This window comes from Chryseobacterium sp. CBo1 (genome assembly GCF_001693475.1).
GTDB lineage: Bacteria > Bacteroidota > Bacteroidia > Flavobacteriales > Weeksellaceae > Chryseobacterium > Chryseobacterium formosense.
Genome location: NZ_MAUH01000001.1, coordinates 57672 through 114850, shown reverse-complemented (window position 1 = coordinate 114850; position 57179 = coordinate 57672). Strand labels below are relative to the sequence as shown.

Annotated in this window: 67 protein-coding genes and 1 pseudogene (2 of these 68 cut by a window edge); 12 read left to right on the top strand and 56 right to left on the bottom strand. The window is 37.1% G+C overall.

Going from position 1 to position 57179, the window contains the following annotated elements:
* Together BA768_RS00615 and BA768_RS00610 are read right to left on the bottom strand one after the other, a co-directional pair.
* Positions 1-364, bottom strand: partial view of an endonuclease/exonuclease/phosphatase family protein gene (locus tag BA768_RS00615; RefSeq protein WP_065719302.1) — the beginning only. 464 nt of this gene lie to the left of the window's left edge; only the first 364 of its 828 coding nucleotides appear in the window; it begins with the start codon at positions 362-364; the stop codon falls past the left edge of the window.
* Positions 365-674: 310 nt separating this feature from the next.
* Positions 675-1556, bottom strand: coding sequence for an SDR family oxidoreductase (locus BA768_RS00610; protein ID WP_034678146.1), 882 nt, complete (start codon positions 1554-1556; stop codon positions 675-677).
* 333 nt (positions 1557-1889) lie between these two features.
* Between BA768_RS00610 and BA768_RS00605 the strand changes: the two genes are divergently transcribed.
* The 6 genes from BA768_RS00605 to BA768_RS00580 all read left to right on the top strand — a co-directional run bounded on the left by BA768_RS00605 (position 1890) and on the right by BA768_RS00580 (position 8198).
* Positions 1890-2735 carry an RteC domain-containing protein gene (locus BA768_RS00605; RefSeq protein WP_065719301.1) on the top strand — a complete coding sequence of 282 codons (846 nt, stop codon included), beginning with the start codon at positions 1890-1892 and terminating at the stop codon, positions 2733-2735.
* Positions 2736-2984: 249 nt separating this feature from the next.
* Positions 2985-3353 (top strand): helix-turn-helix domain-containing protein, encoded by a 369-nt coding sequence (locus BA768_RS00600; protein WP_065719300.1) that lies wholly within the window; start codon positions 2985-2987, stop codon positions 3351-3353.
* 12 nt (positions 3354-3365) lie between these two features.
* Complete coding sequence (locus BA768_RS00595; protein ID WP_065719299.1) at positions 3366-3674, top strand: helix-turn-helix domain-containing protein; 309 nt, start codon at positions 3366-3368, stop codon at positions 3672-3674.
* A gap of 85 nt (positions 3675-3759) precedes the next feature.
* Positions 3760-5232 (top strand): DUF3945 domain-containing protein, encoded by a 1473-nt coding sequence (locus BA768_RS00590; RefSeq protein ID WP_065719298.1) that lies wholly within the window; start codon positions 3760-3762, stop codon positions 5230-5232.
* A gap of 3 nt (positions 5233-5235) precedes the next feature.
* Positions 5236-7320 (top strand): type IA DNA topoisomerase, encoded by a 2085-nt coding sequence (locus BA768_RS00585; RefSeq protein ID WP_028298779.1) that lies wholly within the window; start codon positions 5236-5238, stop codon positions 7318-7320.
* Positions 7320-8198: an ORF6N domain-containing protein gene (locus BA768_RS00580; RefSeq protein WP_026706432.1), complete on the top strand. Its 879-nt coding sequence runs from the start codon at positions 7320-7322 to the stop codon at positions 8196-8198. The genes BA768_RS00585 and BA768_RS00580 overlap by 1 nt, the downstream gene beginning before the upstream one ends.
* 44 nt (positions 8199-8242) lie before the next feature.
* Here the strand turns inward: BA768_RS00580 and BA768_RS00575 are convergent, their stop codons facing one another.
* From BA768_RS00575 to BA768_RS00535, 9 genes are all read right to left on the bottom strand, one after another.
* Positions 8243-10513, bottom strand: a complete 2271-nt coding sequence (locus BA768_RS00575; protein WP_065719297.1) for a multicopper oxidase family protein — start codon at positions 10511-10513, stop codon at positions 8243-8245.
* A gap of 22 nt (positions 10514-10535) precedes the next feature.
* A complete protein-coding gene (locus tag BA768_RS00570; RefSeq protein ID WP_065719296.1) occupies positions 10536-10985 on the bottom strand; it encodes a heme-binding domain-containing protein in 450 nt (149 codons plus the stop codon).
* 1 nt (position 10986) lies between these two features.
* Positions 10987-11649 carry a DUF3347 domain-containing protein gene (locus BA768_RS00565; protein ID WP_065719295.1) on the bottom strand — a complete coding sequence of 221 codons (663 nt, stop codon included), beginning with the start codon at positions 11647-11649 and terminating at the stop codon, positions 10987-10989.
* A 39-nt stretch (positions 11650-11688) separates the two neighbouring features.
* The gene (locus BA768_RS00560) at positions 11689-12183 is read right to left on the bottom strand and encodes a DUF305 domain-containing protein (protein ID WP_065719294.1); all 495 of its coding nucleotides are present in this window, start codon (positions 12181-12183) and stop codon (positions 11689-11691) included.
* A gap of 45 nt (positions 12184-12228) precedes the next feature.
* Positions 12229-13107, bottom strand: a complete 879-nt coding sequence (locus BA768_RS00555; protein WP_065719293.1) for a DUF3347 domain-containing protein — start codon at positions 13105-13107, stop codon at positions 12229-12231.
* Positions 13108-13200: 93 nt separating this feature from the next.
* Positions 13201-13581 (bottom strand): hypothetical protein, encoded by a 381-nt coding sequence (locus BA768_RS21170; protein ID WP_165601759.1) that lies wholly within the window; start codon positions 13579-13581, stop codon positions 13201-13203.
* A gap of 199 nt (positions 13582-13780) precedes the next feature.
* On the bottom strand, positions 13781-14005 hold the full coding sequence (locus tag BA768_RS00545) for a heavy-metal-associated domain-containing protein (RefSeq protein ID WP_065719291.1): 225 nt from the start codon (positions 14003-14005) through the stop codon (positions 13781-13783).
* A 101-nt stretch (positions 14006-14106) separates the two neighbouring features.
* Complete coding sequence (locus BA768_RS00540; protein WP_065719290.1) at positions 14107-16524, bottom strand: heavy metal translocating P-type ATPase; 2418 nt, start codon at positions 16522-16524, stop codon at positions 14107-14109.
* Between the two features lie 88 nt (positions 16525-16612).
* The gene (locus tag BA768_RS00535) at positions 16613-17176 is read right to left on the bottom strand and encodes a helix-turn-helix domain-containing protein (RefSeq protein WP_065719289.1); all 564 of its coding nucleotides are present in this window, start codon (positions 17174-17176) and stop codon (positions 16613-16615) included.
* 164 nt (positions 17177-17340) lie between these two features.
* Here BA768_RS00535 and BA768_RS00530 point away from each other — a divergent pair, with 164 nt between their 5' ends.
* Positions 17341-17778 carry a DUF1896 domain-containing protein gene (locus tag BA768_RS00530; protein ID WP_028298702.1) on the top strand — a complete coding sequence of 146 codons (438 nt, stop codon included), beginning with the start codon at positions 17341-17343 and terminating at the stop codon, positions 17776-17778.
* On the top strand, positions 17765-23200 hold the full coding sequence (locus BA768_RS00525) for an N-6 DNA methylase (protein ID WP_065719288.1): 5436 nt from the start codon (positions 17765-17767) through the stop codon (positions 23198-23200). The genes BA768_RS00530 and BA768_RS00525 overlap by 14 nt, the downstream gene beginning before the upstream one ends.
* A gap of 3 nt (positions 23201-23203) precedes the next feature.
* On the opposite strand, the gene BA768_RS00520 is transcribed toward BA768_RS00525, so the two are convergent.
* From BA768_RS00520 to BA768_RS00510, 3 genes are all read right to left on the bottom strand, one after another.
* On the bottom strand, positions 23204-24028 hold the full coding sequence (locus tag BA768_RS00520; RefSeq protein WP_065719287.1) for an RteC domain-containing protein: 825 nt from the start codon (positions 24026-24028) through the stop codon (positions 23204-23206).
* 67 nt (positions 24029-24095) lie between these two features.
* Positions 24096-24836 carry a DNA alkylation repair protein gene (locus BA768_RS00515; protein WP_065719286.1) on the bottom strand — a complete coding sequence of 247 codons (741 nt, stop codon included), beginning with the start codon at positions 24834-24836 and terminating at the stop codon, positions 24096-24098.
* Between the two features lie 50 nt (positions 24837-24886).
* On the bottom strand, positions 24887-25267 hold the full coding sequence (locus BA768_RS00510) for a VOC family protein (RefSeq protein ID WP_065719285.1): 381 nt from the start codon (positions 25265-25267) through the stop codon (positions 24887-24889).
* A gap of 843 nt (positions 25268-26110) precedes the next feature.
* Between BA768_RS00510 and BA768_RS00505 the strand changes: the two genes are divergently transcribed.
* Positions 26111-27883 carry an AMP-dependent synthetase/ligase gene (locus tag BA768_RS00505; RefSeq protein WP_065719284.1) on the top strand — a complete coding sequence of 591 codons (1773 nt, stop codon included), beginning with the start codon at positions 26111-26113 and terminating at the stop codon, positions 27881-27883.
* 15 nt (positions 27884-27898) lie between these two features.
* On the opposite strand, the gene BA768_RS00500 is transcribed toward BA768_RS00505, so the two are convergent.
* The 36 genes and pseudogenes from BA768_RS00500 to BA768_RS00335 all read right to left on the bottom strand — a co-directional run bounded on the left by BA768_RS00500 (position 27899) and on the right by BA768_RS00335 (position 49395).
* On the bottom strand, positions 27899-28369 hold the full coding sequence (locus tag BA768_RS00500; RefSeq protein WP_065719283.1) for a hypothetical protein: 471 nt from the start codon (positions 28367-28369) through the stop codon (positions 27899-27901).
* Positions 28354-29247: pseudogene (locus tag BA768_RS21400) on the bottom strand (alpha/beta hydrolase). Before BA768_RS21400 ends, BA768_RS00500 begins: the two are co-directional and overlap by 16 nt.
* A gap of 9 nt (positions 29248-29256) precedes the next feature.
* Positions 29257-29751 (bottom strand): DUF2867 domain-containing protein, encoded by a 495-nt coding sequence (locus BA768_RS00490; RefSeq protein WP_065719282.1) that lies wholly within the window; start codon positions 29749-29751, stop codon positions 29257-29259.
* A 2-nt stretch (positions 29752-29753) separates the two neighbouring features.
* Entirely contained in the window at positions 29754-30200 is a 447-nt protein-coding gene (locus BA768_RS00485) for a carboxymuconolactone decarboxylase family protein (protein ID WP_065719281.1), read from the bottom strand.
* Positions 30201-30818: 618 nt separating this feature from the next.
* Entirely contained in the window at positions 30819-31619 is an 801-nt protein-coding gene (locus BA768_RS00480; RefSeq protein ID WP_065719280.1) for a helix-turn-helix domain-containing protein, read from the bottom strand.
* Positions 31620-32179: 560 nt separating this feature from the next.
* Positions 32180-33076 carry a DinB family protein gene (locus BA768_RS00475; RefSeq protein ID WP_165601758.1) on the bottom strand — a complete coding sequence of 299 codons (897 nt, stop codon included), beginning with the start codon at positions 33074-33076 and terminating at the stop codon, positions 32180-32182.
* 44 nt (positions 33077-33120) lie between these two features.
* Positions 33121-33804, bottom strand: a complete 684-nt coding sequence (gene ubiE, locus BA768_RS00470; protein WP_228388247.1) for a bifunctional demethylmenaquinone methyltransferase/2-methoxy-6-polyprenyl-1,4-benzoquinol methylase UbiE — start codon at positions 33802-33804, stop codon at positions 33121-33123.
* 136 nt (positions 33805-33940) lie between these two features.
* The gene (locus BA768_RS00465; RefSeq protein WP_065719277.1) at positions 33941-34285 is read right to left on the bottom strand and encodes a hypothetical protein; all 345 of its coding nucleotides are present in this window, start codon (positions 34283-34285) and stop codon (positions 33941-33943) included.
* Positions 34269-34718 (bottom strand): LIC_13387 family protein, encoded by a 450-nt coding sequence (locus BA768_RS00460; protein ID WP_065719276.1) that lies wholly within the window; start codon positions 34716-34718, stop codon positions 34269-34271. Before BA768_RS00460 ends, BA768_RS00465 begins: the two co-directional genes overlap by 17 nt.
* Before the next feature lie 53 nt (positions 34719-34771).
* The gene (locus tag BA768_RS00455; RefSeq protein ID WP_065719275.1) at positions 34772-35215 is read right to left on the bottom strand and encodes a carboxymuconolactone decarboxylase family protein; all 444 of its coding nucleotides are present in this window, start codon (positions 35213-35215) and stop codon (positions 34772-34774) included.
* 191 nt (positions 35216-35406) lie between these two features.
* Positions 35407-35619: a hypothetical protein gene (locus BA768_RS00450; protein ID WP_065719274.1), complete on the bottom strand. Its 213-nt coding sequence runs from the start codon at positions 35617-35619 to the stop codon at positions 35407-35409.
* A 385-nt stretch (positions 35620-36004) separates the two neighbouring features.
* Positions 36005-36823 carry a helix-turn-helix domain-containing protein gene (locus BA768_RS00445; RefSeq protein WP_065719273.1) on the bottom strand — a complete coding sequence of 273 codons (819 nt, stop codon included), beginning with the start codon at positions 36821-36823 and terminating at the stop codon, positions 36005-36007.
* A gap of 131 nt (positions 36824-36954) precedes the next feature.
* Positions 36955-37776, bottom strand: coding sequence for an RteC domain-containing protein (locus tag BA768_RS00440; RefSeq protein ID WP_065719272.1), 822 nt, complete (start codon positions 37774-37776; stop codon positions 36955-36957).
* A 53-nt stretch (positions 37777-37829) separates the two neighbouring features.
* Positions 37830-38222 (bottom strand): hypothetical protein, encoded by a 393-nt coding sequence (locus BA768_RS21705; protein ID WP_410493488.1) that lies wholly within the window; start codon positions 38220-38222, stop codon positions 37830-37832.
* 135 nt (positions 38223-38357) lie between these two features.
* The gene (locus BA768_RS00430; protein ID WP_083206543.1) at positions 38358-38681 is read right to left on the bottom strand and encodes a YciI family protein; all 324 of its coding nucleotides are present in this window, start codon (positions 38679-38681) and stop codon (positions 38358-38360) included.
* Positions 38682-38709: 28 nt separating this feature from the next.
* Positions 38710-39141 carry a DUF1761 domain-containing protein gene (locus BA768_RS00425; protein ID WP_065719269.1) on the bottom strand — a complete coding sequence of 144 codons (432 nt, stop codon included), beginning with the start codon at positions 39139-39141 and terminating at the stop codon, positions 38710-38712.
* A gap of 71 nt (positions 39142-39212) precedes the next feature.
* Positions 39213-39779: a Crp/Fnr family transcriptional regulator gene (locus BA768_RS00420; protein ID WP_065719268.1), complete on the bottom strand. Its 567-nt coding sequence runs from the start codon at positions 39777-39779 to the stop codon at positions 39213-39215.
* Positions 39780-39814: 35 nt separating this feature from the next.
* Positions 39815-40381 carry a dihydrofolate reductase family protein gene (locus BA768_RS00415; protein ID WP_065719267.1) on the bottom strand — a complete coding sequence of 189 codons (567 nt, stop codon included), beginning with the start codon at positions 40379-40381 and terminating at the stop codon, positions 39815-39817.
* A gap of 97 nt (positions 40382-40478) precedes the next feature.
* Positions 40479-40829: a DUF4180 domain-containing protein gene (locus tag BA768_RS00410; protein ID WP_065719266.1), complete on the bottom strand. Its 351-nt coding sequence runs from the start codon at positions 40827-40829 to the stop codon at positions 40479-40481.
* Positions 40830-40871: 42 nt separating this feature from the next.
* Positions 40872-41249: a nuclear transport factor 2 family protein gene (locus BA768_RS00405; RefSeq protein ID WP_065719265.1), complete on the bottom strand. Its 378-nt coding sequence runs from the start codon at positions 41247-41249 to the stop codon at positions 40872-40874.
* 32 nt (positions 41250-41281) lie between these two features.
* Positions 41282-41776: a GNAT family N-acetyltransferase gene (locus BA768_RS00400; protein WP_065719264.1), complete on the bottom strand. Its 495-nt coding sequence runs from the start codon at positions 41774-41776 to the stop codon at positions 41282-41284.
* Between the two features lie 12 nt (positions 41777-41788).
* Positions 41789-42148 (bottom strand): MmcQ/YjbR family DNA-binding protein, encoded by a 360-nt coding sequence (locus BA768_RS00395; RefSeq protein WP_065719263.1) that lies wholly within the window; start codon positions 42146-42148, stop codon positions 41789-41791.
* A 6-nt stretch (positions 42149-42154) separates the two neighbouring features.
* Positions 42155-42535, bottom strand: coding sequence for a nuclear transport factor 2 family protein (locus tag BA768_RS00390; RefSeq protein ID WP_065719262.1), 381 nt, complete (start codon positions 42533-42535; stop codon positions 42155-42157).
* Positions 42536-42607: 72 nt separating this feature from the next.
* Positions 42608-43390, bottom strand: a complete 783-nt coding sequence (locus BA768_RS00385; protein WP_065719261.1) for a MerR family transcriptional regulator — start codon at positions 43388-43390, stop codon at positions 42608-42610.
* Between the two features lie 182 nt (positions 43391-43572).
* The gene (locus tag BA768_RS00380; RefSeq protein ID WP_065719260.1) at positions 43573-44049 is read right to left on the bottom strand and encodes a VOC family protein; all 477 of its coding nucleotides are present in this window, start codon (positions 44047-44049) and stop codon (positions 43573-43575) included.
* 51 nt (positions 44050-44100) lie between these two features.
* Positions 44101-44223, bottom strand: a complete 123-nt coding sequence (locus BA768_RS21585; RefSeq protein ID WP_262484162.1) for a hypothetical protein — start codon at positions 44221-44223, stop codon at positions 44101-44103.
* Between the two features lie 83 nt (positions 44224-44306).
* Positions 44307-44585, bottom strand: a complete 279-nt coding sequence (locus BA768_RS00375; RefSeq protein WP_065719259.1) for a hypothetical protein — start codon at positions 44583-44585, stop codon at positions 44307-44309.
* A 136-nt stretch (positions 44586-44721) separates the two neighbouring features.
* Positions 44722-45555, bottom strand: a complete 834-nt coding sequence (locus BA768_RS00370) for an alpha/beta hydrolase (protein ID WP_065719258.1) — start codon at positions 45553-45555, stop codon at positions 44722-44724.
* Entirely contained in the window at positions 45552-45935 is a 384-nt protein-coding gene (locus BA768_RS00365) for an MmcQ/YjbR family DNA-binding protein (RefSeq protein ID WP_065719257.1), read from the bottom strand. Before BA768_RS00365 ends, BA768_RS00370 begins: the two co-directional genes overlap by 4 nt.
* A gap of 24 nt (positions 45936-45959) precedes the next feature.
* On the bottom strand, positions 45960-46346 hold the full coding sequence (locus BA768_RS00360; RefSeq protein ID WP_065719256.1) for a VOC family protein: 387 nt from the start codon (positions 46344-46346) through the stop codon (positions 45960-45962).
* Positions 46347-46400: 54 nt separating this feature from the next.
* Positions 46401-46811, bottom strand: coding sequence for a VOC family protein (locus BA768_RS00355; protein ID WP_065719255.1), 411 nt, complete (start codon positions 46809-46811; stop codon positions 46401-46403).
* A 130-nt stretch (positions 46812-46941) separates the two neighbouring features.
* The gene (locus BA768_RS21165) at positions 46942-47109 is read right to left on the bottom strand and encodes a hypothetical protein (RefSeq protein WP_165601757.1); all 168 of its coding nucleotides are present in this window, start codon (positions 47107-47109) and stop codon (positions 46942-46944) included.
* Between the two features lie 79 nt (positions 47110-47188).
* A complete protein-coding gene (locus BA768_RS00350; protein ID WP_083206539.1) occupies positions 47189-47695 on the bottom strand; it encodes a GNAT family N-acetyltransferase in 507 nt (168 codons plus the stop codon).
* A 118-nt stretch (positions 47696-47813) separates the two neighbouring features.
* Entirely contained in the window at positions 47814-48272 is a 459-nt protein-coding gene (locus BA768_RS00345) for an SRPBCC domain-containing protein (RefSeq protein WP_065719254.1), read from the bottom strand.
* Positions 48269-48781: a DinB family protein gene (locus BA768_RS00340; protein ID WP_065719253.1), complete on the bottom strand. Its 513-nt coding sequence runs from the start codon at positions 48779-48781 to the stop codon at positions 48269-48271. Before BA768_RS00340 ends, BA768_RS00345 begins: the two co-directional genes overlap by 4 nt.
* A gap of 143 nt (positions 48782-48924) precedes the next feature.
* Positions 48925-49395: a hypothetical protein gene (locus tag BA768_RS00335; protein WP_065719252.1), complete on the bottom strand. Its 471-nt coding sequence runs from the start codon at positions 49393-49395 to the stop codon at positions 48925-48927.
* Positions 49396-49644: 249 nt separating this feature from the next.
* Here BA768_RS00335 and BA768_RS00330 point away from each other — a divergent pair, with 249 nt between their 5' ends.
* Complete coding sequence (locus BA768_RS00330; protein WP_065719251.1) at positions 49645-50286, top strand: CGNR zinc finger domain-containing protein; 642 nt, start codon at positions 49645-49647, stop codon at positions 50284-50286.
* A gap of 124 nt (positions 50287-50410) precedes the next feature.
* Here BA768_RS00330 and mobC read toward each other — a convergent pair whose 3' ends face one another.
* From mobC to mobA, 6 genes are all read right to left on the bottom strand, one after another.
* Positions 50411-52405 carry a conjugal transfer protein MobC gene (mobC, locus tag BA768_RS00325; protein ID WP_065719250.1) on the bottom strand — a complete coding sequence of 665 codons (1995 nt, stop codon included), beginning with the start codon at positions 52403-52405 and terminating at the stop codon, positions 50411-50413.
* Positions 52406-52602: 197 nt separating this feature from the next.
* Positions 52603-52809 carry a GDCCVxC domain-containing (seleno)protein gene (locus tag BA768_RS20815; RefSeq protein ID WP_002996045.1) on the bottom strand — a complete coding sequence of 69 codons (207 nt, stop codon included), beginning with the start codon at positions 52807-52809 and terminating at the stop codon, positions 52603-52605.
* A 6-nt stretch (positions 52810-52815) separates the two neighbouring features.
* Positions 52816-53409 carry a mercuric transport protein MerTP gene (merTP, locus tag BA768_RS00315; protein ID WP_002978464.1) on the bottom strand — a complete coding sequence of 198 codons (594 nt, stop codon included), beginning with the start codon at positions 53407-53409 and terminating at the stop codon, positions 52816-52818.
* Positions 53406-53780: an ArsR/SmtB family transcription factor gene (locus BA768_RS00310; RefSeq protein WP_002978466.1), complete on the bottom strand. Its 375-nt coding sequence runs from the start codon at positions 53778-53780 to the stop codon at positions 53406-53408. Before BA768_RS00310 ends, merTP begins: the two co-directional genes overlap by 4 nt.
* Positions 53781-53908: 128 nt before the next feature.
* Entirely contained in the window at positions 53909-55189 is a 1281-nt protein-coding gene (gene mobB, locus BA768_RS00305) for a conjugal transfer protein MobB (RefSeq protein WP_065719249.1), read from the bottom strand.
* A gap of 8 nt (positions 55190-55197) precedes the next feature.
* On the bottom strand, positions 55198-55629 hold the full coding sequence (mobA, locus tag BA768_RS00300) for a conjugal transfer protein MobA (RefSeq protein WP_065719248.1): 432 nt from the start codon (positions 55627-55629) through the stop codon (positions 55198-55200).
* 699 nt (positions 55630-56328) lie between these two features.
* Here mobA and BA768_RS00295 point away from each other — a divergent pair.
* Together BA768_RS00295 and BA768_RS00290 are read left to right on the top strand one after the other, a co-directional pair.
* A complete protein-coding gene (locus BA768_RS00295; RefSeq protein ID WP_059136912.1) occupies positions 56329-57096 on the top strand; it encodes a ParA family protein in 768 nt (255 codons plus the stop codon).
* 12 nt (positions 57097-57108) lie between these two features.
* Positions 57109-57179: the 5' end (the start) of a DUF3408 domain-containing protein gene (locus BA768_RS00290; protein WP_059136911.1), read on the top strand. 334 nt of this gene lie beyond the right edge of the window; only the first 71 of its 405 coding nucleotides appear in the window; the start codon lies at positions 57109-57111; its stop codon lies off the right edge, out of view.

Below are 57179 nucleotides of genomic sequence, written 5' to 3'. Positions count from 1 at the left end.
GTTTTTCGGGTGTTTCAGACAACCAAAACGTTCCTGATTTTACGATTTGTAGTTTTTCTGTATCATAAAATATGGCAGAAAATTCTCCTTTTTCTTTTCCGTCTTCACGACCAACTCCTACGTAATCGTAATTTTTCAATCCGTTTTTAATATCTTTCATCTGTTCGGGAAGTGCTTCCTGAACCCCGAAATAATCAGGATGATAATACGTTAAAAGATCGAGTGCATCTTGTTTTCTGTTCGTCCATGAGTTTTCTTTGTCAGAATCTACATTGAGTCTGATGTTGAACGACATTACTTTTAAATTCTGAGAAAAGCTCCACGCAAAAACAAGCATTAACAAAGCTGAAAATCTGAAATTCATTAGGGTTTAATTTTAATTGAATACAAAAATAAAACTTCTCTTTTACAGAGAAGCTTTATTGTGATGATTATATTGTTAAATAATTTTCGAATTATACAGTTTAAACTTAATTTCATTTTAAAAAAAAGAGATAAAATATATTCTTTTTTTTACCGCATAAGATTCAAAAGAAAAAATTGGAAATAGAGAAATTCAAAAGTATGCAAAATATAAAAGCAAAGGTTTATAATTGTTTTGCTAGCTTTTGAATTCCTATAACAAATTAAAATCTTTTGAATCTTTTGCGGTAAAAAACGATAATGTATTAAACTTAATTCGACTTTTTCGCTTTAATCATAGCTTCCAAAGCATCCCACATTTCCTGCGGGATATCTTCGAGCATATTAAATTCTCCTGCTCCCTGAAGCCATTCTCCACCATCAATTGTCACAACTTCACCATTCATATAAGCTGAATAATCAGAAACGAGATACGCCGCAAGATTTGCCAATTCCTGATGTTCTCCTACCCTTCTCAACGGAACTTTTTTTCTCATATCAAATTTTTCCTGCAAATCTCCCGGAAGCAATCTGTCCCAAGCTCCTTTTGTTGGGAAAGGTCCCGGAGCAATAGCGTTAAAGCGGATTCCGTACTTCGCCCATTCAACTGCTAAAGATCTTGTCATCGCCAAAACACCTGCTTTTGCACAGGCAGAAGGAACAACATAAGCAGAACCCGTCCAAGCATACGTTGTAACAATATTTAAAACTGTTCCAGGAGTTTTAGAATCAATCCAATGTTTTCCGATGGAAAGTGTGCAGTTTTTTGTCCCTTTTAGAACAATATCTAATATAGAATCAAACGCAGAATGTGTTAATCTTTCGGTTGGTGAAATAAAATTTCCGGCTGCATTATTAAGTAAAATATCAATTTTTCCGAATTCTTTTATGGTAGCTTCTTTCATGGCTTCGACCTCATCCCAGTTTCTTACATCACAAGCAACGCAAAAGACTTTTCCGCCTGTTTCCGCCTCCAATTCTTTCGCAGTAACCTGAAGTTTTTCTAAATTTCTGGAAGTAATCACCACTTTTGCACCGAGTTCAAGAAAATATTTGGTCATTGCTTTTCCCAATCCGCTTCCGCCACCCGTTACAATAGCAACTTTATCTTTCAGAGCGTCTTCACGCAACATTGGCTGTGTATAAAGATTCATAATTTTATTTTTTCTTAAAAAAGATTAATATAGCCCAAAGCGGCTAATAAAGAGTAGTTTACAAGAGTGGAAAACACTATCGGTAACGATTTAGTAATGGTGCTTAATGCACTCGCTTTAATTTGATTACCTTGTAAATCATTAATGCAAATCTACTAAATAATTGGGTAAGGTATATTATTACTTTGCCCTTTTTTGTTCCCTATCCATAAATAAAAATTCCCCCATAGGGGGTAATCTGTGATATTGGTTTCATTATTATTTCCAAATTTTGGCATGTTAACAATAGTTCCAACTCTGAACAAATAGTGAGAACCTCTAAAAGACTATGCTATGGAAATCGTGTTGAATAAAATATTAGTGCAAATTGAGCATCAGGAAGATAAACTTTCTTCTCAAATGATGCAGATGTCGGAAGAGGCTTATCAAATGACCTTATTTCTAAAGAAAATGCTATGCGAAATAAAATCCCAAATCTTACGGGATGGATTTGCAAATGAGCAACAAGAGATTGATTTTTTCAAGAACATTAAACCAAACATCCTAGGGAAGCTTATTTACTATAACAAAGTCTTCCGCATCGAAACAACCTGCCCCGTGAGCAATGGCAAAATACATCAAAGCTATTACGAAAATCTATTAAAAGGTCTCAAATTAAAATATAAAGAAAGTATTTGCAATGAAGATTTTTACAGGTATTATCGTGCTGGCAGAACAGACCGTGACCACAGTTATTTCAAGCTCGGACAAATCAACTATCATGATGGTTTAAAGAGTACCGTATTTGAAATTGATCTCAGCTTTTCAACATATTTTGATAACAAAATAGCCCACATTGTAGCGAATGAGCTACTTTATACCTATGTGCTTACTAAAGTAAATCCAGAAGAAAATCCCGATACGATTTTGCAGAATTTGGATGCTAACAAAGATATTTCGTGGACAAATTCACAAAATGCACTTATCGAACTGATATACGCCCTATATGCTTCAAATTCTATTGCACACGGAAAAGTAGGCATCCGTAAATTAGCTTTGATTTTTCAGGTGTTATTCCGAACTCCCTTAAACGATATACATCACTCTTTCCACCGAATGAAAACAAGGGCAGGTTCCCGAACGGCATTTTTAGACCAGCTTAAAGCTTCATTAGAGGAATATATGGACAAAGACCTTTAACCACATCAACAAAGCAGTTTACAAGCAGTACACAAAATGTGCTGCTTTTTCTTTGCCCATATCTGCCAATTGGCAAACAGTACCAAAATGCTATTGAAAAATATCTCAAATATTTCAAAACTCTTATTATACAAGTGTTTTCTGAGATTGTGAAAATTTTCAAAAAACCGACAAACCAATGGGTAGAGATTGGCAGACAAACATTACCACCTTTCACAATTTTGCATAGTGAACATTAAATACTGTGCAATGAAAATAATAACTATTGAAGAAGAAGCATGGCAACAGCTCAACAGCCGTATCAACGCCATTGCAGACTATCTAAAAAGACAGGAAGACAAAAGTTATGATGACCTATGGCTCAATAACCACGAGATATGCCAATACCTGCACATCAGTGAAAAGACCTTATGGCGTATGCGTACCAAAGGCGAGATAGCTTATTCAAAAATCTACGGTCAGTATTTCTACACCATTGGGGCTATTAAGAATATGCTTAACGCCAATGCTGTACAGAGCAGTGACGAGTATGTGCAGGAGCTTATGGCAAAAGGTAAAAGCTATATCGAGAAAGGCAGAAAGCTAAAGGCTGATAAAAAAACAGGTATGAACCCTTAAAAGTATATCCTTATGAATATTGACAGAATGGAATTTTTGGCTTGGATGGAGCGGCTGATGGATCGCCTCGATATGCTGGGCGACAATATAGATGAATTGCAAAAGAAACGAAACAGCATAGACGGTGAAGAACTCCTCGATAATCAGGATCTACTTCAAATGCTGAAAATCAGCCCTCGTTCCCTGCAACGGTATCGCTCCATTGGAAAACTTCCCTATTACACAATAAGCGGAAAACTGTATTATAAGTTGTCCGATGTGCATCAGTTTATCCGGGAAAGTTTTAATCCTCCTACAACTAAACTGAACGCCAGTAAGTGACAAACACTGCCTTTGAGTGCCAATTAGTGCAATGCAGTGAACACTTCCTTTACTTTCGACATCGAACTTTAAAATTTTTTAGATTATGAGTGAAGAAACCACAAACAAACAGGATATGCCCGAACAGCTTTCGGATATATTGCTAGTGCTGGATAAAGAGAAAATGAAAATCCAAGCCGTAAAAAGCATCGACGAAAACGGAAAAATGGAAACCGTTGATCCCACAAAGAAAAACCAAAACCAATTTATGCGTGTGGACAAAAGCGGTGATTTTTTTTCCAACTTCTTCTCCAACTTCTTCAGCCAGTTAAAGAACCCTACAAACTTTACTTTCTTCAAAGTGCCTGCACCTGTTGCTGTTGAGAAAGCACAGGAAATGCAAAAACAAGTGGATAAGCCAACTCCAGAAGGCGAAAAAGTAATGAAAGAACAGCAGATAAAAACAGAACCTTCACAAGATAAAAAACAAGAAAATAAAAATGATATGGCAACAACACAAACAACAACACCGGAAGCCAGCGAATACCGCTACAAACCGGAACAGATTGATTGGGACACTATGACCAATCTTGGATTAAGCAAGGAATACCTTGAAAAGAGAAATCTACTTGAACCTTTATTGAAAGGTTATAAAACCAATGAACTCCTACCGATTGGTGTTAACCTCGGCGGTACTATCCTCCGAACGGATGCCCGCTTGTCTTTACAGCAAGCAGAAGACGGGAAAGTTGTGGTGGGAATACACGGCATAAAAAAAGAACCCAACCTGCATTTTGAATTTTTCGGACATAAGTTTACTGATGAGGACAAGAAAAACCTGCTCGAAACGGGCAATATGGGGCGTGTGGTTAATCTGGTCAATTCAAAAACAGGCGACCTAATACCATCCATTATCAGTATAGATAGGTTGACAAACGATGTAATTGCATTACGAACGGATTTCATAAAAATTCCTGATGAAATTAAGGGTGTAAAACTGAATGATGTACAAAAACAAACTTTAATGGAGGGAAAACCGCTAAAGTTAGAGGGTATGATTTCCACGAAAGGAACGGAATTTTCAGCAACGGTACAGTTCAATGCAGACAAACGCTATGTGGAGTTCCTTTTTGACCGTAGTAACTCCAACAGGCAAACGCAAAGCAATGGGCAGAACAATCAACAAACCAACCAACAAAGCCAGCCGCAGGAAGCTCCAAAAACATTCAGAGGCAAAGAATTGACCGATGAGCAGCACAAGGATTTCAAAGCCGGGCAAACCGTCTATATTGACGGATTGAGGGATAAAAAAGGGCAACCGTATCAGGGTTATATCACTTTCAATGCAGAAACAGGAAAAACGAACTTCCAATTTCCAAGCCAAGTTAAAGCACAGGCAAAACCTGCCGAAGCTCATAAAACGCAAACTGCCGTCAATTCGGAGGGCAAGACCAACGAAGCGACCAAAAATATCAATGAGCCTTTGAGGTCGGGGCAACAAAGACCGAAAAACAAACAACAGCAGGAGCAACAGGAAAAGCCACAAGCTCCTGCAAAATCCAAAGGCAGAAAAATGTAAAATATGAAAACAATAATTGCAGAAAAACCAAGCGTAGCAAGAGAAATAGCCGGACTTGTGGGAGCATCCGATAAAAAGGACGGCTACTTGACAGGTAACGGCTATTTTGTTACGTGGGCATTCGGTCATTTAATCGGATTGGGAATGCCCGAAGATTACGGCATTTCGGGGTTTGACAAAACAGCTTTGCCAATACTCCCAAACCCGTTTTTGCTGACCGTCCGAAAGGTCAAAAAAGACAAAGGTTATACAGCGGATACGGGTGCATTAAAGCAACTGAAAGTCATCGAACAGCTTTTTAACCGTAGTAACAGCATCATTGTAGCCACCGATGCAGGACGTGAGGGCGAACTCATTTTCAGGTACATTTATGAATACCTAAAATGCAACAAGCCTTTTGAGCGGCTTTGGATTAGTTCGCTTACCGAAAAAGCCATTAAGCAGGGGTTTGATAATCTCAAAGACGGAAAAGAATTTGATGGATTGTATCAGGCGGCACAAGGCAGAAGCCGTGCCGATTGGCTCGTGGGCATCAATGCTACACAGGCGTTGAGCATAGCCGCAGGAAATGGCATTTATTCGCTCGGAAGAGTGCAAACGCCTACACTGGTTTTGATATGCAAACGCTATTTGGAAAATAAAAATTTCTCGGTAAAGAAATACTGGCAGATACAGTTATCGCACAACAAAGAACTGATAGATTTTAAAAGCATTTCCAAAACCAAATGGGAAGACCAAAAACTTGCCGATGATACGCTGAAATCCGTTCAGCGAAGTAAAACGGCAACGGTTACATCGGTGGAAACCAAAAGCATTATAGAGCAACCGCCTCTATTGTTCGACCTTACTGGCTTGCAAAAAGAAGCCAACAAAAAGCTGAACCTTTCTGCGGAAGAAACGCTCAATATTGCCCAAAGCCTTTACGAAAAGAAGTTTATCACATACCCACGCACCGGAAGCAAGTACATTCCTGAAGATGTGTGGGCAGAAATCCCCAACCTCGTAAGGGCTTTGCAGGACAGCGAAACCTGCAAGCAAGCCGTAGGGAAATTGAAATGGGGACGGTTCAATAAACGTATTGTAAACGATTTGCGTGTTACCGACCACCACGGATTATTGATTACTGATAAAATCCCATCAGCCCTGAACGCAAAGGAAAACTCCGTTTATGATATGATTGCCTTTCGATTGCTCGAAGCCCTTTCACAAGCCTGCATCAAAGAGATAACCGATGTAGGTTTACAAGCGTTGCATTATGATTTTACAGTAAAGGGTTGTAAGGTTATCGAAGCAGGCTGGCGTTCCATCAAAGGCAGTTTCTCCGATGATGATACCGAACCTGTACAGGATTTGCCCGAAATAAAAAAAGGCGATGAACTTAAAATAAAAGAAGCCTCCGTTTTGGAAAAGAAAACGAAACCGCCTGTATTATATACCGAAGCAGGGCTTTTGTCGGCTATGGAAAGTGCAGGAAAGGAAATCGAAAATGAAGACGAACGGAAAGCCTTGCAAAATATCGGTATTGGCACTCCGGCTACAAGAGCCGCAATAATTGAAACCTTGTTTACCCGCAATTATATCCAACGGGAAAAGAAATCCTTAATCCCTACCGAAAAAGGATTGCAGGTGTACGAATTGGTCAAAGACCGTAAAATTGCGGATGTGGCAATGACCGCCGAATGGGAATTGGCTTTGCAAAAAATCGAAAATAACGAAACAGATGCAGAGGCATTTCAAAAAGAAATGGAAACTTACGCCTCATCTATTACCAATGAATTGTTACAAGCTTCCATTGCCCAAAACAACCTGCCTAAATTGGTTTGCCCGAAATGCAAAAGCCAGCAACTCATTATCCGTGATAAAATAGTGAAGTGTCCTGATGAAGTTTGTAATTGGGTACAGTTCCGCAATGTGTGTGGCGTACAAATCGGCTTAGCCGATATTGAAAACCTTGTCAATAAAAAGAAAACTTCACTTATCAAAGGAATGAAAAGCAAAGCCGGAAAGAAATTCGATGCTTATATCGTGTTGAATGAGGATTGCAAAACCTCTTTTGAGTTTGCCAAAAATAAAAGCTACAAAAAGTAATGGAAAATAAGCCTACCATTAGCACAAAGGAAATCAGAAATCTGATTTATTCCATACGTGGAAGGCAAGTGATGCTGGATAGCGACCTCGCTTCCTTATATCAAGTGGAAACAAAAAACCTCAACAAAGCCGTAAAAAGAAATATTGAAAGGTTTCCCGTTTCTTTTTGCTTTCAACTGACCGAAGAGGAAGTTGAAAACTTGAGGTTCCAAATTGGAACCTCAAGTTTAAGCTACGGTGGAAGACGGTATTTGCCCTATGTTTTTACTGAACAAGGGGTCGCAATGGCTTCTGCCATACTCCGCTCAGATATAGCGGTTAAAGTCAGTGTTGAAATTATGGAAGCCTTTGTAGAAATGCGAAAAATGCTCATCAGCAATGCTTCGCTGTTCCATCGTTTGGACAATATAGAACTGAAACAATTACAAGCCGACCAAAAATTTGAGGAAATATTTAAGGCTCTTGAAAGCGACAAGCTCCACGCCGAAAAAGGTATTTTCTACAATGGGCAGGTATTTGATGCCTATACCTTTGTTTCCGATATTATCCGAAGTGCCAAAAGCTCCATTACCCTGCTTGATAATTATGTGGACGATACGGTGCTGACCTTATTGGGAAAACGCAATACCAATGTAACCGCTACTATCTACACAAAAAGCATCAGCAATCAGTTACGGTTAGACCTGCAACGCTACAATAGTCAATATCCGTCTATCGAAGTAGAGATTTTCTCCGATGCACACGACCGATTTTTGATTATTGACAGTACGGAACTGTACCATATCGGAGCATCACTGAAAGACCTGGGCAAAAAATGGTTTGCCTTTTCGAGAATGGATATTGAAATCGGTAGGATGCTTCAAATTTTAAACAAGTGAAAAATAAACCCCTCTGAAATTTCGGAGGGGTTAGTTTATAAGGTCTAATAAGTCAACGCAAGCCCTACACCAAAACCCATATCGCTATCGTAGTGAGTACGAATACCAATGTTTTTATTGATAATATACCTAAGCTCTCCCATAAATTCCTTATCGGTGTTGACCATAAAACCACCTCTTAATCTTTTTGAGATAGGAATATCCTCACGCATCAACGACAATCGTACAATTCCATCGTGATATACTTCTGCCTGAAAATTAACCAGCATTGGCAAAGTGTACATAAAACCTAAACTTAAAGCTCTACGTGTATCTTTTTCATTCTTTTGCCCGAACAGGTTCTTCTCTTGTTCGTCTATTCCCATTCTTCGGTAGCGCCAGTCAAAGCCTATAAACGGCATAAACCATTGCATTTTACCGATATATCTTCCCAAATGCGTTTCCACTTCGTAACCGTGCATATCATTGTAGCCTAAACGCCATTCTGTACCTAAACTCCATCTTGCATTTTGAAACATTGCTTCGCCATCGTTTCCATTGGTTGCAAAATCATTCTGTGCCATAAAGTGCGGCATATTGCTTTCTCTCTGCAATTTATTGTAGGCTTGTTTTTTGTTGGGCAAATATGGATTTTGATAATCGTCAACAGCAAATACCCTATTCATCCCCGACATCATATGATAAAGGATGTGGCAGTGGAAAAACCAATCTCCTTCTTCATTAGCTAAAAACTCAATAGTATCTGTTTCCATCGGCATAATATCCAAAACATTTTTGAGTGGTGATTTTTCGCCTTTACCGTTGATTACCCTGAAATCGAAACCGTGCAGGTGCATCGGGTGGCGCATCATTGAGTTGTTATATATGGTAATTCGTAAAATTTCTCCTTTTTTTACGGGTATTTTATCGGTTTCAGAAAGTATTTTATTATCCATACTCCATACATATCGGTTCATATTTCCCGTAAGGGTAAACTTCAATTCTTTGACCGGAGCATCTTTAGGAAGTTCTGTATTGTAAGGAGATTGTAACATTGCATAATTCAGTGTTTTTATTTCTCCCAAAGCATTTGCATTGTAACGGTTGGGGTCATTATCCATATTCATATTGTGCCCGCTATGGTCTTCTTTAGGTTTAGCCTCTCCAGTAATTTCGGGATACATTACCACATTCATATCCATTTGGTTCAGGCTCATTTTCATACCCATATCATCCAAATCGCCGTTCATCTTCATCATATCGTTCATCATCTTCATCCCCTCAAAATATTTCAATCTTGGGAGCGGCGATATTAACTGTTTGACGCCATTGCCTACAAAATAGCTTGCCGATTGTGTTCGGTCTTCGGTTGTGGCTAAAAACTCGTAGGCAACTCCATCGTCAGGAATTGTTACCACTATATCATAAGTTTCGGAAACCGCAATGATTAATCTATCTACTTCTACTGGCTCTACATCATTCCCATCATTGGCTACTACTGTAATTTTACCGCCTGCATATCGTAACCAAAAATAGGATGATGCTCCGCCGTTTGACACTCTTAATCTTACTTTATCTCCCGCTTTTAGTGTTTTGCCATCAACTGTTTTTAAATCGGTAGTATGATTTCCGTTGATTAATATTTTGTCATAATACACATCGCTTACGTCCATTGCCAACATCCGTTTCCATTCGTTGGTCAATTTGGTTTTGAAATGCCCCTCCCTGATTGCTTCCGCGTAGGACTGTGTAGCGTTCTTTTTTATCGCAGCCCAATCATTGGCATTATGCAACATGCGGTTAATGTTATCGGGATTTAGGTTTGTCCATTCGCTTAAAATGATGGGTACGGTCGGCAAATCATCAATTCCTTTTCTAAAGGTTTTATCGTCATTACGTTTTTTCATTACAAAACTGCCATACATTCCAATTTGCTCCTGCAAACCTGAATGGGAATGATACCAATGCGTTCCGTGTTGGATAATCGGAAAACGATAGGTATAAGTTGTACCTGCCTTAATAGGTTTTTGTGTCAGCCACGGCACACCATCTTCTTTATTAGGTAGGAACACACCGTGCCAATGGAGCGAGGTACTTTCTTTTAATTGGTTATGGACTACTATTTCGGCTGTATCGCCTTCTGTGAAAGTAAGTGTAGGCATTGGTATTTGTCCATTTACGGCAATAGCTCTTTTTTCTTTGCCTGCATAGTTTACAAGCGTATCTTTTACATACAGCTCATATCTCACTACTTTTTGTGCAAAAACGGATTGCGAACACAGCAGTATAAATACCGCTTGCAACAATCTCCTTTTACTATTTATGGGTATATTCATTTTGATATTTTATTAATGAAACTTATTCCTGTTCTTTTAGCCAGTCGGTTAATGTTTTGATTTGCTCGTCATTCAGTTTTGCATCTTTGTGCATCAGTGTATATGAGGACAGGGGCATTTGCTTCGTTTCTATTTGTTCTTTGATTGAGTTTAATAATCTTTCTTGTTTCCTATTTGAGTATGTACCCCATTCATTGAAATTCAAATCTTCTTTTGCGTTTTTGATATGGCTCTCTACCAATGCTCTTGCGGGCTGTATGTAATCGTACCAAACATAGTTGGTATTGTTGCTATGGCAATCGTAGCAAGAGGTTTGAAACATCGCTTTTACTTGAACAGGCATTTTATAGAATTGGGTAAAATCTGTTGTGTAAACCTGCCCTTTATCTACATTAAGGGCAGGCTGATAAAATTGAATTGCAATAAAAATAAACAGCACTATTGCTAATATTATCTTTAATACTCTGTTCATTTTAAAATTCTTTTTTTACAGAACCGCAGGTAAGCATCTGACTACCGTAATACGGATTTTTTATTGCTTTAGCTTCGCTAATCCAAACTGCACCTTTGCCATCATTGTACATTGGGCAATAGTCCTGATATAATTTTTGAGTTGTTCCAAACAATGCGATAAGGTCGGAAACGTCTTTACTTAACGATGCTAAATGCTCTCTCTGGTGGTCTATTTTACCAGCATTGTCGCCAATGTGTTCTGCATTTTCCTTAGCATTTTCGAAAACATCCATAAACTCCTTATGCTTGCTGGCAGGTATGGTTTTCATATCCACCTTCTTTAAAGTAGCAAAAAGTTGTTTTCCAGCATTTGCAGCTGCTTTATCATTATCAGCAACGAGTGCATTTTTCAAAGCCAAATAATCCTTAATTATCGGTGTGATTGTAAAGTTTTGTGCTTGTTCCTTTACAGTGGACTTTTCCTCTTTCTGAGAAGACATATCTGTTGAAGTAACAGTAGCTACAGTATCATTTTGTACCGCTGATGATAAATCCTTAGTTTCTGATACTCCGGTGCTATCATTAGCCTGTTGGGTGCTATTTTTATTGGAAGACTGATTGCACGAAACTGTTATTGTTGCAACCGTTGCCAATGCGATGATGGAGAAAAATATATTTTTCATTTTAATGCTATTTAATGTTATTAAAGAAATTTTTGTTGTTTACTTGTTTTCAAATTCTTTCAGCTTTCGCTTCATAAATTCGATTTCCTTTGCTTGTGTTTCGAGTATGTTTTTTTGTAGCTCAATTAATTCGGGATCGGTAAGCTTAGCTTTTTCGGACATTAATACCGCTGCTGCGTGATGCGGTATCATCCCTTTTACAAATTGCTTATCGCCCACATTTATTTGCTCCCTAATGCCAAACCACGAGAAGATACCAATCGCAAGAGAAACTGTAATTACAGCCCAATTGATTTTTTTGTTTTGATACATTCCTTTCATTATCAATAATTCAATAATCAACATTGCTGAAACCATTAGCAGCGTCATATATAAATTGTTGATGTTTGGGATAAGATTATTCAATCCGTCAATCATAGCATACATAATAAAATACATAGCTACAAACATTGCAACAGCCATTACAGCAAAGCGTTTGTACATTGCCAAAGAATGATTGGAATTATTTTCTTCACTCTTGTGGGTATGTTGCATTCCGTGTTGGTTTTCATACTTTCCATAACAATTGCTTTTTATTTGTTATTTAATAGTTTCTTGTACACTGCCACAAGTAAGCATTTGAGAACCGTAATATGGATTTTTAACTGCTTCTTCTTTGCTTAACCAATTTGCACCTTTACCATTGTTATACATTGGGCAATGCTGATAGTAAACAGGTGTTTCTTGTTTTGATGCCTTAACTAATTCGTACATATTCTTGGAAAGCAAAGCGAATGTTTCTCTTTGTTTTGCAACATCTTTAGAAGTGGAAATTTTTTCGGCATTTACTGTCAAGTCTTTCATTACTTTCATCCAAGTTGTATGTTCGTCAGTAGAAAGTTTTGCCATTTCTACCGCTTTGATAGCTTTTGCCAATTCGGCAGCTTTTGCCGATGAAGTACCTGCATCAGTTTTTACCAAAGCATCTTTCACTGAAAAATAATTGTCGAAAACGGCTTTAAGTTGTGTTGCATTTTGCGTTTCAGCGGTATTTTTTTTAGCCATATCGCTTTGGTTATGGTTGGCGTGTTCATTTTTCATATGCATACCCGCATCATTAGATTTTGCGACTGGCTTTAATTCTCTGCTGTACTGGCAACATCCAGGAAGTTTAGCATAAACATCATCAGGTGCTAAAAATTTTTCGCTATCGTAACCAGCCAAAGCAATTCGTTTCAATATTTCATCCTGATTTGTTTTTTTATCATCATAGTTGAGCGTAGCCATTTTGGTATCTTTATTCCATTCTACACTGGCTACCTTATTCACGTTTCCTGCTTTTTCGATAGTGGCTTTACACATACCGCAATTGCCGTAAATTTTTACGGTTTCTGTTTTCGCATTCTTGATTTGTGCGAAACTGTTTACTGATGATAGTAATACGCCAATTACCATCACTATTTTTGATAATGATTTCATTTTGAAAATTTTTAATTTAGTAAGATAAACAAAGATTGTGCGAAAACTAAATAGCTTTCGACAAGACATACCTGTGGCTAACAAGCCACCGTTTTAGCTTATTTTAGGCGGTTGCCAAATGGAAGAGTAGCCCGAAGAATAGTTGGCTTGTTTAAACCCGAATTTTTGCTTTTTAGTTTCGGCAAAAGGGGTTGTTATTTTTAAATCTATTGGTATTTGTAAACTAACAGAAGATGAAGAAGTACTACATCCACAAGAGCCGTGTTTACAATTGCCGTCGCAGTCGTGACCATCCTTACATTTTTTACAGGACTTGTCCTTGCAAATGTCTTTATGTTGAGATTTTTCAGATTTTTCTTTTGAGCAACTTTTTTGTTCTGTCTTAGCTGTTTTTTTTGCACAAGCATAGCTTATGCTTGGCATTAGGAAAAAGCCCAAACACAATAAGATGACAAAGCTGATATGTTTACTCAAATTTTTCAACACTACAAAATTATGAAATTATTTCTTTTAACTGCTATATTTTGCACTTTCTTAAATCTTCAACCTAAATTATATACTGCACTCTATAAGTTTTTTAGCGATTTCCGTTCCCTTGAAAGGGATACCTATTTAATTACTACCTTCAAATATTTCAAATGAAAATAATTAGATAGGCATCCCAAATAGAAAGTTATTTTATAGTCAGAGGCTCTATTTTAAAACCTGCTTTTTGTATCGTTTCGATAACTTGTTCCTCTGTAATTCCCGTCGATTTTACGGTCAATACCTTGTCTTTATTAGTTGTGTCCACTTCCCAATGGCAAATGCCATCAGCATTGTCTAAATGCGGTTTTACAGATGCTACACATCCGCCACAATTAATATTTGTTTTGAATTGAAGATTTTTATTTTCCATTTTTTTACTTTTTTAGAATGTTATTTATTGATACAAATTTCGGTACGATACCATTCTGTATTATTGCGGAATTTCTTATTTGATTTGTGAGATTTACTGTTTTACTTTTTCCATTTCAACCGCAGGCTGTTAGTTACTACGCTCACGCTACTCAATGCCATTGCTGCACCTGCAATCATCGGGTTTAATAGGAAACCGTTTATCGGATAGAGAATACCTGCCGCAATGGGAATACCTATTAAATTATAAATAAATGCCCAAAACAGATTTTGCTTAATGGTGGCTACGGTTTGTTTTGACAATTTTATTGCCTGCGGTATTTTAGTCAGGTCTGATGAAATGATGGTCATTTTGGCGACGTCCATTGCAATGTCCGAACCTTTGCCCATTGCTATACTCACATCGGCTGTTGCCAAAGCGGTACTGTCATTGATACCGTCCCCAACCATTGCCACTACTTTACCTTTACTTTGTAACTCTTTTACAAAATCGGCTTTGTGCTGTGGCAATACTTCTGCTTTGTAATGCTTAATGCCTGTTTGCTCTGCAATGGCTTTGGCAGTAGCTTCATTATCTCCGGTTAGCATATACAGGTCGATGCCCATATCCTGCATTTCTTTGATAGCCTGTACAGATGTTTCTTTAATCTTGTCTGATATGGCTAATACGGAAAGTGCCTGTTTGCTGTCGGCAAACCAAATAACAGTTTTCGATTGTTTGCCCCATTCATCGGCTTGATTTTGTAATTGTTCCGCAATACTGATATTGTTTTCTGCCAATAGTTTTTTATTGCCTACAAAATAGGTTTCGTTATTATGATTGGCTTTTGCTCCTTTACCTGTGATACTGTCAAATTGTGTTAAAGTTGTGGTTGTTGCTCCATCTAAGTGTTTTACCACCGCTTCTGCCAATGGGTGTTCCGATTGTTTTTCGATGCTTAATAAAATGTCTTTGGTCGCATCATCATTATTCAGCCATTGAACGCCTGTTACCTCTGGTTTTCCCTCTGTAATTGTTCCTGTTTTATCTAAAATAATGGCATCAACTTTTTTCGCTAATTCCAAACTTTCGGCATCTTTTATCAAAATACCTTTTTCAGCACCTTTGCCAACGCCAACCATTATAGCCGTAGGTGTAGCCAATCCCAAAGCACAAGGACAGGCAATAACCAATACCGTAACGGCTGCCAATAGCCCCTGAACAATTCCGTTATCGCCTCCTAAAACAAACCATAGGATAAATGTGAGAATGGCAATCCCTATCACAACCGGAACAAAGATACCAGCAATCTTATCTACCAATTTCTGTACAGGTGCTTTGCTTCCTTGTGCGTCCTGCACCATTTTGATGATATGGGCAAGCATTGTTTCTTTTCCTACTTTAACCGCTTTAAACTGGAAACTTCCTTTTTGGTTAATAGTTCCTGCAAATACTTTTTCGTTTTCGTTTTTCAATACAGGTACAGGTTCTCCGCTCAACATACTTTCATCAACGTAGGAACTACCCGAAGTTACCATACCGTCCACCGCAATTTTTTCGCCCGGCTTTACAAGAATAACATCGTCTGCATTTACTTCTTCAATAGCGGTCTGTTTTTCTGTTCCATCCGCTTGTATCACGATGACAGTTTTCGGCTGCAACCCCATTAACTTTTTAATAGCTGAAGAGGTATTGCCTTTGGCTTTTTCTTCCAACAGTTTCCCTAACAGGATGAATGCAATAATAACCGCCGCTGCTTCAAAATATACGTGGGCGTGTAATCCTCTTTGATGCCAAAAGTCGGCAAACAACATATTGAATACACTGAACAGATAGGCGATACCTGTACTCAATGCTACCAATGTATCCATATTGGCTGAACGGTGTTTTGTCTGCTTCCATGCATTGATAAAAAAATCCCTGCCCAACCACAATACAACAGGTGTAGAAAATGACCACATAATTTCGTTGGCATAAGGCATATCCATAAAAAACATACCTATCACTACTACCGGAAGAGAAAGTATAACCGCCCAAATGGTTTTAGTTTTTAGTTTTTGAAATTTTTGAGTGTGGATGGCTTCTAATGTTTCCTGCTGATTGGTTTCATCTTCAATCAACAAATCGTAACCGATGGACTGAACTGCTTTTTTCAGTTTGGCAGCATCGGTCATATTGGGAAGATACTCAACGGTAAGATTTCCCGTGGCAAAGTTTACAGAAGCGTTTACTACACCTGGTTCGTATTTAACGATGCTTTCAGCACTGCCCGCACAAGAAGCACAGGTCATACCCAAAACAGGAAAGGTGTTTTTTACAGTAGAAACGCCATAACCCAAATCTTTAATTACTTTTACCGCTTCGCCTACAACTTCTGTATTATTTACTGTAATGGCTGCCCTGCGATTATTCAGTTCTACTTTGTGGGTTTCTATGCCTTTTACCTGTGCCAATCCTTTTTCAACGATTAATGCACAATGCTCGCTTTCTACATCTTCCAACGGAAGATAGATGATTTCTTTATTTTTATTTGTTGCCATTTTCGCTTGCTTTAATTAACAATACAAAATTGGCGATAATATGGATGGGAATTATTGTGGAATTATGGAATGGATTTGTAAGATTTACTTAGACCTTATCCAAAGGTTTTCTTTTATCATCCCGTATTTGCTTGAAATAGCTCGGTGTCAGTCCTGTTACTTTTTTGAATTGGTTGCTTAAATAAGCTACACTCGAATAGTTCAGACGAAAAGCAATTTCACTCAAAGACAGTTCATCATATACCAATAGCTCTTTTACCTTTTCTATTTTTTGGGCTATAAAGTATTTTTCAATGGTAGTACCCTCTATCTCCGAAAACAGGTTGGATAAATAATTATAATCGTGGTGTAATTGACTGCTTAACACATCTGAAAGATTGGTTTTGGCATCGTTGTTTTGATGATGAACCAACTCAATAATTATATTCTTTATTTTTTCGATAATTCTACTTTTCTTATCATCAATGAGTTCAAACCCTAATAAAACTAAGGCTTTATCCAATTTATTTTTTTCTTCGGCTGTAGGTTCTTTGCTAAGTACTACTTCTCCAAGTTTTATGTTCTTTACGTTTAAACCCAACTTGTCCAATTCATTTTGTACCACCATAATACAGCGGTTGCAAACCATATTTTTAATAAAGAGTGTATTCATATATACCTTTTTACGACCTTAACAAAGGTACAAATTAATCTTTGGCATTATATCTTTTAACGCCAAATCCTGCCTCTCAACGCCAAATCCTGCCACATCTTCAAAGGCACTTATCTACTGCTATAATTTTAGGCTTCAAGTAAAATTCTAAACAAAATTATAGTATGGATACACAGCAAAAAGACCTATCGTATTTCAGGTTACGATTACAAGAATTATTAAATACCAGCTTCCCCGAAAAAGCAAACGACCAAAAATTTGTTGAGCAACGTTCTTCGTGGGCTGCCAATGCCTACGAGGGGGCTTTTAGTTCGGGAAACGCTATTGAGCAATGCAACGAAATAGCCAATTACATACTTTTTGAGGGCTTGCATTTCTCCAAATTCGATACCGTGTTTCAGGTGGTATGCAATGAGTTTGATACCATAATGGCAGATGAGGAACTGCGACCGTTCTCCCTTAAAATGTTTCCTGTTTGCGAGCCTGTTTTCTCCGGCTATGAACTAACCGATGATTTCGCATACGGTTATGAGTTTGACCTGCTCTATACCGAAATAACCGGAACCATCGCAATATGGATAGAGGAAAATGGGCTTCAGTAAAAAGCAACATCTCCAACAGAACATTGATGCCCTGCGAATTGCTTTTAAACTGGAAAAGGAGAAACGGCAAGCCACCGTAGGCGAAAGACTGCTAATGATGCAATACAGCGGATTTGGCGGTCTTAAATTCGTATTGAACCCCATAGCGAACGAAATAGACATCAACAATTGGAGAAAGACTGAACACGACCTTTTCCCGATTACGCAGGAGCTCCACCAGCTACTCAAAGAAAATTCCGAAGACGAAAAGCAATACCGCAGGTATGTGGATAGTATGAAAAGCTCTGTTCTGACGGCTTTTTATACACCGCCACAGGTCATAGATGCGATTTCTGCAACTTTGCGTGAAAGCGGTCTGAACATTGATAAATTCCTCGAACCCTCCGCTGGTATCGGGTCTTTCATACAATCCTTTTCAGAAAATCAAAAAGCCAGTGTTACTGCTTATGAAAAGGATTTGCTCACAGGCAAGATTTTAAAACAGCTGTATCCCGAAAGCACTATCCGCATAAGCGGTTTTGAGGAAATCTCCGAAAAGGAACAAAACAGCATTGATGTAATCGCCAGTAATATTCCATTTGGCGATACTTCCGTTTTCGACCTTTCCTATTCCCGAAGCAAGGACAGTGCAAAAGTACAGGCATCCCGAAGCATACACAATTACTTTTTCCTGAAAGGTGCTGATATGCTCCGTGAGGGCGGTTTGCTGGCTTACATTACTTCACAGGGCATTCTGAACAGCCCGAAGAACGAACCGATACGCAGGGCGTTGATGCAGGGTAATAATTTGGTTTCGGTTGTCCGCTTACCCAACAACTTGTTTACGGAATATGCAGGAACGGAAGTCGGCAGCGACCTTATTATCCTGCAAAAGAATACGGCAAAACAAAACTTGACCGAAGCCGAAGAACTGTTTTGCCGAAGCAGCCAAACAGAATACAATACACCGGGCAATGCACTCTTTCAGGACAGCACAAGAATTGTGCATACCGACCGTAAATTAGATACCGACCCTTACGGGCAACCTGCCCTAATCTATACGCATAAAGGCGGCGTTGAAGGGATTTCCAAAGACCTCAAACAAATGCTTTCCGAAGATTTTGGCAGGCACCTGAATTTGAATTTATACAAAGGCGAACGAAACGATGAGCCATTAATACAAATTCCGATTGAACCAACGGTTACACCTCCGGTTATCGAACCTGTAACCATTCAACCGGAAATACAATCTTTATCTGTTCCTATAATCAATCGGGAAAGTCCGCAGGAATTAAAGCAACTAAGCATTTTCGACTTGTTTGAAAATGTGGACGAGCCTGTAATGGTTGCTGCTCCACCCAAAAAAACGACACAAGTTAAAAGGCAAAGCACCAACAAAAGAAGAGGTGCAATAGGTCGCCAACCTGACCTGTTCAGCAGTGTGATGCGGCAACCTTATACGCCCCCTGTTACTAATAGAGCTACCAATGGAAATACATCTACTAATGGTAAAAAACAGGAAGCTATCGGCGACCTGTTTTCACAAATAAACGGGAATGGCCAAGCTGATAAGCCAGCCGTTCCCAATACCATTCCCGAACCTGCTCCTTATAGTGGCGAACTGCAATCGTACCACCGTAACGATTGTCTTGTTGTGGATAATGGTTGGGTCGGTCATCTGCAAGATGTAGATACATCAGACGGTACAGCAGTTTTCCACCCTTTGCAGTTACCGACCTTACAGAAAGCAAGAGCCGAAGCGTACATTGCTGTACGTGATGTTTACCAAGACCTTTACAATAAAGAGGCAAAGTTTCAGACCGAATACAAGGAAGAAAGGGAAACCCTTAACCGCCTTTACGATGCCTTTGTCAAAAGGTACGGAAATCTCAACAGTGCCGATAATATCAAGCTCATCAAAACGGATAGCTCCGGTAAGGAAATCCCTTATTTGGAACGTATCATTGGTGGCGTGGTACACAAAGCGGATATATTCAGCCGTCCTGTAAGTTTCTCCACCTTAACAATAGCAACGGACAATCCCGAAGAAGCATTAGCGGCTTCGCTGAACAAATACGGAAGCGTGGATTTGGGCTATATGTCCGAAATCAGTGGTATGACCGATGATGCTTTGAAAGAAGATTTACACGGTCGTATTTTCTACAATCCTTTACAAAGGGAATATGAAATATCCGAACGCTGGATTGCTGGCAACGTGGTGGAGAAAGCCGAAGAGGTACGAACCTACCTCGAACGCAATCCCGATGATACCGAAGCCAAAGCAAGCCTTACGGTTTTGGAAGAAGCCCGCCCAAGACGAATTGAGTTTGAGGAACTCGATTTTAATTTGGGCGAACGCTGGATACCCACAGGCATTTACGCCCGTTTTGCTTCACACCTGTTCGATGCAGATGTACTCGTTCATTATTCCGAAAGCTCCGATGACTTTTCCGTAAAGTGCCATCAGGGGAATATGCACATTTGGGAGAAATACGCCGTCAAAGCCGAAAGCCGGACGTTTGACGGGATTGCCCTGCTCAAACACGCCCTTGTCAATACCACGCCTGATATTACCAAAAAAGTGATGGTTGGCGACCAAGAGGTCAAGGTACGGGATATGGAAGCCATACAAATGGCGAACACCAAGATTGATGAAATCCGTACCGCCTTTACCGATTGGCTTCACGCCCAAAACGATGAGTTTAAAAACAGGTTGACTGACCAATATAACGATACGTTTAACTGCTTCGTCCGTCCGAACTATGACGGCAGCCATCAGGACTTTCCGGGATTAGACCGTAAGGCATTGGGCATTGAAGACCTGTATTCAAGCCAAAAGGACACCGTTTGGATGATAAAGCTGAACAACGGTGCTATCTGCGACCACGAAGTAGGTGCAGGAAAAACGTTGGTAATGTGTACGGCTGCACAGGAAATGAAGCGTTTGGGGTTAGCCCATAAGCCTATGATTATTGGGCTGAAAAGTAATGTTCACGAAATTGCTGAAGCCTACCGCACTGCTTACCCACACGCAAAAATCCTGTTTCCGGGCAAAGAAGATTTTACGCCCCAAAAACGCCTGCGGATTTTTGGCGACATTAAAAACAACGATTGGGATTGTGTGATACTGACACACGACCAATTCGGAATGATACCGCAATCGCCCGAAATTCAAAAAGAAATACTCCAAATAGAATTAGACAGCGTAGAGCGTAACCTTGATGCCCTGCAATCGCAAGGCAAGGAAGTTACCAGAGGGATGCTTGCCGGAGTAATCAAGCGGAAAGAAAATCTCGAAGTAAAACTCAAAACCCTGCAACACGATATTGAGAACCGCAAAGATGATGTGGTGGATTTTAAGATGATGGGCATCGACCATTTGTTTGTGGACGAAAGCCACCAATTCAAAAACCTGATGTTCAATACAAGGCATACAAGGGTTGCCGGATTGGGCAATGTGGATGGCAGCCAAAAGGCATTGAACCTGCTCTTTGCTATCCGTACCATTCAGGAACGCACAAATGCGGATATGGGAGCGACCTTTCTTTCAGGTACTACCATCAGCAACTCACTAACGGAACTGTACCTACTGTTTAAATACCTGCGACCACAGGCATTGGAAAAACAGGGCATTCATTCTTTTGATGCGTGGGCGGCTATCTATGCAAGGAAAACAACCGATTATGAATTTTCGGTTGCTAATAATATCGTGGCAAAAGAGCGTTTCCGCTACTTTATCAAAGTGCCGGAGCTGGCGCAATTCTACTCGGAAATCACAGATTACCGAACAGCGAAAGATATAGGCATTGACCGTCCTAATAAAAACGAGGTACTGTATAACATACCGCCCACTCCAGACCAGGAAGATTTTATCAAAAAGCTAATGGAGTTTGCCAAAACAGGAAATGCTACCTTATTAGGAAGAGAACCTTTATCACAAAGCGAAGAAAAAGCAAAGATGCTTATCGCAACGGACTACGCCCGCAAAATGTCTTTGGATATGCGGATGGTAAGCGGTGCGTATGATGACCACCCCGATAATAAGGCTTCGCATTGTGCGGCAAACATTGCCAAGTATTACAACCAATACAACGCACAGAAAGGAACGCAGTTCATTTTCTCCGATTTGGGAACATACAAGCCGGACGAATGGAATGTGTACTCCGAAATCAAACGCAAGCTCGTGGAAGACCACGGCATACCTGCACACGAAGTCCGGTTTATACAGGAGGGAAAAAATGATAAGCAACGCAAGGAGCTTATCAAGGGAATGAACGAGGGTAAAATCCGTGTGCTGTTCGGTTCTACAAGTATGTTGGGTACAGGTGTAAACGCACAGAAAAGAGCTGTTGCCGTTCATCATTTAGATACGCCGTGGCGACCGAGCGACCTTGCCCAAAGGGATGGCAGAGCTGTTCGTAAAGGCAATGAGATTGCCAAGTTCTTTGCCGATAACAAAGTAGATGTGATTATCTATGCCGTAGAAAAATCATTGGATAGCTATAAGTTTAACCTCCTGTACAATAAGCAACTTTTCATAGACCAATTAAAAAACAACAATCTCGGCAAACGAACGATTGACGAGGGCAGTATGGACGAAAAATCAGGAATGAACTTTTCGGAATACGTGGCTATCCTATCAGGAAATACCGACCTGTTGGATAAAGCCAAATTAGAAAAACAGATTGCCGGATTGGAAAGCGAAAAACAGGCGTTTAACCGTTCCAAGTTCAGTGCCAAATACAAGCTGCAAGACTTTACGGAATTGCTGGATAGTACGCAATCCCGATTAAACAGAATGAGCCTCGATTGGGAAAACTTACAGCAACGCATACAAAAACGTTCGGACGGTACAATTGCAAATCCTGTACAGTTGGACGGTTTACCGCCCAATGCGGATATTAAACAAATCGGTGCAAAGCTCAACCAGCTTGCGGACAAAGCCCGCACCGGAGGTCAGTATGAAGAAATCGGTAGTTTGTACGGATTTACGCTGTTGGTAAAAACCGAAATGTCCGAAAAGGAGGGCGTGGATATACGGGTAAACCGCTTTTTAGTGCAGGGAGAGTGCAATATCAAATATACCTACAACAACGGTTTAATTGCTAAAGATGAGAAGCTGGCGGCTATGAACTTCCTTAATGCACTGGAGAAATTGCCCGGCTATATCGAACAGGAGCAAAAGAAAATTGCGGAAACACAAAAAGATTTACCTGTTCTTCAGGAAGTGGTTAATGGTACGTGGTCTAAGGAAAACCGATTGAGTGAACTCAAAACGGAATTGGCTGCCATTGAACGGAAGATACTGCTATCTATGAAAAAATCTAAAGAAGACCCCAACGATGAAGCCGAAAATAAAGTTGAGAAACAAGAGCATACACCCATTGTTGCTGGTAGTATTATTCAGACAAAAGGTACTCATCTGCCAAGAGGGATAATATAAACACTACCTCTCGTCCTGTTCATCCATTTTCTTTATCAGAGCTTCACACAAACTGTCAAGGAATTTGGTACGGTTTATTTTTCGGGCTTTCAACTCCATAAACGTATGATAGAAATCGCCCAAATCTATATTAAAAGTACTTTCAAATGTCTTCGCAATAAGTTTTATCTCTGCATTTCCTCTGTCAAATACACCCTGTGAATGAAGTGCATAAATAAGTTCCGTCAATGCAGTTTTGCTTGCTGTCCAGGTCAAAGGAGATTTTCGATGTACCCGTTTATAGTGTCTATTATTTAATTGATCTTCAAGATAAACCTGTATTAAATCGTTAGCAAGTATTTTAGCAGCTTTGTAATCGGCAACAGTGGAGAAGGAATGGTCTGTTTCAAAATAGATTGTGTCCAAATTTAACTTAATGTCATACTTACCCCGAACAAAAAGCTGATCATCAATAAAGGTATTATTAGTACGATAATACTTATAAAATTCAAGATTATTATCAAAAAACCTTTTGAGTTTTTTCAATTCAGTATGAATGTACTTCTTTGCAGACTTTGTTTCATTTGGTTTTTTACTCTCTATTTTATAAATGGCATTATAATAAATTAGTTTGGAAACAATGACAGGCTTCTGATGTTTGAAAAAGCGAATTTCTTCTTCCGTATTATTAAATCCTCTTTTTTGGATATACTCCTTTAATTTTGATAAACACTTAACTATTTCGTGTATAACAGTTTCTATCTTTTGGATCCGACAATCGGCTTCAATTTCCAATTTGTCGATTTCCATTTCCAATTCGTAAAGCAATTCGTTGTAAAAATTATCCATTCACAAATTATAATTTCCGTATTCATTTTTTCTGCAATAATGTTATCGACCAATACTCATATAATAATTAAGCCTTGATTTTTCGGGTCGCATATCTCACGATCCATTGTGTATTAGGGTTAGGGGATTTACTCCATTCCCGAATTAATGTTGATACTTGTTCCTTGTTAACCTTTAGCCAATCAGTCAGGTGGTTAGCGACAGATTTTTTAACAAATTTCACATCATCTTCTCTCAATAAATCTAAAATCTCGAAAACTGGCTGAGGTGTATCATTAAATGTATCAAGTTTGGAAGCCCAAGGTAATTTTGGCCGCAGTCCCTCACTTGCCAATCTACGTAGATGAAAATCGTGTGATTTTGCCCATTCTGACATCTTAGCCAATACTTCTTTAGGGTACTTTCTTATATATGGTCTAATGGCATATTCACCTGTATTTCTTTTAGTGATTTCTTCAATGGATTTCAGTGATATTTCGAGATCTTCCAAACCAAATTTTTCTACAAACTTTCCAACGGGCATCAACCAATAATAATACGTAAACATTCCTGTTTCATTTGGATTAGGTTCTCCTAATATTTTCATTAAAACTGAAAGTGCTTTAGGGTAACTTTCGGGTAAATGTTTATGCAATAGATCCGCAATCGCATCAATCCGCTGTGTGTATGATTTCCCCATAACTGCAAAATCAACATCATTTATAAAATCTTCATTAGGAAATTGTGCAAATACCTCACTAATTTTCTCCGCAAGCAATTCTGCTAACTCTTTGCCAAATTTTTCGGTAATGCTGAATATTGTACCCATTTCTACGTATCATTAATTTGAGATAATTTTTCTACAAGAAAGTTGGCTTTCTATTTCTCTGGTTCGATATATTTTACGATGTCAATCCCAATCCCGTTAGGATCTTCAATAGCAAAGTGCCTATCGCCCCAAGGCTCGTCTCGGATGTGTAACTTTATCTCAATCCCAAGATTTTTAATTCTTTTGTACAATCCATCAACATCATCAACTTCAATTGTGAGATACATTCCCTGTCCTTGAAATGGTTTTTGAAAAAATGGTTGTTGGCTTGGATGGTTTGGCAATAAAAAACTGATTTCTGCTTCGTGTAGCGGTGTGTGTAGCAGAAGATAAAAATAATTCTCAAAGGTAATCCCGAAATCCAATGTCTGGATGTAGAATGCTTTTGTTTCCGCTAATTTTTTAGTTAAAATGCCTGCGTTTAGTTTCATAACGATTTCCTTCTATTGTTTAGAAAATATTTTATTAGCCTGCTAAATCCATAAACTTTAAATGCTAATACATCCTATACTAATTTATATTGAATTCGAAACCTGACATTGTAAAAAACGGACAATCTTATACATACTTTAGTAATAACACCGATTTAAAAAGTCCACCTAAAGTATGGTATAATCAAAAATCCTTGTTGGTATTCATTGACTAATTCTTCCATGCGCCTGTTATAACGCTCCAAAAATAAATTTCTGTGATTTGACGCATTCCTTATATCCATTCCGTACTCTACAGTGGACTTTTTGAGGTTGACCAAGTAGCCTATTTTGACGTCTGCCCTGAAATGGGACTTTGCCTAATGGAAAACGGAGCGGTCACTTCATCATAAACCACGTAACCATTTTCTTTCGATTTATCCAAATGGACAGGAGATGGAAACCGACCTCCTGAACATGTAACACCCAAGTTTAAGGATAATGTTCCATCCCATAGCTTTAGTTCCCTTGCACCTATAATCTTGAATGCTTACTAAGAATTGAACGGCGTATTCCTTTCAATTTTATCACTTCCTTTATCGATGAGAAAAAAATGGATTGTAACACATCGTCAAAAAACAGAGAGTACTTTCAAATTTTTAATTCTTCCAGTTACAAAATGTTATTCGACAAATTTTAAGATCATGTGCAATGTATTAGAGAGGTTAATTTGCTTAAAAATAAATTTAGTGTCAATTTGAATGTATCAAGTATTAAGATTGGATATTTTTTTGTCGGTTTTATACTATCATACAAGATGTTAATAAATTAGATTTGATTATTTTTTAATTTCAATCTGCTGATATGAAAAATATAACCAGACTTTTTGACTTTCCTTATTTTCAACTTGCAAATTTTGCAATTGATGATGCCCTAGCTACTAAAGTTAATGGCGAATGGGAGAAAATTTCAACTCAAATTTACGTTAATAAAGCGAATTGTATTTCTCGCGGCTTAATATATGTAGGTGTACAGAAGAACGATAAAATCGCCATAATTTCTTCCAACAATAGAACTGAATGGCACATTATGGATATTGGAATTCTTCAAGTTGGAGCGCAAAACGTCCCAATTTATCCAACAATATCTTCCAATGAATACGAATACATTTTAAATCATTCAGAAGCAAAATACTGTATTGTTTCCGATAATGAAATACTACAGAAGCTGAATTCAATTCGGAATAAACTACCTAAATTGTTGGAAGTCTATTCGTTTGATGTTTTGGAGAACTGCAAAAATTGGTCGGAATTGTTGAAAATAGGCGAAACTGCAAATAATCAGGACGAAGTTGAACAAAGAAAAAAAAATGTTAAGCCAAATGAATTGGCAACAATTATTTACACTTCAGGAACCACTGGAAAACCGAAAGGAGTTATGCTTTCGCATAATAATATAGTTTCGAATGTATTAGATTGTTCTGATAGAATTCCATTTAAAAATGGTGAAGGCAGGGCAATAAGCTTTTTACCTATTTGCCACATCTATGAGCGTATGGTAACCTACATTTATCAATTCACAGGTACAGCGATTTATTTTGGAGAATCACTCGATAAGGTTAGCGAAAACATTAAAGAGATACAACCAACAGTTATGACTGGAGTTCCAAGATTAATTGAAAAGATATATGAAAAAATACTAGCGAAAGGTTCGGAGTTGAAAGGGATAAAAAGATGGCTATTCTTTTGGGCGGTTGATTTAGGATTACGGTACGAACCATCAGGAAATAGTTGGTGGTATGATTTTCAACTAACTATAGCCCGTAAGTTAATATTTAAAAAATGGAAAATGGCATTGGGAGGAAGATTAGAACTTGTTGTAAATGGAGCTTCTAAATTACAACCACAATTAGCTAGAGTATTCGCTGCTTCACAAATGGCAGTCATGGAAGGATACGGACTAACCGAGACTTCTCCAGTAGTTTCTGTAAATGACCAGCGCGAAGGTGGGTTTAAGATTGGGACGGCAGGTAAAGTGATTAAAAATGTAAAAGTTAAAATTGCATCAGATGGCGAAATACTTTGTAAAGGTCCAAATATTATGATGGGATATTACAAAGATCAAACATTGACCGATGAAGTTATAATTGATGGTTATTTCCATACAGGCGACATTGGTAAGCTTGATGAAAAAGGATTTCTTACCATTACAGACCGCAAAAAAGAAATGTTTAAAACTTCAGGCGGAAAATATATCGCACCGCAATTATTGGAAAACGAAATCAAGCAATCAAGATTTATAGAACAAATCATGGTAGTTGGCGAAGGAGAAAAAATGCCGGCCGCTTTTATACAACCTAATTTTGAATTTGTGAAAGAATGGGCAACACTACATAATGTTGAAATTGGCACTTCTTTATATGACATTTGCAATAATGAAAGTGTTATTGCCCGTGTCAAAATTGAAATTGATTCAATCAACCTAAAGTTCGGTAGCTGGGAAAAGGTAAAATCGTTTAAACTTACGCCCGAAACTTGGTCAACGGAATCTGGCCACTTGACGCCCACAATGAAGTTAAAAAGGAAGTTCGTACTGGAAAGATACGTTGATTTCTATAACAAAATTTACAACAAATAGTATTTAAAAAGGCTATTATTTTGCAATAGGTTTTGAAATTTTAATAGCCGAAAAGTATACCCACAAGATAAAAAATACTTGAAGTGGAATCCTGTACCATAAATAGTTTATTCCCGCACCATCATAAGAACCTGTCTCAAGATTTACCTGATATATTGCACCATAAATATTTGCAGGGAGTAATATGATGAAGAAAATTATCAACCATCTAGCAGTAGTTACCCGATATTTAGGCATTAACAGCGTAACAGCCATAATAATCTCAATTACTCCTGTAATATAAATCAATTCCAATCTGTAGGGAATTATCTCTGGTAGCATTAATTTCATTCCTTTAGCAAAAACGAAATGCCCTACACCAGTCAATATAAGCATTGATGCCATTCCAATTCTACCTGACCTGGCAAATTGAAACTGCTTTTGTGCAAGTTTAAAAATTATGGCTGATAATAAAAAAAAGCCAACTAATGTTATTTCCGGTTCCACAATAAATATTCTATAATTTTTTTCAAAGCTGTTCTTCCTTCCGAAATTGTTAAAAGCGGATAAATATGAGGCAGTCCTTTACCGTATTCTACTTGTAATGGAATATTGTTTTTGGTTAGCATTTCACAAAACAATTCTGCATCGGGTCTATTGACATCATTTTCTGCAATAAATAGTAGTGTTGGAATGAATGTTTTAAATTCACCATAGTTGGGTGAAATTATGGCACTTTTTAAGTCAATATCTCCCGCGCACATTTCATACGCAGAAATGATTCCGGCTTTTGAATTCATAATGTCTTTTGGCTCAATGGTCGCTATGAATTTATTGCTCATACTACAATCCATTACTGGCGTAATCAAAATTAATTGCTTTGGCAGGTCTGATTATTTTTCAACAAGCCTTTGAACTAATAAGGTCATTAATGTACCGCCAATAGAGCCGCCTAATATAATGATGTCTTTGGCTTTATGCTTTGCTGTAAAATGATTATACACGACATCAATAGCATTATTTATTTCTTCAATCTGATGCTCAGGTGCCTTAGGATAATTAATCATATACCCAACCATACCGCTATCTTTTACTATCCGTGCTATACTTTTCCAGTTAAAATCATTTGGACCTGATACGAATGAGCCACCCGGACAATATAAGATTATGTTTTCTGAATTTATTTCGTTTGGCAGAATTACTGTAACCTCAGTTTCGTCTATACTAAAACGTTTAGTTTTTAGTCCTAAAACTTGGTTTCTTAGAGGAACATGTATATTTTTTTCTCTCAATTTTTTATAATTGATTGGCGCTTCTGAGTATAGTTTCTTTATGCCCTTTAACTTGATTATTTGGCTCAATATGTAAAAAGAAAAACTTTTCATTTAGATACTTTACTTTTTGAGGCAATTTTGGAGCAACCTTTTTACAATCATTTTATGAAATGGCTTGATTGCGAAGAAATACAATTTGCCCATAAAATTGTTATACTTTACAAGGCTTATAAAATAAATGTTTTGGATATCTCCTTCGGGTTTGATTAAAACGGAAGTTCTAAAATCTAAATGACTGTCCTTTTCTTCCATCACAATTTCATTTATGTTTCGATCAATAACTTTAAATACAATGGCTTTAGAACCAATTTCGCAGTGTTCCTTAGAATTTGTATTACTAGTGGTAGCTCTCAGGTTTATTTTAACAGCTAAGTAATCTCTAAATTTTAGTAACCTTTTAATCCAATTCGGAGGTTGAAATATTTTATTGAGGGCTGTGTCAACAGTCTCATTGTGTGGTGATGTAATTTCATAACAATCGAAATAATCGTAACCTTCAAAATTTTTGGCAACGATAGAAACATCTGGAATAGTTTTTTGGGACACTCCTTTCATAATTATATCCAATCAACTTCTTTCTTCAACGAAACCGTTAATCTATTCCAGGAATTGATGGTTATTATAGTCATAATGATTTCAACCGTTTGTTGATCGCCAAAATGTTCAATCAATTTATTGTAAACCGCATCTGTTAATCCATTTCTGTGCAATAATGTTATCTCCTCTGTTGCCGCTAACAATAGACATTCTTCTAAGCTGAAGATATTTTGAGCTTCTTTCCATGCTATGAGCAAATCAAGACGTTGCTGTGTTTCTCCATCATTTCGGGCATGGTTCATATGCATATTGATACAGTATGCACAGCCATTTATCTGTGATGCCCTAATTTTAATTAGATACAAATATTTTTTACTGATTGTAACTGTTGCTAAATAGCTTTCAAGATGTAGCAAGGCTTCAAACGCTTTGGGTGCTACTTGTTCTATATTGGTTCTTTTTGACATTTTTAGTTGACTTTATTGATATGATTCGATGAATAGATAGCTTATTTAGCAAAATTTACATTGACTTTAAACGACTTTAAAAATGAAACTGTAGATACTACTAAAACTATTAAGCTTATAATGAAAACTTGTATTTCTGCTACAGCAATGCTCAAAAAAAACATGAAAATTAATGTTGCTACATTACATACATTCGTAAATCGCTCGATTAGTTTTTGTGAAGAATTGGAGTTTAAATAATTGATTGAAAATAACAATAGCATCGAAAGCCCTCCAGAATGATACCACATCAACTGCTCATTAAAATCAAAGGATTTAAAATAGGGATAAATTGAATATAGGATTGCAAAAGCCAGTATAGTCCAATTACATACTTTATATATTAATGTCATTTTATAATATTTTGTTTGGATTAATAATAAACTGTCAGTTTTTGACAATACAAAAGTAAATTACATTTTATAAAATCTGTTGTACAAAACCGACACCAACACATCAAACTATGATTAATTGATTCAAAAAATATTATTTTTACTTTTTAACGAAGTTAATTTATAGATTTTAAAGAAAAAAAACGGAAATTCAGACTGATGGAGTACAATCATTCTACGTTAAGCATTAGGTGAGTATTGCATTACCCTCACCGGTAATAATATTTTTATTTCTAAATGTATTTGGTGTCATCCCTGAAAATTCTCTAAATTCTCTTGTAAAATGAGATTGGTCAAAATAATCAAGCGAAAATGCTAATTCGCTGAGAGATTTTGTAGAAGCTTTTAACCCTATGATTGATTTCTCAAACCTTTTTAGTCTTAAAAATTGCTTTGGAGAAATGCCGACATTTATTTTGAATTTACGTTCTAATTGACGTTCAGAAACACCATTTAAACTTCGAAAAAGCCTAATGTTATTTTCATTAGTTGTATCGCCAAAACAATTAAGGGCTTTAGCAAAAACGAAATCCAAATTTGATTTACTACTTATCAATCTTTTTGTAAGAAAAACATTTAGATGCTCAATTTTTTCAATGTTTGAAAAACTTTCTAAAATTGCATTCGTCAAAGATTTTGGCGCAAAATTGTTTAAACATGGATGCTCGTTTGTTAATTTATTGGAATCAACTCCAAACAAAACTTTTAAAGCATCAGGGAAAAAACTTACTATTACAATTGAGCCTTGACTGATAGAAAATTGTGTAAATTGTGTTTTAAGACCACTTAAATAAGAAACGGGTAAAGTTTGGTTGTCAATACTAAATGTAGAGTTTCCATTATCATGCTGAAATACCATTCTGGGATACACATCACCGAATACATCCAACGTATTTACCTGACCATACTTACTTTCGTAATCTATGATCCAATAATAACGAACATATCGTTGTAAATGACAAGGTGGATAAATTACTTGATGATTCAAATCACTGAAATAAAATAATACACAAAGCTATAAAAATGCTTATTTCTTGCTAAAAAAACAAGCATTTTGTTATGTCTTGTGTCGGTTTTTTACAATAGAAAAAGCTTAGTGTTAATTTATTTTTGCGCATTCAAAACCAATTGAATTGAATCCCAAGATAAATCACCTAATAAAAGACATTAATGACCAACTAAATTTTATCCATTTATGCTAAGTAAAATTTAGCATCTAACAAGCTTTTTTGTCATCACTATAGCAAACGAAGAAACTACTTGTCAAACTCAAATTAGCCTTTATTTAGCACTATTTCAAAGTTATAACACTGCTCTAAATCCTTGTTATGGGTTTGCCAAAAATAAAAATCTGAAAAACCAGGTCCACCGTGCAATACGAGTAAGACCGGATTTGTGGTATTATTATTGCCTTTTATGAACACTCCGTGCTCAACGCCATTTAAAACGATACGATTGTATTCATTGACCGAGTTGGTTTGAGCATTGCAAATTTCCCAACTGAAAAACAATGTCATTAGTGCTATCAAGGATTTTGGGAACACAATCTTAACTATAAGATTTTAGTTGCTCCTTATGACGCAAAATGTGGAATACGGCAAAATTTAACCACTCATAGATGCTCATAAACCCAAATGGCGGCATATCAGTTGTTCCGCATTTATCTTCAAAATTCAATGTTGCGATACAATCATTTATTTCTGCCTGCAAGTTTAGCAGCAACTCACGATGCTCATTTATATTGTATTGCTTCGTGGCAGGAATTAAAAAATCAGGAGCTTGATACTTAATATCATTGTTCAGCATAAAATCCCGTATCGCATGTACATTATAATCAAAAGGAATATCTGAAGTGTAAGGTACTTCGGTTAAGAATTGCTTCATCCCTGTATTGCCCATAATAATATGCTCAACAATTTGAGCTGGGTTCCAATTTCCTGATGTTTTGACATTGTATTTTTCGGTAGGAATTGCTGTGATAATCGAAGCAAGCTCATTGAAAACAGTATTGCTAATTGATGTTAGTTCATCTTTTTCAGATAGATATTTAAGCGTTTGATTGGTGTTTTTCCAAAGCTCCACCGTATCGTCATAGTGAACCTGATCCCTAAACCCAACTTGGTTAATCGTAAACTCGCAGCTATGTTCATCTAACTGTTTTACCATGTACGATATGTCGCAATATTCTTCTGGAATGTCTTCGGCTTCCCAAAAAGAACTCCAGTACGTAAACTTAAGAAAGCTATTCTCGATGTGTTCTTTAATTACGCCCTTATCCACGTACTCAATATCCTCCCAATTCCCTGTAAATTGAATTGGTGAGCCTGTTTGCCACGTTGTGGAAAGTGCTGAACCCCACGATATTTGATAAAATTCTTTTGATAAAAGTGTTTTCCAAACCTTTTCTTTAGAGGCATATATTTTTATACTTTCTGAAAACTTCATTTTCTTGTTCATTGTATTAAAATCTGATAAGTTTATATTTATTTCTATTTTTTTGCATAGTAAATGGTTGAAGCTCCAAAAAATTGCGGGTATGAGCTCACGCTTTTGAAACCTGCATTTTGAATGATCTTTTTTAACTCAGATCCGGATGGAAAATTGATTGCCGATTTTGACAAATACTGATAGGCATCTTTATCTTCTGAAAAAATATTTGCAATACATGGCATTAGTATCCTTGTATAAAATAGATAAAAAGCCTGTTGAAAACGGTTGGTAGGTTGCGATGTTTCAAGAATAACAAGTCTGCCATTCTTAACTAACACTCTGCGTATTTCTGATAATCCTTTTGACAGATTTTCAAAGTTCCTAATACCATATATTACGGATGCAACGTCGAAAGTGTTATCCTTAAAGCTTAAATTCTCTGCATTGCTGAGTTCTGTTGTAACTCTCTTTTGTAGATTTGATTTCATTATTTTTTTGTTGGCTACTTCTAACATACCTTTTGAAATATCAACACCAACAATGCTTTTTGCATTTGTTTTTGAAAATAGAATTGCCATATCTCCTGTACCCGTTGCAACATCAATAATGTTTTGTGGATTGGTCTTCTTGATAAGCTCTAAAACATTGTTCCGCCACTTTTTATCCATTCCGAATGTTATCAGTCGGTTCAGAAAATCGTAATTTTTAGAGATGCCGTTGAACATTTTTTCAACCTGCGCCAATTTGCTCTTGTTGGAGGTTTTGTACGGTACTATAACTGTTTGTTCATGGTTCTTTTATAAATAAATTGTCAGCTTTAATTTCAACGGTTTGTTCAATTCTACATATTTAAGAATACATCAGCCCTTAAAAGCTTATCTAATTTTTAATATTTGTTTGAAACGATTTTCTAAATGAAATAATAGTTGTTGCCGAAATAATCAAGCTTAAAACATACACTTGAATTTCTGGTACTGCAATGCACAAGAAGAAAATAAATAATGCAGTTGCAACATTACATAGATTGGCAATCCTCTGGATCATTTTTAATGTGCTGTTGGAATTAATGTAATTGATTGAAAAAATCAATAGCATTGAAAGCCCACCGGAATGATACCACATCAGTTCTTCATCAAATTGAAACGTATCAAAAAATGGATAAACGAAATGCAGAACAGCAAAGGCAAACAATAGCCAATTGCATATTTTATATAATTTGATCATTATTGAAATATTTAAACCTTATTAATAAAAAACCTGTTGCATAAAGCAAGAATGGAATGGCCATGCTGATAGTAAAAGCAGCGATCATATATCGGTTCCCAATCCATATTAAATAGCCATTGGAAAATATGGTCAATAACAATATAAAACGATTGCTCACCAATGTCTTGAATTGTTTTACCGAAAAGTATAAATTAATAGCGCCGATGAAAATTAGTCCAAGACTAAACATGGCATTAAAGCCTATCCACAGGTTCCAGAAGTTTCCGGTTTTATCCATTTTTATATGAGTTGATTGCAGGGCATCCAGTAGGCTCGCATCTTCAGGATGAAGATCCGTTGAGTAAAATGTGCCGTGTAAATGCAGCAAGCCAAAAAACAGTAAAACTGCTGAAGCGGTTATTAGGATTATTCTAGCCAAATTATTTTTCATATCAAAATATTCAATTTGTTACGGAATTAATTTCCTTTCAATTCTTACTGTTTTCAATGCGTTGGGGCACTTTTAAATGAAACAACAAGCCTGTTCCAGGCATTGATGGTAATGACAACCATAACGATTTGTACCGTCTGCTTTTGCCCAAAAAATAATTCTGTTTTGCGATACAAATCATCACTCAAGCCTTTTTCGTTTATCAAGGTTATTTCTTCGGTAACTGCAAGTAACAATTGTTCTTCTTCTGAAAAGGAATTGGTATTATTTCTCCAATTACTAATCAAATCAATGCGCTCTGGCATTTCTCCAAATTCTAAGGCGTGTCTGGAGTGCATATCTATACAGTAGGTACAGCCGTTAATTTGCGAGGCCCGGATTTTTATCAAATATTGATTAGTTTTTGAAACCGAAACGGTATCTAAGTATTGTTCCAACTTCAACAAAACATTAATTGCGGATGGCTCAATGTTCTCAATTATTAATCTTTGTGACATAATGCTCATTTTTCCATGTACAAAAAACAAACAATTGAAGTTTCTGGCATAGTAAAAAACGGACAAAATACCGGAGAGGATTAATCAATAGCTATTAATTATATTAGTATTACTAAAATTCTAATTAGCGTTTTAGATTTTTTTGGTTATTAGGTTTTGTTGGCATTTTGTGACTTCCCGCTACTAAATTTTTATCCTTCTAATACTTCACATCGATGCCCCATTTTATGCAATTGCTCTGAAATTTCGAGGTTGCTGAAATTAAAACCGCATACCCTAAGAATTTTATCGCAGTCTTCCAGATCAAAATTTACTTCTAAATCAGGATATTTTGACAATATCACTTCAATTATGCTTTTTGCCTCGGCTGCTTCAATCACATTTGTTCTAAAAATTTCAATCATTAATTTTAAAGCTTCAATAGATGTTTTTTTATCGCAATTTTAATTACCAATTCGCTTCTCTGTGGTTTATACTCAACCAACTCAATTAAAATTCTATTTTCGACACAAATCTGTAAGAAAAAATAATTATACAATAGTACAAAACGGACACATTGGAGTTCGGATGAAATTAAGTATAAGAAAGACCTGTTTTCGAGATTTCTCAAAACTTACCTAGCACTAAGAAATAAACTTATCTCAGTTTAGTTTTTGCAAATAATTTAATTGTTTAGTGCAGGAATACAGCAAATTTAGGCTGTGGCTGTCCCTATCAATAAATCTATACAAGTTTACAACCTACAATCGCTTTACTAGAATAATGTCCATTGAATGACACTATATCAACCTAATAATTCTCAAATGCTTTGCCGGGAGTAACACCGTAAAAGCTCTTGAACTCTTTTATAAAGTGCGATTGATCATAATAACCCGCATCGAAAAAAAGCTTGTTTTCCCGAAGGCTCTGGGTGGATGGTTTAGCGTTGAGGATATTCTGAAAACGAACTACTTTACTGAATGTTTTGGCAGTATCGCCTACATAAAATTCAAAAAGTCTTCTTAATTGTCTTGCACTGATCCCAGTGTTCAGTCCATTTTGGACATCAAGGGTTCCACAGTTCTTTAATATGATATCAATAGCTTCATATAATCGATTATCACCGTCAAAGGTTACTTTGGAAAAAAGTTTGACGAAGTAGCTATCGAGAATGGCAACAACTTCGTCTATGTTTTGATTTTCATTAATATTGTGCGCAATAAACCGGGATATATAAGGAATTATCAACTGGAGTTCTACAAGCCTGTTGCTCACTTCCAAAGCATTTAATCGGAATATTTGGGGAAACATTGTAGGCAGAAAGCGGATACCAATCTTATTGAAGCTACCGATTAGAGGAAACTCATTGTACGTGTTGCAAAAGCCCATTACATAGCTGTCTTCAGGATCGTCAAGGCTGAAAACAATATCTATGCAACCATCAGCAACCACACGATAACTGTATTCAGAAAAAAGAGGTTTTGTTGTTCTAAGCTGCCAATAACAATAGATGTAAGGTTGTAAACTTATATGGGGCAGAAATTCGTTGTACATCACATCTCCATCCGATTGCTTTACAGCCGGCTGAATGGGTTTATAAAGTTTTCTTATTTCTGCTGCAATCTTCAATTTACATCTTGAGCTATTAACGAGTTGTAAATTTACGCAAAAAATTTAATTGGGTAATGAATTAATCCTTAGTAGCAAATAATAGAATTGTTATAAATAGAATTTATTAATCAGTCTGCCTTATGCGATCTTTACTTCTCGTCTTGCTCGTCCATTTTCTTTACCAGTGCTTCACATAGGCTGTTAAGAAATTTCGTTCGGTTTATCTTACGGGCTTCCAATTCCATAAACGTGTGGTAAAAATCGCCTAACTCAATATTAAAAGCATCTTCAAAAGTTTTGGCAATCAATTTTATGTCTGTATTCCCATTGTTAAATACACCGTGGGCGTACAATGCATAAATAAGCTCTATGAGTGCTGTTTTGCTTCCTGTCCAATTGAGTGAAGAATTGTCAGAAATCTTGGTATGATTACTATTTAACTGGTCTTCAAGATAAACTTGTATGAGATCATTGGCAATTATTTTAGCAACTTTATAATCGTGTGAAGTAGAAAAACGGTGGTCTGCTTCAAAATAAAAGGTGTCCAGCCACAATCTTATATCGTGTTTTCCCCGCACAAAAAATTTATCGTTAAGAAAGGAGTTATTACTCCGGTAATATTTGTAGAAATCAATATTGTTATCGAACAATTTTTTGAGTTTAAATAATTCTTTGTTCAGGAATTTTTTTATTTGCTTATCTCCATAGGGCTTCTTTGCTTCTATCTTATAGACAGAATTATAGTATATCAATTTGGCAACAATGATTGGTTTTTGATATTTGAAAAAATGGATTTCATCATCCGTATTCTTAAATCCTTTTGCTAAGACAAACTGTTTTAATTCTAATAAACTTTTTATAATTAAGTCAATAACTGTTTCTATACGCTGTATTGAGTAGTCTGTCTCAATCTCCAAATCTTGGATTGCCGTTTCAAGTTTACACAGTATTTCATTATAAAATTTAGTCATTTTAAAATCTTGAAGTCTTAATTATTAAGTGGAAAAGTCAGTACTTTTTCCATTTAGTCATTAAGTAGTTTTTTTAATCTGATCTTATTGTACTGTTGCAATAATATTGGACAGAAATTATACAATATGTTGGCAATTAATATTAATATACCGAATTTAATATGACCGCTGACGAAACAATATAATGTAGTAAGAAGAAAAAAGGTGAGGCAGATCCAATGATATCTTTCGTACATCGCAATGGTTTTTGTGTAGGTCCGAAAATATTTTTTTCCTTTAATGACTGTCGCCTTAGTGCTGTTCAATGAATTGACGGCATCGCCGTTTTGAACAAATTTCCGGATATATTTTATACCAATACGCTCGTAAAAATTTCTTTGAGAGCTGAATGCCAATAAGTTAAAAACACTCTCGGGCAATACACCTATAATTATTGATAATCCCATAAACAAATAAAAATATAGGTTGTTGATACCCTCTTGGAACCAAAACCAAAAGATGGGAGCAATACAAAGTATCGACCAAAAAAAATTGATTGCCTGATTTAGTATTTCACGTTTGTGTATCGCCATCACTAAAATTTATCCTGGTTGTGCAGTTTCTCTTATCTCAACACTTGTGTTCTCTCCGTTCAGGATCGGGCATTTCTTAGCGATCTTTATTGCTTCATTCATGTTATCAGCTAGTATAATTAAGTATCCTGCCACAGAAATATCGTCCGCAATATGCGGTTTCTCAATAATTTCGCCATTGGGCTTTAATACCCTTCCTTCTTTTGAGAAATGATTTCCACCGTCGGCAAGTTGGCCGTTTTCTGAAATTTTATTTATCCATACCGTCCATTGCTGCATGTAAATTTTCATTTGCTCTTTAGTTGGTTGTACTTTCTCATTGGTTATGTCCATTCGGAACAATAAAACAAATTCTTTCATATTATTGATTTTTTAATGATATTGATTTTTTATTAAGCCATTTGGTTAACACAATTCCCATAAATGTCATTTTCATTAACCAGTCGCCAGCATGGACAGCGCCTAACTGCCATTGCATGTGATCCCATAAAATTGCTCCCGCCATTCCAACAGCATGAAAGGAAATCCACAATAGAAAAACCAGCTTTAATGTGTCTTTATATTGTGATAAATTCAATAGCAGAATTAATTTCGCCAGCACATATGCAACAATCAATTCTCTTAAGGGAGCAAACGCCATCGTCCATCTGGGTATTTCGGGGTTTGGTGGGTTTCGGTATGTCTCCCATATTTCGCCGAAAACCATCGGGCTGTACCAAATTCCACTGAGAACAAATGCTATCAGTCCCGTTGCGATTATTGTCCAATAATTGTGTTGTGTGAGTTTTTCCATTGCATTGCGTTTTGTAAATGCAAAAATGCTTAGTCTTACACATATTGCTATTGACATAGGTCAAAATCGTTCTATTTTGATTTAAGCCTACTTAAAGTTTCTTCCCGGATATCCAGATAAGACGCCAATATCTTGTTGGATACCTGTTGAACTAAGGCAGGATTTTCATTCAAAATAATTTCATATCGTTGCTTCGCTGTTAGGGTTACCCTTTGCTCAATTTTCCTGTTTTGAAACGAATAAGCCATTTCCAAAATCCGCTGATAAAAATTTCTCCAATTATCCATTTGGCTATTCAGACGATAAAAATCCGCATGACTGATTGCTAAAAGCTCGGTATCTTCAAGCGCTTCTATCATTTCTATGGAGGGCTTTTGAGAAATGAAACTTGTTAAAGCTGTTCCAATATGATTATCGAGCATAATGTATCTTGTCTTTTCATGCCCGTTTTTATCTACAAAAAATATACGTACACAACCGGTTTTCACAAAGTAAAATTCTTTGCAAATGCTTCCCTCATGCAATAAAACATCATTTTTGCTGACGCATTTTCGCTTAAAACAACTTAATATTCTAACCAGCTGGTTTTCGTCAAAGTCGGAAAACATTTTGAGCACTGATTGTAACTTCTCTGACATTTCTCTTTGTTATAAGATGGTTAACATGATGGATGTCATTGGCCTTTTGTAGCGCTTTTCGTTGTCGGTTCATAGTAAAGCATTACGGCTCCATTGCCGAATATTTTTGTTTTATTGAGTTTAAAAACAGTTCTGTCTATGTCTTCAAACAACGGCAAACCGCCTCCTGCCACCATAGGGTGTATACAGAGCTGGTACTGGTCAATCAAATCAAGTTTCATCAGTTGTAATATCAGGCTTCGGCTACCAATAAGGATGTCTTTCCCCGTTTGCTGTTTAAGCTTTAATATCTCTTTTTCTATATTTTGATCCGCCAACCTTGCACTTTTCCAGTCTACGCTTTCGAGGGTTCTGGAAAAAACAATTTTTGGGATATTATCTATAACCGCGGCAAAGTCGTCCATTGATTTTTCGCCGGAGGGTTTTTCAACTAAAGTCCGCCAAAATTCCATAAGCTGATACGTTACCCTACCAAACAGAATAGCATCCGCATGGCGCAGTAAATCTGTGTAATGTTGATGTATTTCATCATCAGGAATTCCTGCGGTATGGTCGCAAACACCGTCTAGTGTCGTATTGATTGTTGCAATTACTTTTCTCATCGTATTTTATTTACATGTTTTTCATTTATTTTGCTGTGTTTCACTTTCGAAATCAGATTTCTTTTCTTAAAATGGCAAATCCCAAAGTACCGATGAGTTATCGTTTTATTGCTTCCGACAGAGAGCCAACGAAATTGATCTGTCGGCCTTTGTTGCTTTCATAAATGAAGTCCGTTAAACTTTGGGTTTCACATTTTGAAAAATCACCTATAATGATTAAAGGCATTCGGTACTGAGCAAATTTTTGGAGTATCTCACCTGCAAGTTTAGTTTTTAAATCAAAAAAATCGAGCGTAATGTTTTTTTCATGAATAAGAATCTTATCAAATCCCTGATAGTAAAGATCGCCCAATAGATCCAATCCGTCTTTGACAGATCTTAAAATAATTTCGTCAGAAATAATTTCAGCTATTTTTAAACTGTTGGTATGGTGTGTTTCAATTGTCATTGTCAGATCAATTTTTTAAATGGTTCGTATCTGTACCGCTTACTAAGCTATATCGATTAACTCAACAATTTGATCCTCAGAAAATTTGAATATGGATCTTCCGCTTAAATCAATTTGCTCGCCTTTTTTTAATCCGTTGGGAAGATCAGAAGCTAAAGTTGCAATGTAATCTATTTCAATTTCGGTGGTATCGCCCTTATGCTTGAAAGATTTTATGGTTTGCAGCCGGCTTTCAAAATAGGATTTTGCCTGGTCAGCTTGTTTTCTAAACGCTTCAATCCCGTTTAACACCATCGTAACCTCATCATTATTGATGTTTTTAAAAATGATAGCTTCGTTAAAATCCCGGACCATCTTGTCAATGTCGAATGCATTATAGCCGTCAACATAATTTTTTATAATTTCTTCACGTTTTGTCATTGTTCGGTCTTAAATTAATTTGCCAGAAAACCTCATAAATCTTTTTCTAACAGTACATTGTTTTCCATCGTTCCTACTATTCTGAAACCTAGTTTTTCGGCGAATTTTAATGCGTTTATATTTTCAGCGGTTGTATTCGCTACGACTTTGTTTATTGCATATTCCCGCTGTGCATAGGGGATCAATAAGAGAAAGGCTGTTGCCATCAAACCTTTTCCCCAATAGTCGGGAAGCAGGGAGCCGCCGATTTCAATTTCGTTCCTCAGTTTGTCCCAATGGTGCAATGCGCAATCTCCAATGATTTTTTCTGGGTTTACGGTGGTGCGTATTGTGAAAATATCATTGCATTGTGAAATGATATTTTCAGTAAACTCGAAAGCTGCTCTGCTGTTCTCCTTTGATTCGACTTTTTCACTTTCCTGCCCGTCTTTTTGGAAATACAAACTGTGAAATGCAATAGCATCTTTTTCAGTTAGCCGTTTTAATAGTAGCTTTTGGTTGCTTATATCAGTAAATTCAATGGCCATGCAAGCGTATATTTAGTTATTTAGTCCATTTTTATCTGATCTAACTAAGGCGCCTAGTTTTTCGGGTGCGACTTCGCAGAACGCCGTTGTCAAAACTTCAACGAAAAGCTCCCAACTTACCATTTCGAGCTCTATTATAGTCCAGCCCTGCTTGCCCCACTTGTTTTTAACCGGATAAATGGCAGATTTATCTGCGGAAGAAAAAATATCCTGATCTATTTCTGATAACTTGACGGTAACTCTTTTTAGCTTATCATCATACGTTGCAAATATTTTTTTCTTCACCCTGAAAGAAGTCTTTTCGAAGTGGGGCTCTTCCGTCGTTTCGGGAAAGGAAAGTGCCAGTTTCAGCAATTTTTCAACTGTTACCATAACTAATTATTTTTTTACCGGGGTCAAATGGCTCAGTACACACAACCATTCGTCACCGTCTTTTTTGTACACATCTGTAATCCATTCATCAGCTTCCATTGGTTCTCCTTGCCAGGTTCCGGTATTTTGCCCCCGGCCAGTTACCAGTGCTACACCTCCGTACATTTTTACCCGCAACACTTCTTTGCTCATCGCCCAATGGGATAGCAACCCTTGTTTCAGAACTTCAAAAAACCGCTCTTGTGGTATAATTCCACCTTGACTGTCTACCAACACCCAATCGGATGTGATACATTTTTTTATTTCTGCGATGTCATTTGTGACAACCGCCCGGTTGAAGTTGTCTTCAATGTGTTGAAATTCCTTAATTAGATCTATTTCATTCATATTTCAATCTTTTATTAGGATAAGGGAAAGCCCGATGTTATCAGGACTTTCCCTAACTGTTTTTTGCTTACATTATTTTTCCAAATTGTTTTCAGCAAAATATTTCATTGCTTTCTGCAAGAACAGCGCAAATTCAGGTTGCGGATTTCCGTCTGTAACATTAGCTAAATAGCGCTCGTCATTTACTAAAAGATCACCAAGCCCCGCATAAGCACAAGCTTTTTGATCTGGCACAACTGAATTGCCCCAAAATTTGCTAATTATCCCATAATGCCTTGCAATCTGTTGCTGTACGATGTCCGATTCCGGACAGTCGTTTCTCAGTGCAAATAGTTCGCTGAAAACGTTTTCCATTTCCTTTTGAAGCGCTTCAACACCCGACTTACCAAGCTTCATCAGCTCTTTTTCAGATTGTTCAACGGTTTGTGCGCCGTACTTGTTAATTGCTTCTTTCCTGAAGGCCGTTCCAACTTCTTTGGGAAAACCTTTATACAATTCTTCTGGATCTTTCATCATTTCTCCTTTTTTAAGATTATTAATAGTGATGTCGATCGTTCTCAATAAGTCAGAAATTCTTCTTTTGCGGTTGAGCAGTGCCGACTTGTGCTGCATCAGCGCTTTAACCAGATCGTAGTCAGGCTCGTCCATCATTTCTACAATATCCTTGAGTGGAAAGTCCAGTTCACGGAAAAACAGAATTTGCTGCAAGCGCAATAACTCGTCATTTCCATAAAGCCTGTACTTCTTCTCGGTTCTTACTGATGGACGGAGCAAGCCGATTTGATCATAATAATGAAGTGTGCGTACGCTCACACCCGATATTTCCGCCAATTTTTTAACTGTAAGAGTTTTCATTCTTTCTTATTATTTATCGACTGTACAAAGGTATGATATGACGTAACGTTAGGGTCAAATGTTTTTTGAAATTATTTTTAAATTTAATTATAAACAACTGAAAATTAGATAAATAATCTTTACATCTGTCGCTAAGCACATACTTTTGGTATCGTTGGTCGCAGCAATTTTCTCATTAAATGTCAAGAATTTTCTAAGATATCTTTCGTTGTTTGCTCACCAAGTTGCTGGGCTAATCCAATCAGAAGCCCTTCTGTTCCTCTTATATAACATAGCCGATAGACGTTCTGGTAGTTTACCACTTCTCCAACGAGTTCAGCACCGAGTTTCAAAAGTCTGGATAACAGTTCATCAATATTGTTGACCCTGAACATAATACGGAGATAGCCAAGTGAATTAACTGGTGCTGTCCTGTGGTCTGAAACTGTTGCAGGAGTAAGAAATTTTGAAAGTTCTAGGCGACTGTGGCCATCGGGTGTCACCATCATCGCAATTTCCACAGATTGATTTCCAAGCCCAGTTACACGGCCAGCCCATTCATCTTCAACTATCATACGCCCTTCCAGTGTAAGCCCTATTTCTGTAAAAAAACCAATTGCTTTATCAAGATTTTCTACAACGATACCAACGTTGTTCATTTCTAATAATTTACTCTTCATCCTATTTTTATTTTAAATTTTAAGATTGCTGTTAACAGTATACTATTTTTGTTAACCCACCTCCTGTCTAAATAAGACCGCAATTCTTCTTGTTGCGAAATTCGAAATAGCTTGGTGAATTAATGTTTCATGGTTTTCCTGTGGTAAAAAAATCAATGTGATATTTTCATCCATTTTTTGATATCTTTTAATCAGACTTGGTAATCCGTCTTCAATTTTATTGATTTTTTTGTCTTTTGGCTCCCATTTTTAATCGATTAGCAAGGAATTGAAACTGCCACCCTTCTCATGTCAAATTTATTTATAATCACTCCTGGGGCTGCCCAATCAATCGTAGGAGGCAAAACAGATTTAGCTTGATCCGCATTCTCAAATAGAATAAATCCAAAACCTTCGTCATTGACCGGATCTACCCAATACCCCGCGATAAAACCCGGTGCACTTTTAACCTTGGGTAATATACTATTCGTGAAAGTGGTTGCTGCTTCTGAAGCAAATTGAGGGTTTATTGTTAATTGAATTAGAATTGCATACATTGATTTTAATTTAAGTTTTTTTATGTTATTATTCAGTAGGCTTATTTATAATCACTAACATTCCTTAGTTTCCGAATAAACATGTTGTTTAAGTAAAAAAAGGCTTCCATTTAGGTTTAATCCTATTTAGTTAAAATCATGGGTAAAAAAGTCTAAATGAATTGAAAACCGCCTGATGCATTATTGTTGCGTGGTTTTCCAGTGGCAAATAATCAAAGTAAACGTTCACGTTCCTGTTTTTCAGGTTTTTGATTTTATCAGCTAGAACATTTGCATCTACTTCCATTACCCGGGGAATTTTAGTGGGAGCCAAACCTTCTTTTCCAACTCCGATATAAATATCTTTGTGTTCAAAACGAGCAAGAGGTTGGTTTAATAACGACCCATTATCCCACCACAAACTGGGGCTGACGATGATATACTTGTTAAAAAGTTCCGGTTTTTTAAACAGGATTTCAGTTGCCAAAAGCCCGCCTAACGATTGCCCGATAATGGTTTTTGAAGAACTGGTCATATACTTTTCCTGTATATACGGTTGCAGCTCTTTTTCAATGAACGATATAAATCTGTTGGAATGCCCTGAGGTGGGATTTGCACTTTTATCTTCAGTTACATTTGTAGGGAATGTGAAATCCCTTCTCCTGTCCACCGTTGCGATACCAACTACTATTGATTTTGGAGCTTGCTTAACCCATTCAAAACTATTGAACTGCACAAGCCCCACGATATGGATAAAATCCTCATCTGCCGAACCGTCAAGTAAATAAATGACAGGGTAACGTATCGTGTCTTTCGGGTTGTAGCCTTCCGGCAGATAGATATTCAACACCCTTTTTTCATTCAGTTCTTTTGAATAGATTTCATTGATAATTCCAAGTACAAAGGGTTTTGTGTTTTCGGTTCCCTTTGTCTGTCCATATAAAACAGTTGTAGCTAAAGAGATGATGAAAATTAAAATATATCTGTTCATCTATTTTGTTTTTTGTTTTCTTCAAACTCCATTATCTGCTTTTTCGTTGCAAGTCCTCTCCAACTTAATTCAAGAATTTCTTCTAGAAGTTTTCTGTCGTAATTATGCAACCACATACAGATGTAAGGATAATCCTTAAAATGGTCTGGCAAATGGAATATTTCAGGATGGCTATCCAGATACTTATCCCTTATTTCAAAGCCAAGACGTATAGGAATAAATTCTCCGCCATCGTGCAGGCGGCACATTAATTTCCCACGAACCTTTACAGATGGTGTTCCTTCGTGGGAAATACTTTCTTCTGTGCCGGGAAGTGTCAAAGCAATATTTTTTACTGTTTCAAAGTCGGCATAATTGAAATCGACTGATTTGCTTTTCATTGTAATAAAACTCGTTATGAATTGTTAGTTTGTTTGTGTGCTTACTGACCAATAATTTCCTGCAAAGTCGTAAAAAGAACCTCTAGTATCAGGGTCGTTGGGCTTATTTACTGGTCTTTCAATGATTTGGAGACCTTGTTCAACCGCTCTGTCGAACGTTTCAAGTACATCAGGAACGTAAAGATGTAACATAGACTTATTTGCTGGGTAATCTTCCGTACTATCGCTTAACATGATTATGGTATCATCTATCAGTAATTCGCAATGCGCAATTTTTCCATTTTCATGGTCGAAACGTCTTAACTCTTTTGCGTTGAAAATTGCTTTTAAAAGGTCAACCAATTTCTTTGCATTCTCAATGATAAGATAAGGCGAAAGTGAATTGTAATTTTGAGGTTTATATGTTTTCATTTTTTATTGGATTAATTGATGAATATTTTTGTTTTTTATTTAAATTGAGGTGTTTTACCTTTCTTTTATTTCTTTAAATTTGTTGATATCCAAATAAATAATTCCCCAAAGGTGACCGTCTAAATCTTCAAGCGTTCTCACTTGCATATCGCCTTCATCCCGTTTGGACAAAGATTCTTTACCGGCGGCATTTAAGCCTTTTTCAACAATTTCATTCATCTTTACTATACTTTCCACGGGAAGTGTAAAGGTTGCTGTCGAATTGCCTGTAATATCTAGAGGTTTTTTGTTACCTAAAGTGAAAAATTTCTTTGTCTGCAACATCAAATAAATGTGTTCGCCCCAAAGTACGCACCTTTGGTTAGCGCCCGTAAACAAAGGATAGTCAGTAAACCCCAACTGCTTATAGAAATTCGCCGACTGATCTATATTGTCGACTGGTAGGTTAATAAAAATCTTTTCCATTGTAGTTTAATTTATATGATAGGATGTTTGCTTATCTATTTCAGATTTCTGCATAAGTTTTTATATTTCTTTGGGGCTATCTTCCTTCCAGCAAATAAAAAACTTCATCGTTGTTTTCGAGATAATGTGGTCACGGACCTTCTGAGTTCGGCTCAGGCCGCCATTTGGAAATGCTGTATTTTTTGGAAGTTTCATTGTCGTCAGCCTTAAAAATTGAGTTCATAGCTCCACAATTGTAAGTTAGACCTTCTCCGGAAGCAAGTATCAGGGTATCGGTATTGTTTTTTGATTTGTCCATCCGTCTAAGTATAAATTATAAAATTATCACAACTATCTTTTGGTCGGGTTATCATATGGCAAGAAATTCTCTGGTTCAATCAATCTGGGAACAATTCTTCCTTGGATGCTTTGTAGACATCCAGAATATTGTTCTCATGATTAATCGTTTTTTCAAATTTCAGGCCGAGTTTTTCAATCAGCTTTATGGATGAGTTATTATCCGGCAAGCTGATCGCCAGAATAATTTCAAGCCCATTGCTATTTACCAAAGCCTGCAAAACAGCTTTGGTTGCCTCAAACGCATAGCCCTTATGAAAGAACTGGGGTAGGAAGGCAAAACCTACATCTTTAGATGGTAAATAGTCTCGCTTGATAATGGTCACCAGACCGATTGGCAATCCTTCTTTTTTTAACTTTACCGTCCAATAGGTGATATGCGGATTACTATTTACTTTTTGGATGTACTCCCTTGCATCTTTTTCTGAATGAATGTTACGGTCACCAATATTCTTGATCCATCCATCAGTATTTAAAAGCTCAACAATAAATGATGCGTCTTTTTCCAATAATGGTGTAATCTTAAGTCTTTCTGTATCTATTGTCATTCTGCCTTTGAATTTTCAGTTAGAGAATTTTTGAAAATTAATCCAGAAAATTACCTAGCTCCTTTAGGATCAATAAATGCATCAAATTCCATTTTCAATGTTATGGGACTGGACTTAATTAGATATTCTTTCTCTTTCTCCTTTCGGAATTAATCACTTTTTCTATGGAACCTATTTCGTCACTGTCTTTATAAGAATTATACCAAGATTCACCTTCTGGGTCTATTGAAAGGTCACCTAAGAGAAACTTGATCAGCGTTCCGCTTTTCGTTCCCGTTAGATGAAATTCATACGTTACACTGTCCTTCGGAACCTTTTTGTCCCAACTGATATCCGATAATGAAATAACCAATTTTGTATTCGGAACAAATGTTATGACTTCACCTTCAAGGTAAACGATGTCATTATCATTGATCCAATAAATTTTACTTCCTAATGCAATGGTTTTTTCATCTTCGGCTTTTGCAGGTACAAGCATCCAATCTTTAAAATATTCAGGATTTGTGATTACTTCCCAAATTTCATGTTGTGTTGCTTCTATTATCTTTTCTTTGCTGACTACAAGGGGCTTATTCATTTTTGGATATTTAAGATGTTAGAAATTTTTGTTAACTGTTTAATGTGTCTTTGAGTATGCACAACATAAAAATGTATCCATTCAAACCGTGTCATGTACCCGAATGTTGGAAATTCAAAATCCAAGCATAGCACTCTAAGATCGTTTCGGCTTGAGAAGCTTATAATACTTTCACTTATTGTCTGGATATTTAAAATCAAATCTTCCTTTTCAATATATCCATCTGATGGATAAATAGCATCCGAATTTTCTGCGATTAGCTTTATATTGAAATTCAAAAAAAGCTCACTTAGTAGTTTGGAGTTCTCGTCATACGGTCTATCGGCAAACCCCGTCCAGCCTTTGAAAATTTCCCATGAACCATACGATTTTAAAAGATGATCACCGACCTGACCTGCTGTCCAACTGTTTGAAAAAGGAATTTTATTTAGCTGTTCAGTACTAAAAGCTTCTAACATTTCCGTTAATTCCTTGATCGTTTGTTGGAACTTGGTGGTGGTTGCTTCCATTTAATATTAATATTTGAAATGAAGTTTAAGTATCAGGTTTAAAAAGGTTTAGCAGTCTTACAATTCGTCAAGTCAATTTTGTAATACAGAATTAAACCTGACGAATACACTACTACAGTGAATATGACCTAATGGGACAAATTTTACTTGACTGTAATGGATCCATTTGGATTTAATGATTTATCCTGTTTTTTTGAACCATTGGCTACGTTGAAAATAAAGTCCTTGGCGTCGTACTTTCCAACAACCTTGCTAAGGTCTACGTTGATATCAAATTGTTTTTCTAAGCCACAGTCTTCTTGAGATTTGTTATTGAGCACAAGATTGATCTGCCCGGGGTTGGAAAACATTATAGATCCGTCCCACACGACATGGAAATCGTCTTGATTGCAACCACCTTTAACTTTAATGGTTAGCATGTTACCATTTCTCTTAATGTCTTCAATATTGAAATCTCCATCATTTCTTTTCTCTACCAGTTCCGCATATTTTTCGGCACTCCTCAGCAGATTGTTTTCAAGAACTGTTTCCGGATTGTTGTCGGATTTTTCACATGAAGTAATAGCAAAGCAAAAAAGTAATGCGAAGGCTACATAAATTAAATTTGTTTTCATTTTTTAAGTTTTTAAGTAATTAAAATTTTTAGATAATACGAGTGCGACATTAAAAACGCTACATAAAATCCAATAATATTTACCATCTACTTTAATTTAGATAGTAAATTTAAGTATTTTTATAATACCGACAATAGTATTGGCAAAAAAATCTATTCCGATTATTTAAATTTTGCTTCCTGAGGTAATACACCATAAGAATTGAGACCGTATCTTTCGGTTAAACAATAAATAGCATAACTTTGCAATATGGGGAAATTTCGTAGCATAGAAACATTGGTAATTGATAGCAATATCCTGTGCTGTAATTTTGTAAATACGGTAAGCTCCTGGAAATCAGAGTATAATTATGACTATCTTAACAATTACAATGATTTTATTGATTGGTGTTTTAAATTAGGAATTTTTCATTCTCAACGTCTCCAGATATTAAGGGAATTGGAAAGTGTACATCCCCAAGAGGCTTTGGCTGCGCTTAACCGTATTAGAGAAATACGTAGGATTTTACAGGGACTTATTTCTGCGGTTGCCCAAAGAAATGATGATAAAAAACTATTGTTTTTGCCCGAAGCAAATCTTTTGGTGGTTGATGCATTATCGAGACAGCGGTTGCAGTATGATGGAAATAAATTCTTTATGGATCAGATAGATACTTCCAATGACTTTTTGTTTCCTGTTTGGAAAGTCTTAAATTCATTGGTTCATCTGCTAACCGATCACAACTTAAAGCGAATAAAGGAATGCCCAACATGCGGGTGGGTCTTTTTGGATGAAACGAGAAATGCAAGCCGCAAATGGTGCAACCCAAAATATTGTGGAACATCGGACAAAATGAAACGCTATAATAAAAGAAAAAGTAGCAAATCATCTGAAAACAAAGATCAAAGCTAAAGATGGTTTTTACTTGCTAACTTAAATTTAATAGTAAATCAACAAAGCCATAAAAATCGTTAAAGATCGGCAACGATGATATTTCCTTTATATTGAAAATGTATATTGGGCGGTTGTAGCATTACTATTGTACCAAATGCTGTAAGTTCGGGTCATTCTTGATACGCTCCAGTTCACTTGTAACAATATTCAGGATGTCTAATTTTATCTGTTTGTAATTACTTTCAATTTCCTGCTTCATCCTATCCTCGCCGTGTTCATTTACAAAAGATAAGATTTGTGGTATCTTTTGATAAGCCTTGGTTTCGGCAGCTACCTTTTCGTTATCTACTACTATTTCAGCGTGAAATATCTTTTGCTCGATACGTTCCTCAAAATTATCCGATACAGAACCTACAAACATACCCTGTGTCAATGTTGAAATCTTTGAAGCCGGAATAAGGCTATCTAATTGGGTGGAAACAGAAGTTGACGTATCATTTCTGTTGATAGATATGCTCTGACGTTTCTGCAATACTTTCCCGAAACGTTCCGAAAGGCTTTTTGCTGTTTCTCCAACCACCTGACCACTGAAAATATTACCAACGGTATTCTGAATAACTTTAGCTTCTTTGTCACCGTAATCCCGTATCAATTGAGAGAAATCCTGAAAACCCAAACAAACTGCAACTTTATTACTTCTTGCAGTTGCAATAAGGTTATCCAGCCCTCTGAAATAGATTGTAGGTAACTCATCTATAATAACGGAACTTTTTAATTGCCCTTTCTTATTTATCAATTTTACAATCCTAGAATTGTACAAACCCAAAGCTGCGGAATAAATATTCTGCCTGTCGGGATTATTGCCTACGCACAAAATTTTCGGTTCTTTCGGATTATTGATGTCGAGCGTAAAATCATCGCCTGTCATTACCCAGTACAATTGTGGGCTAATCATTCGTGATAGTGGAATTTTTGCCGATGCTATTTGTCCTTGTAATTGGTCTTGTGCACCGCTTTGCCACGCATCCATAAAGGGTGATAGGTAGTTTTCTAAATCGGGATATGAGGTTAAAATCGTGAACACATCCGAGTACTTTTTGTTCAGTAATTCAATAGCGTGTGGGAATGTACAATATTTACCGTCCTCATAGATTTTCAGATACCAAATTATGGCTGCAAATAAAATAATTGGGCTTTCTACGAAAAAATCGCCTTGCTTCTGTATCCACGACCTGTTGAGGTTCAACATTATGGTATAAGCCGCTTCGTAAGCATCCGAAATGTCCGTCATAAAATCAGGATTGAGTGGGTTGCAACGGTGGCTCTTACGTGGGTCGTCGAAGTTTATCACGTAAAATTTCGGCTGAACTTTATATTTATCCCTGTGCTTCAGCAAATGATTGTAGGCGATAGTCGAAAGGTCGTCAAACTTGAAATCGTAGATGTACATACTAAAGCCTTTTTCTATCTGCTGCTTGATGTAGTTATTTACGATGGCATAAGATTTACCGGAACCCGGAGTACCCAACACGATTGATGCCCTGAAAGGATTTACAATGTTTATCCAACCGTTGTTCCATTTGCCTTTGTAGTAAAATTTGGTGGGCAGGTTAACGGAATATTCATTTTCCATCAGCTTTGTTTCCTGTTGAAAGCTCTCGTTCTCGTTGTTGAAAACATCGTCCATTAAGTTGGTACGAAGCAAGCGGCTCATCCATACGCCCGCCATCAGCAAAGCAATATAACCTAACGAGATAGTAAGGATATACAGAAATGTGCCTATTACCGGAGATAGCTTTAACAACGGCGTGTTCAGAAAGAACAGCACAAAACCAACGCCCAAAGCCACGTAGATTTTAGCCCAGGTTATCTTCTCATTCTTTACGCCTTTCGTTCCCAAACAACTCAAAGCAAGCAAAACCAAAGCGAACGCCTTGGTATAAAGGGTATGTGAAAACAAGCCCGCCGTCCGGTCGAAATTGCCTAATATCTTGTTGATTATTTCCAACGTCCAACCACGTTCTAAAAAGAACCCGTAGCAGAACCAATAAAGGTGCATCAGCACCAAAAGAATACTGACTGCCCGCATAAAAGCCATTATTTTGGCTAAACCTCTTAAATCGTCTTCTCCCTGCATTCTTTTTTAGTTTTAATGTTCGGGCGTGAATTTAAAGGCTCTACACAGCGGCTATAAGAATGTGGCAGTCAATGGCGGTGCGTGGCAGTGTTTGGCGAAGTGATAAGAGTTGTAGCTTCTATGATCCTTTTGTATCGTAACATTTATGAAGCATCCAAATAAAAAATACTTTTAGTTGCTCTTCTGTTTTCTGTCCGTCAGCAACATTTTTTGTCCTGCTGAATTGGTGGACAAGGAACACTTCCGTAACTACAATAAACACAACAGTCTCCTTGTTTTGGTTTAAGAACTTGTTTGCATTTTTCACATTCGTAGAAATATTGGCAAGCGTCTGTCGGCATTGTTTCTTCTTTCTTGTGTCCGCAGTTGGGGCAAGTAATTGTTGATTGCAATATGATTTCCATTTGGTTTTATTTTTTGTCGGTTACAGAATATCCTGTTGAGTTAATTGCTTTTTCGACCTCAGAAATATTCGTTTTTGAGTTGTCAAATTCCACGATTGCGTTTCCTTTTTCGTATGAGGCGTTTGAACTTATTATTCCTGTCAATTTATTTACTTCGTGATTTACGTGTTCGCCACAACTTGCACAAGTCATTCCGCTAATCGTAAATTCTACTTTTTGAATATTGGATTTGTCCACCGCTATAATTTGCTTTTCTGTCTTTGGGTAGAAAATGCTTGAGTAGTATGGAAAGGCAAGCATTACGATTGCAAATGCTGTTACAATTCCTAAAAACATTTTTGACTGAATGAATTTTGGTTTTTCTTCTGTCTCACAATTGCAATCTATCTGCTTTTTGGGTTTCAACTTTTGATACCAAGCAAAACCAAGAACCAAAATTGTCAACCCGATAAAATAGGGTCGAAAAGGTTCAAGCCAAGAAAAAGTGGAAGCAAGACCGCTTGTTCCTGCAATAAGAGCCAATACTGGTGTGATGCAACAAAGAGAAGCTGCAATTGTAGTCAAAAGTCCTGCACCAATTAATTTTTTGTCAGTTTTCATATTGTTTCTAATATTTTGTTTTCGTCAAGTATTTTGAAAAATGGTTTCAGCATTTTTTCATACTCTTTAGTCAGTGAGTGAAAAATAGTTTGAGCTTCTCGTTCGGTTTCAATAAGTTTTCTGTCTTTGAGTTTCCGCAAGTGTTGTGAAACCGCTGAAATTGTCATACCAAGAATATCACTTATATCACAAACACAAAGTCGTTTTTCTTCATAAAGTAGAAAGAGTATTTTCAGTCTTACATTGTTTCCCGCTAATTCAAGTCCGTTCGATAAATAGTCAAAAGAACCGTTGAGTTCTGAAACTCGGTCTTTACAGCGGTTTATTTGTTTAATGTCTGCTTGTTGTCGTATGCAAGAATTATTGTCCATAGCACAAAGATAGTCAATTTGTTTATTTAAGCAATTACTTAAATACAACTCAAATTCTTTCAGAATTATAAAGTGACAGCTCAATAAATCTTTTTAAAAACAGATTTTTAATTCCAAAATCTGACCTCTTACAGTCTTCTTTTTTTTTTCTTCTTCATTTTGTTAGCAAAATCCTGTTCCTCGTAATCATCGCCCTGTGCTTCGGGTAACAAACCGCCAAATGCCTCAATCAAACCGTCTTCGTGTTTTTCAGTAGTATTCAGGAAGTCGAACAAATGATGAGGTTCTTCCGCAGGAAGATCTGCATCATTTGATGTGGATGTTTTTGGAAGTTGTACGACAGGTTCTTTAATCTCCGGTTTGATATTATTGTTCCAATAATCATTAAAGGTATTGGCAGAAAGTTCCTTTGCTAAGCGTGAACCGTTCCAAACCGCCTTTGAATTGTGGTCTATGAAAGTGATACCATAAATACGACCTGTATCGTTCCGGCGGACCACTACATTAATGCCCTGTTCACTCAACTGCTTTTTAAAAGCCTGCTCATCATTTGTGGATTTCAGAGCAATAGAAATTGCAGCTTTTAGGGTCTGCTTACTTGGGTGGTCTTTTAAATCCTCCTTGCATTTTGCAAAATGCAGTTCCAAAGCCGGAAGCCCTGCATTTTTACCAAACAACGAAGCCTTGAACGGATGCCCGGCTCTTTCGCCTTTCTCGTTTAAAGGAATATATAATAAGCCTTGCCGCATTTTTCCCTGCAATTCGCCCTCCACTTTTTCGGTGGTAACATTAAACAGGGAAAGCAAGGCATTGTATTCGCCCAAAGTCTGAAACTTATAATAATTCGGTAGGTGGCGGACAACCGAAGCGATTTGGCTTTTCACATCGCCTGCCCGATAATCTACCGGACGGAAAATCTTGTCGTTCTGCTTGTGTTCTTTATCGGTTGCGGGTATCAAGCCGTGTTGTCTTTCCAGTTCACGGCACACATTCATAGACCGCATTTTCTCGAATTTGTCCGAAATCTTTTTGCCCTGCTCGTCCACGCAAACCGATACAATGTGTATATGGCTGCGGTCGATATCGGTATGTTTGAATACCACAAAAGGCTGTTCGCCGTAGCCCATTTCCCGCATATATTCTTCCGCCATTTGCCGAAACCTGTCATCGCTAACCTTATCTTTCGGGTCGGGATTGAGCGAAATATGCAACGTATGCTTTTCCGTATTGCGGTTGGCAATCAGGTAAGGTGCAAAAGATTGTGCTAATTGTGCAACAGTATATGCTCCAGTTGGCGTTTCGATTATCTTATTTGCGAACAGAATTTTCCCGTTTTCATTCTCTACTTTGAGCTGATTGTACGCCAATGCACCGTATAAATTCCCGCTTCTGCCAATCTTTGCTATCATCTGTACTGCTATTTTTTCAGGTTCTTTGCTTCAAATTCTTCGGTTATCTGAATGATTTTTTGGCATAGCATCGCCATTTCAGCCGTTTGTTTTTCCAATTTGTACAGGAACGCTGCGGCTTTTTTCTCCGAAAAATTCTTGTACAACAGCTTTACAATCTGATTATAATTCACACCTACGGAGCGAAACTGACTGTGAAACGAGGTCAATCGCATATAAAAATCAACCGTTCCTTTATCAATTCTAACCGATTTCATTTCCTTACTGAACAGTAGGGAAATGATAAACTTTGCTTTATTGGGCATTCCTGATGCTTCAAAAAGCGATAAAAGTTTGGCATTTTCTTCGTCCGTAAGACGGAAAACGTGGCGGTGGATGCTTGGGTCGGTCTTAGCTCTCCGTCCGCCCTTATTCTGTTTTTTGTTATTGTTCTCGTTCATCACTAATCCATTTTTAATCCACACAAAACGCTGACTTCGGAAGACGTTTTTTAAGCTCCCAGCAGGGCAAGTTGTTTTGAGGCACTAACTCAGTTTCGAGTGCCTCAAAACACAACTTGCCGTGTTCTGTTGAACACAAAAATCCGCCCTGCGGGACGGATTGGATGTAACAGGGAAAAACGGATAGAAGCCGTTCCCGTTACCCTCCATTTTGTCAAAAGACTTTTGCATAAATCCGTTAATAAAAATCATTTTACAAAGTAAAGCCCTGTTTACGAAAGCATTGTACTGTATAGCAGTACCAAACACTGCCTTTGAACGCCAAACACTGCCACAGCTCAATCAGCGGTTAAATCAATCGCTTTATTTGCCGTAGAATTTTAGTGCAGGTAGTAAAAAATGTATCTAAACAAAGAAGAAAATCAGGTTTGCAAACAGATAGTTTGGAATAAAAGCATAAGGTTTTAAAAGCATAAAACAATAAAAGTGTAAAAGCATAAAAGCGGTAAAGCAATTTACCTGTTGCAAGTTTTTCCACTTGCCAAAGAATGTACCTAACAAGGCAAAAATGAAAGCAAGTACCTGTGCAGGAAAGCACCCAAAAGGGAATGCAGGAATATATGAACGAGGTAATAATCAGATAAACCAATATTCAATCCTACAAAACAGATAAAGTGTGTAACAATAAATTTTTAAATAATGGAAACAACAAAGAAAACTTTAAAAATCAGCTTCTCCACCCAAAAGGGCGGTGTGGGAAAATCCACGATGACCACCTTGCTGGCAAGTGTGCTTCATTACCGTTTAGGTTTTAATGTACTGGTGATGGACTGCGACTTTCCACAACACAGCCTGACCAATATGCGTGAAAGGGATAAGAGAACCATAATGCAGAACGACTACCATAAAAAGGCAGCAATGAAGCAGTTTCAAACCATCAACAAAAAAGCGTACCCGATTATTAAATGCAAGGCTGAAACGGCTTTGGATAAAGCATCGGAATATACAAGCCAGTCGGCGGTTGAACCGGATGTGGTTTTCTTCGATCTGCCCGGAACAGCCAATACCAAAGGCGTACTGACTACCTTGAAAAAAATGGACTTTATCTTTTCGCCCATTACTGCCGATCGTTTGGTAGTGGAAAGTACATTGGGCTTTACCAAGGCCTTTCTCGGACTTCCCCAAACGGACGAGGGAAATCCCGAACAAGAGATGTGGCTATTTTGGAACCAAGTGGACGGGAGGGAAAGAACAGGATTGTATGATGCTTATCAAAATGTTATCAAAGAACTCAACCTGCCCATAATGGAAACAAGAATAATGGACAGCAAACGTTTCCGAAAGGAAACAGACGACACAGGCAGTTATGTGTTCCGATCAAGTTTGCTGCCTGCTGAACCACAGTTGATGAAAGCAACGAAAATGGATTTGTTTGTCGAGGAATTTTTAAAAATCACTCATCTATAAAAACAGTAAAGTATGGCTTCAAATAACAAAAACAACGATTTTGAAAAGCCCAATGTTGATGAGGAATACCTTATGAACATCAT

Bases quoted from the DNA above. Each gene is read 5' to 3' on its own strand.
- merTP (WP_002978464.1), bottom strand. From the start codon at position 53,409: ATGAAAACTGACAAAAAATTAATTGGTGCAGGACTTTTGACTACAATT.
- BA768_RS00340 (WP_065719253.1), bottom strand. From the start codon at position 48,781: ATGGAAGCAACCACCACCAAGTTCCAACAAACGATCAAGGAATTAACG.
- BA768_RS00410 (WP_065719266.1), bottom strand. From the start codon at position 40,829: ATGACAATTGAAACACACCATACCAACAGTTTAAAAATAGCTGAAATT.
- BA768_RS00440 (WP_065719272.1), bottom strand. From the start codon at position 37,776: ATGACTAAATTTTATAATGAAATACTGTGTAAACTTGAAACGGCAATC.
- BA768_RS00590 (WP_065719298.1), top strand. From the start codon at position 3,760: ATGAGTGAAGAAACCACAAACAAACAGGATATGCCCGAACAGCTTTCG.
- BA768_RS21165 (WP_165601757.1), bottom strand. From the start codon at position 47,109: ATGGACAAATCAAAAAACAATACCGATACCCTGATACTTGCTTCCGGA.
- BA768_RS00540 (WP_065719290.1), bottom strand. From the start codon at position 16,524: ATGGCAACAAATAAAAATAAAGAAATCATCTATCTTCCGTTGGAAGAT.
- BA768_RS00370 (WP_065719258.1), bottom strand. From the start codon at position 45,555: ATGAACAGATATATTTTAATTTTCATCATCTCTTTAGCTACAACTGTT.
- BA768_RS20815 (WP_002996045.1), bottom strand. From the start codon at position 52,809: ATGGAAATCATATTGCAATCAACAATTACTTGCCCCAACTGCGGACAC.
- BA768_RS00395 (WP_065719263.1), bottom strand. From the start codon at position 42,148: ATGGTAACAGTTGAAAAATTGCTGAAACTGGCACTTTCCTTTCCCGAA.
- BA768_RS00380 (WP_065719260.1), bottom strand. From the start codon at position 44,049: ATGAAGAGTAAATTATTAGAAATGAACAACGTTGGTATCGTTGTAGAA.
- BA768_RS00365 (WP_065719257.1), bottom strand. From the start codon at position 45,935: ATGAAAAGCAAATCAGTCGATTTCAATTATGCCGACTTTGAAACAGTA.
- BA768_RS00390 (WP_065719262.1), bottom strand. From the start codon at position 42,535: ATGAATGAAATAGATCTAATTAAGGAATTTCAACACATTGAAGACAAC.
- BA768_RS00485 (WP_065719281.1), bottom strand. From the start codon at position 30,200: ATGTCAAAAAGAACCAATATAGAACAAGTAGCACCCAAAGCGTTTGAA.
- BA768_RS00545 (WP_065719291.1), bottom strand. From the start codon at position 14,005: ATGGAAAATAAAAATCTTCAATTCAAAACAAATATTAATTGTGGCGGA.
- BA768_RS00335 (WP_065719252.1), bottom strand. From the start codon at position 49,395: ATGAAAACAAATTTAATTTATGTAGCCTTCGCATTACTTTTTTGCTTT.
- BA768_RS00465 (WP_065719277.1), bottom strand. From the start codon at position 34,285: ATGATCAAATTATATAAAATATGCAATTGGCTATTGTTTGCCTTTGCT.
- BA768_RS00295 (WP_059136912.1), top strand. From the start codon at position 56,329: ATGGAAACAACAAAGAAAACTTTAAAAATCAGCTTCTCCACCCAAAAG.
- BA768_RS21585 (WP_262484162.1), bottom strand. From the start codon at position 44,223: ATGGATGAAAATATCACATTGATTTTTTTACCACAGGAAAACCATGAA.
- BA768_RS00565 (WP_065719295.1), bottom strand. From the start codon at position 11,649: ATGAAAAATATATTTTTCTCCATCATCGCATTGGCAACGGTTGCAACA.
- BA768_RS00490 (WP_065719282.1), bottom strand. From the start codon at position 29,751: ATGAAAGGAGTGTCCCAAAAAACTATTCCAGATGTTTCTATCGTTGCC.
- BA768_RS00385 (WP_065719261.1), bottom strand. From the start codon at position 43,390: ATGAAAACTCTTACAGTTAAAAAATTGGCGGAAATATCGGGTGTGAGC.
- BA768_RS00345 (WP_065719254.1), bottom strand. From the start codon at position 48,272: ATGAATAAGCCCCTTGTAGTCAGCAAAGAAAAGATAATAGAAGCAACA.
- BA768_RS00610 (WP_034678146.1), bottom strand. From the start codon at position 1,556: ATGAATCTTTATACACAGCCAATGTTGCGTGAAGACGCTCTGAAAGAT.
- BA768_RS00405 (WP_065719265.1), bottom strand. From the start codon at position 41,249: ATGACAAAACGTGAAGAAATTATAAAAAATTATGTTGACGGCTATAAT.
- BA768_RS00415 (WP_065719267.1), bottom strand. From the start codon at position 40,381: ATGAGAAAAGTAATTGCAACAATCAATACGACACTAGACGGTGTTTGC.
- BA768_RS00535 (WP_065719289.1), bottom strand. From the start codon at position 17,176: ATGAATACACTCTTTATTAAAAATATGGTTTGCAACCGCTGTATTATG.
- BA768_RS00560 (WP_065719294.1), bottom strand. From the start codon at position 12,183: ATGCAACATACCCACAAGAGTGAAGAAAATAATTCCAATCATTCTTTG.
- mobC (WP_065719250.1), bottom strand. From the start codon at position 52,405: ATGCAGGGAGAAGACGATTTAAGAGGTTTAGCCAAAATAATGGCTTTT.
- BA768_RS00570 (WP_065719296.1), bottom strand. From the start codon at position 10,985: ATGAACAGAGTATTAAAGATAATATTAGCAATAGTGCTGTTTATTTTT.
- BA768_RS00450 (WP_065719274.1), bottom strand. From the start codon at position 35,619: ATGATTGAAATTTTTAGAACAAATGTGATTGAAGCAGCCGAGGCAAAA.
- BA768_RS00580 (WP_026706432.1), top strand. From the start codon at position 7,320: ATGGAAAATAAGCCTACCATTAGCACAAAGGAAATCAGAAATCTGATT.
- BA768_RS00350 (WP_083206539.1), bottom strand. From the start codon at position 47,695: ATGACAATAGATACAGAAAGACTTAAGATTACACCATTATTGGAAAAA.
- BA768_RS00360 (WP_065719256.1), bottom strand. From the start codon at position 46,346: ATGAAAACATATAAACCTCAAAATTACAATTCACTTTCGCCTTATCTT.
- BA768_RS00510 (WP_065719285.1), bottom strand. From the start codon at position 25,267: ATGAAACTAAACGCAGGCATTTTAACTAAAAAATTAGCGGAAACAAAA.
- mobB (WP_065719249.1), bottom strand. From the start codon at position 55,189: ATGATAGCAAAGATTGGCAGAAGCGGGAATTTATACGGTGCATTGGCG.
- BA768_RS00515 (WP_065719286.1), bottom strand. From the start codon at position 24,836: ATGGGTACAATATTCAGCATTACCGAAAAATTTGGCAAAGAGTTAGCA.
- BA768_RS00430 (WP_083206543.1), bottom strand. From the start codon at position 38,681: ATGGACATAACCAATGAGAAAGTACAACCAACTAAAGAGCAAATGAAA.
- BA768_RS00555 (WP_065719293.1), bottom strand. From the start codon at position 13,107: ATGAAATCATTATCAAAAATAGTGATGGTAATTGGCGTATTACTATCA.
- BA768_RS00310 (WP_002978466.1), bottom strand. From the start codon at position 53,780: ATGGACAATAATTCTTGCATACGACAACAAGCAGACATTAAACAAATA.
- BA768_RS00455 (WP_065719275.1), bottom strand. From the start codon at position 35,215: ATGTCACAAAGATTAATAATTGAGAACATTGAGCCATCCGCAATTAAT.
- BA768_RS00460 (WP_065719276.1), bottom strand. From the start codon at position 34,718: ATGAAAAATAATTTGGCTAGAATAATCCTAATAACCGCTTCAGCAGTT.
- BA768_RS00475 (WP_165601758.1), bottom strand. From the start codon at position 33,076: ATGAAGTTTTCAGAAAGTATAAAAATATATGCCTCTAAAGAAAAGGTT.
- BA768_RS00595 (WP_065719299.1), top strand. From the start codon at position 3,366: ATGAATATTGACAGAATGGAATTTTTGGCTTGGATGGAGCGGCTGATG.
- BA768_RS00520 (WP_065719287.1), bottom strand. From the start codon at position 24,028: ATGGATAATTTTTACAACGAATTGCTTTACGAATTGGAAATGGAAATC.
- BA768_RS00425 (WP_065719269.1), bottom strand. From the start codon at position 39,141: ATGGAAAAACTCACACAACACAATTATTGGACAATAATCGCAACGGGA.
- BA768_RS00505 (WP_065719284.1), top strand. From the start codon at position 26,111: ATGAAAAATATAACCAGACTTTTTGACTTTCCTTATTTTCAACTTGCA.
- BA768_RS00330 (WP_065719251.1), top strand. From the start codon at position 49,645: ATGGGGAAATTTCGTAGCATAGAAACATTGGTAATTGATAGCAATATC.
- BA768_RS00375 (WP_065719259.1), bottom strand. From the start codon at position 44,585: ATGTATGCAATTCTAATTCAATTAACAATAAACCCTCAATTTGCTTCA.
- BA768_RS21705 (WP_410493488.1), bottom strand. From the start codon at position 38,222: ATGGGATTATCAATAATTATAGGTGTATTGCCCGAGAGTGTTTTTAAC.
- BA768_RS00530 (WP_028298702.1), top strand. From the start codon at position 17,341: ATGGATACACAGCAAAAAGACCTATCGTATTTCAGGTTACGATTACAA.
- BA768_RS00585 (WP_028298779.1), top strand. From the start codon at position 5,236: ATGAAAACAATAATTGCAGAAAAACCAAGCGTAGCAAGAGAAATAGCC.
- BA768_RS00600 (WP_065719300.1), top strand. From the start codon at position 2,985: ATGAAAATAATAACTATTGAAGAAGAAGCATGGCAACAGCTCAACAGC.
- BA768_RS00420 (WP_065719268.1), bottom strand. From the start codon at position 39,779: ATGTCAGAGAAGTTACAATCAGTGCTCAAAATGTTTTCCGACTTTGAC.
- BA768_RS00355 (WP_065719255.1), bottom strand. From the start codon at position 46,811: ATGGAAAAGATTTTTATTAACCTACCAGTCGACAATATAGATCAGTCG.
- BA768_RS00525 (WP_065719288.1), top strand. From the start codon at position 17,765: ATGGGCTTCAGTAAAAAGCAACATCTCCAACAGAACATTGATGCCCTG.
- mobA (WP_065719248.1), bottom strand. From the start codon at position 55,629: ATGAACGAGAACAATAACAAAAAACAGAATAAGGGCGGACGGAGAGCT.
- BA768_RS00575 (WP_065719297.1), bottom strand. From the start codon at position 10,513: ATGAATATACCCATAAATAGTAAAAGGAGATTGTTGCAAGCGGTATTT.
- BA768_RS00400 (WP_065719264.1), bottom strand. From the start codon at position 41,776: ATGGCCATTGAATTTACTGATATAAGCAACCAAAAGCTACTATTAAAA.
- BA768_RS00605 (WP_065719301.1), top strand. From the start codon at position 1,890: ATGGAAATCGTGTTGAATAAAATATTAGTGCAAATTGAGCATCAGGAA.